Genomic DNA, 50,226 nt, shown 5'->3' with positions numbered 1-50,226 from the left:
GCGTTTTTAATTATTCATTATTCACTTTTCATTATTTGCTTGTGGTTTGGAGACACGATAAATCGTGCCTCTACAAGGGGGTACTTTCAATTTTCAATCTACGTTTTTTGAAAGGAGAACCAACCTCAAGACCATGAATTTATGCATGGGAATACGTGTATTAGCGTTTTTAATTATTCATTATTCACTTTTCATTATTTGCTTGTGGTTTGGAGACACGATAAATCGTGCCTCTACAAGGGGGTACTTTCAATTTTCAATCTACGTTTTTTGAAAGGAGAACCAACCTCAAGACCATGAATTTATGCATGGGAATACGTGTATTAGCGTTTTTAATTATTCATTATTCACTTTTCATTATTTGCTTAAGGTTTGGAGACACGATAAATCGTGCCTCTACAAGGGAATACTTTCAATTTATATTCTACGCTTTTTTGGAAGGATAGCCAACCTCAAGACCATGATTTCAATCATGGGAATACGGGTTTTGGCGTTATTAATTATTCATTATTCACTTTTCATTATTTGCTTTTCATTATTTGCTTGTGGTTTGGAGACACGATAAATCGTGCCTCTACAGGGGGGTACTTTCAATTTTCAATCTACGTTTTTTGAAAGAAGAACCAACCTCAAGACCATGATTTCAATCATGGGAATACGGGTTTTGGCGTTTTTAATTATTCATTATTCACTTTTCATTATTTGCTTGTGGTTTGGAGACACGATAAATCGTGCCTCTACAAGGGGGTACTTTCAATTTTCAATCTACGTTTTTTGAAAGGAGAACCAACCTCAAGACCATGATTTCAATCATGGGAATACGTGTATTGGCATTATAATTATTCATTATTCACTTTTCATTATTTACTTGTGGTTTGGAGACACGATAAATCGTGCCTCTACAAGGAGGTACTTTCAATTTTCAATCTACGTTTTTTGAAAGGAGAACCAACCTCAAGCCCATGATTTCAATCATGGGAATACGTGTATTGGCGTTATTAATTATTCATTATTCACTTTTCATTATTTGCTTGTGGTTTGGAGACACGATAAATCGTGCCTATACAAGGAGGTACTTTCAATTTTCAATCTATGTTTTTTGAAAGGATAGCCAACCTCAAGCCCATGATTTCAATCATGGGAATACGTGTATTGGTGTTATTAATTATTCATTATTCACTTTTCATTATTTGCTTGTGGTTTGGAGACACGATAAATCGTGCCTCTACAAGGGAATGCTTTCAATTTTCAATCTACGTTTTTTGAAAGGAGAACCAACCTCAAGCCCATGATTTCAATCATGGGAATACGTGTATTAGCGTTATTAATTATTCATTATTCACTTTTCATTAAAAAAGGCTTTTGATGATCAACCAAAAGCCTTTTCTTATTTCTAAAACTGTTGTATTAAAATTATTAAACCAAAAATGGCAAATACAGGTCCGAAGTATTGCATTTTGATCCAAAATAAGGTGTGATTGGGCTTATAAACCACAGTTTGACCCGTTTCAGGGTTAATGATTTTTTCACCTTCTTGATTATTCCATTTTCTTCCCATAAACCAGCTAAAAACAGCTGCTATAAAAAAACTAAGAATAAAACAGTAGTCACTGTATTCTGCTGGGAATAACTTTGCAGATGCAATAAAACATAATACTAATACAACGAGTGAATAAATTCCTCTTCCTGACCAAACGACCATGATCTTTTTAAAATAATAAAATAATGCCTACTTCTTTTATAGTCTTATTTCAGCATATTTAGACTTGCTATTTATTTACAAATCTTGCTTTACAATAGATAAATACTCTTTCAGAATAGATTCAAATTATTTTTTAATTAGTCTCACAACTTTGTAGTCAGATGTAGTTTATTTTGAAGAGTTTGCTCAAGTTTTGTTAGTTAATAACTTAATTAAATATAATAGTTAAAATTAATTTATTGAAAAAAAATCACCTATCATTTTCATCATAGGTGATCTTTTGTCGAGAGTTGACTTATTCTACATTTTCATTAGGACCTTCCAACCACTTAGAAAAAGCATTTAATTTTTCTTCATTTTCTTGTAACCATTTTAAAGATTGATCATTTTCTTTGATTGTAATATACTTACAAAATGTCTCCATATGATTACTTTCTGAAAGACTGAAGAAAAATGTAATATAGTCTCCCCAGTAAAGACCGCTTTTATCATTTTTTGCTTTTAGTTCACCTAAAATTTTAAAAAATGATGTAGTATTTTCTTGAAATAGTACTTCTTCTGATTTATCCTTATTTTCATCCATTTGATTTGTAACAGCAATCATCGATAGGGATAATGCAGCTGCAGCAAATTCATCATCACTATCTGGTAATGCTAGATTAATATTAAAGTTGTTTGGCTTATTAGGGTCTTTAGTAGCTTCTCCAACTAAGTTCCTTTTGATTAATTGATTGCCTTCTATTGTTCTATTAGATGTTGGTTCCAAAAACAAGAAATAATAAGCTCCTAATAAAGCTTGTACTTTTTTTCCTTTGGCTTCTTGTGCTTTTGCTAATAAAAGATGGCTGCTAGCATGCGAAAAATTTAATCCTAATGAGCCATACATATTGATAATAGCATTGTCATAATCTCCAATTTTGAAATAGTTCAAACCTAGATTATAAAATAAGAGGTAGTGTCCTTTTGTCTCTTTAATCGCTTTATTAAAAACTTCAATCGAATCGTCTACTTTCCCAAGCATGTCTAATGCAGAACCTAACGTAACATAGGCCCCTATTATATTATCACCATCCGATAAGGCAATAGACTTCTTAGCATATTTTACTGCACTCTTATATTTTTCTTGAGCATTAAGTGTCATTGCCATTTCAGCATAAATTAATGAAGACTTTGGTTCTTCTTTTAATGCTTTTTTATAAAGATTTAGAGCTTCATCATAATTACCGTTGTCATGAGCTTCTATTCCTAGTTGAATAAGATCTTGTGCTGTTTGTGCAAAGGTTTGGAATGATACAACCAAAAAAGTAAGTAATAACAAATAATGTTTCATATAATAGTTTGTTTTAATTAGAATAATAAGCTATGCAATTTAATTTGTAATTAAAAATATCTTTCAAAAAGTAATCATAAAAGCTCTTAATAAAGAGTATTTTTCTAGGGTAGAGAGTACGAAGAATAGGATATATAAGAAAAAAGACAGCCATTTGTTTGTACTGGTTATAAAAATAAATGGAGCAGAAGGTTGATGTTTAAATACTATAGTTATGTTGTGTCTGGTGTTGAAAGAGTAGATAATGGATTTCAAAACATCATTTTTTTATTTCACATTATATTTAAAAATCAGGTCTCTATTAAATCCTTTTTTTAATAAAATAAGCTGTATCTTTATGTTACAAAACCAGTCAACTTAACTTACATAAATGAAAACTATCCGATCTATTACTACGTTTTTTGTACTTATAATTGCTTTTGGTTGTAGTCGAAAATTAAATTACAGTCAAACATTAATACTTCCTGGCAATGATCCTAACTTTATGATTAAAGCTCATAATGATGCAGGTTATAAAGCAACAAATCGAAAAGTTGTTGTTTTTGGTATTCCTATATATGCCTATGCTGAAGTAGAAGATGAAAAACTATTACATGCAGCTAACATTATGGCACAATATCTTGATAACAATGAAGACGGAATAGTTGATAACGCCATTGTACATACTACTCTTTTAGAAAATAATGCTTCTCTTTTTATGTGGAAAAAAACTTCACAAATAAGAATACATGCTCAAGATTTAGGAGCTGATGAAACTATACCGGATTGGCATTTTGATAATACAAAAAGGTTTGACGCTTCCCTTGAAGAGATTTGGCATGTAATTACACATTCTGGCTATTCGAAAGCTTATCCTGAAATATTTGGAGAAAAAGAGGGAACGGCGCTTACGGAAGCAATGGATATTGCCAGAGGTGGATATTTTAAAAAAATTCCAACACAATACCCTTCTGAAGCTTGGTATTCTTATGATGATAAAACGTGTCATTATGATTGTATGGCAACAGAGTATTTTTATTGGGCGATGACTTCTTATTTAGGAGCTCAAAAAAATCGTTTAGACCAAATTGGACATGAATGGAAGTTAAATACAAAAGAAAAAATGGAGTCTAAAGACAAAAGAATAGTTAAACTACTTTCAGATCCACAATATAAATTCCCAAAAGTATTGCCAAATGGTAAATACAAACAATAATTATTTTATTATTTGTAAACTAAAGTTAATTTTGTGATGAAAAATGCAAACTAAATTATTATTCACAAATAACTTCAAACTTATGAAAAGTCATATTTTTGCTTTTTTAAAAGTATCTTTTGTTTTTCTTTTTCTAACGTCTTGTTTTGATTTAGATGATTTAGAGCCCACGGTTGATTCTGATTATGAATTTTCAGTTATCTTAAAAACGACTTCTTCTCTTGAAAATAGTTTAGATGACTGTTTTAATGGTGCTAACTATGAAGCAAGAGTTACACTTTCTGGCCCATCTGGGTATTTACAACAAGAAACTGTCACAGTTAATAATGCTACTCAATACTTAGAAGATGAATCATTTGATTTTGATTCTTTTTCTCAAAGTGGGGACTACACAATTACTGTATACATCAATAACCAAATTGTAACTATTGATGAAAAAACAGTTACTGAATACGATATCGAAAATGATGATTATGAAGATAAGAATGTCTATATATCTGATAGTGATTTTTCTTGTCAACAGTAATATAATTATATAAACACTAAAAGGGAGTAGATACTGTATTGTGTCTACTCCCTTTTAGTTTCTTATTGTATAAGAAATAACTTAGTCAATAACGCTAATTTTGTCTTCGTCAGTGACAGGATCATCAAAACCTGTATCAACTTTTACACTTACGTTACCACCAGTTTCAGTTACTCTTTGTGTAGTGAAAGTGATGTTAGTTACTTGATCTTCATCAATTTTGAAGTCATACTCGTAGTTTTTGTAACCATCATCAGTTAACACTCTGTATTTTAAGATATGCTTTTGACCGTAGTTATAAGTATTTACGAATGCTGAAGCAACTTTAGCATTTTTACCATTTTCTTTTACTAGACCTTCGTTGATTAAATTAGAGTGTGTTCTATTGTAAGAAACAACTGTAATTTTATCTACAATGTTCATCGCATCACCATGTACTGATAAGTAAGCCCAGAATTTATTGTAGATAGGCACATTGATATTTTTTGTACCAGAGCTAACATAAACTACATCTGAACCTAATTGATAAACTTGAGTTCCTTGAGTTCCCTCATCATTGAAAACGTTAGTTGCATAGTTCATGTTATCACGAACATATACTTTTGCAGTACCTACAACGTCAGAGAAGTTGAAATAAGTACTCTTGTCAATATTTTGGATTTTGTAATATTGTACGTTACCAGCTTCGTCTTCACAAACAACTGTTACTTGTCTATTGTATAATGTACTTGGGTCAAGAACGTTTGTTCCTCTTGTATCTCTTAATTCAATAACGTTTCCTTCGTTGAACATTGAAGCATCACCGCTAATTGAGTAAGGAGTTTTGTTAATAACTTCTTGTCCGTTTTGATCAGAGCATGAGAACATCAGCATTGATAAAACTACTGATAAAGAAATGGTAACTAACTTTTTCATTGTTAATAATAAGGTTGTATGAATCGTTAAATTCGTTCGATTAATTATTGTCTATCCAAAAATTGACATATATGAACAATCCTAAAAATAGGTTTATATATTTTTCTGAATGTGTATAGACTAACGGCCTTATTATATATCAGATTTATAAAAACCTTTTTCAAACAATCAAATAAGAACAATTCACAATTTTTAAGTTACTCTTTAAACTAAAAAAAAATACAATTTTCCTTTTCATAAACACTTATAGAACTCCCTAAAAAACAACACTTTAAAAATGAAATTTTTGATGAAAAATGAACACAATCCCCCATTTGAATTAAAAGTGCTAATTTTTGAAAAAAATCATGTCATTAATTTTCATTAAAAAAATGATATTGAGATCACATTACTATAACTGTTCTGTACATTATTATAAGATGACTAATGAATAAGAAATGAAGAAATTAAATTTTATACTATTACTAAGTGGACTACTTTCAACTATTCTATTTTTAAGCTTTAATTATCAAAAAGCAGAAGAAGATTTATTCTCCTTAAAAACACTTTCTGATCAACAATATGTAAGTAATAATATTGAAGTAGAAAAAGTAAGCGAAGGTCTAAGTTTTTCTATCAAAAAAGGAGAAAAAGGGAGCATATCATTTTTAGCCGAAGATGACTATTTTGATGTGACTTCTCATTTGTATTTAAGTATTGAATTAGAAAATAAGTCTGCTAGAAAAGTTCGCTTCGAGCCTGTTTTGATTTATGACAATCCAAGAAAAAAATATTTAAAGAAAAAGAAAGGTATCAGAAATGAGCACATAGGTTTTATTGAAGTAGGTGAAAATTTAATTTTCAATTGTACTATGATCCGAGATAATGTGACGAAAGAAGATTATACTTATGCAGATGATTTTCCGGGGATGAAAGGTTTACCTGGTGGAGTGATTTTAAATTTCAGTGGTGTCGATGCTAAACATATTAAAAAAGTAAATATTGAATTTCCTTCAGAAGATTTTGATAGAAGCGTAATCGTCAAGAGAGTTTTTAAAAATGAAGCAGCTGTTCCTTCTTTATACACTAAGAATAAAGATAAATTTTTCCCTTTCATTAATGAATATGGTCAATACAAACATACGAATTGGAAAGGTAAAATTACTAATGATGGGCAATTCAAAGACGCATTAATAAAAGAAGAGAAAGACCTTGCCGCTCATAAAGGATCAGATGAATGGGATGATTTTGGAGGATTTATTTCAAGTGAAAAATATGAGGCTACCGGTCATTATAGAACTCAAAAAATCAATAATAAATGGTGGATCATCACACCTGAAGGACATTTATTTTGGTCTACTGGAATCAATGGTGCTGGGAAATTAGAAGTTCTAACTCCGACAAAAGGGAGAGAACACTTCTTTGAAAATTTACCTGCGAAAAGTGATCCTCTTTATAAAGGAAATAGCTATGCTTTCGGTAGGTCAAACATGTACAAAAAATATGGTGAAAACTCAGAATTTAAATACACAGAAGTGGCATTAAAAAGAATGCGTAGTTGGGGACTAAATACTTTAGGAGGTTGGTCTGCTTCAAATATTAATGAGTATCAGAAAGAGGTAAAACTTCCATATACTTTAATTATACACGAGACTTCTCCTTCTATTAAAGACAAATTTCCTGATGTTTACAATCCTAAATGGAAAACTAATTTAGAGGAAAAAGTCAAAAAAACAGTAGAAGGAAAAGCAAATGATCCGTACTTATTTGGCGTATTTATTAATAATGAGATTCATTGGAATCACCCGATGGCTTTTGCAGTAGCAGTTCTTTCCAAACCTAAAGGAAATCATGGTAAAAAGGCATTTGTCAATTATTTAAAAGAGGAATTAAAAACTATCAATGCTTTTAATAAGCTAGCCCAAACTGACTTTGAATCGTGGGAGGCTTTATTGAATCAAAAAGTCAATAAAAAGGAAATCAAATGGGTGAATATTAAAGAATATACAGCTGGTCATTATAGAAATATGTGTGAGGTATATTTTAAAACATCGAAGGAAGTTTTAGCAAAATATGCACCAGGTAAAATGTACATCGGTTGTCGATGGCACGGAAATCATAAAAATACGATTAACACTTCTGTCGGTGCTAAATACCTAGATATTCTCTCTTTTAATGCTTATGAAAACGAAGTTGAGTTTTATCCTCATCCTATTCAATCTATTGATAAACCTTTTATCATTTCGGAATTTAACTTTGGAGCTTTAGATACTGGAAAGTTTTTTACAGGTCTAGGTTATGCGTCAAGTCAAAGAAATCGAGGTGAAAAATATGTCAATTTTATTGAAGGGGCATTAAGAAATAATCGCTGTGTAGGTGCACATTGGTTTATGTGGGCAAATTCTACAACAGCAGGAAAAAATAATGGTGAAAATGCGAATTGTGGTGTTGTTTCAGCTACGGACCAACCATACTATGAGCTGATCAACTATATGAGAAAAGTAAATTATAATATTTATGGTTATCGACTCGAACAAGAAATGTAAATTTTAGATTCAATGGTTTAAGGCTTCTCAATAGTGTTGGGGAGCCTTTTTTTTCATCGCTGATGCTCTCTCCCATGGATCAATGTATTTATCACAAATCACAAATCCAGCCTCATCAGATTCTACACCTTGTATGCTATCATCATTTATATGGTATTTTGTATCCAATAATCCTTCGTCTTCATCTGTGAAAAGTGATAAAAGATTCTTCCGAAGGGTCCATTTTCCTTGTATATAACCTCTATTTACAGAACATCCATTGTAGCTAAATTTGAAAGTCTGGTTTTTAAAAAGAACCAAAGATTTTCCATAAGAACCAAAATCTGCACAATATTCAGCTACTTTCTCTTCTTCTTTCTTAAGGCTTGTGAAAAATAAAAGTAGGCTCATAAGGATACTTAAAATGGTCAGCAAACCGAATAAATTACAGTTATAATTTGATGGATGAATTCTATTTTTTCTAGACATACAGTATTAGTAGTTAATCAAATGATCTCAACAATATCTAAAAATCAATTCTTAATTTTTCAAAACTTGCTGCTAAAGAAATTTAAAATAGTATTACATAATTATAGCATACAGAAAGCACAAGCGTGTTAATAAATTCAACACTTGTGCTCCATTTGTCTGCTAATTTATTTTTTTAACTCATATTTTCTAAAGCAATTCTCTCAGCTGTCTTCTTTTTCCCTTTAAAGAATAAAAAGAGATTGATAAATAACATAATGCCTAAATAGATTGAAAAACCACCTACTTTATAGCTTAGTTCTTCTACAAGTTGTTAATTGGTTGATTGTGAACTCAAATTCATCTCAATGATATGTAAAGCACATCCAATATTGAGTAAATAAAAACCCGTTTCAAATAACCTATTTGTAGCTAATGCAATTTCAGTACGTCCTCTAAAAATATCCATCATAAAGGTTTTACTATTTTTGAAAAGAGATCTAGCAACAAAAATTGTGAGTGCAAATACGATCGGAATATAAATAAGGTAACCGATTAATGCTTTTGAAGTTTCCATATTTCAATGATTTAAAAGAGTTTGTGTATAAAATTTTTGATGATATAAATATTCAAATAATGTAAGGTGCCAATTGCCAATACTATGAATGCTATTTTTTGAGAGATCGTTACAATGAGTATTTCAATGCTTGAAATTGGACTCCAAGAAATGATTGTCATGGCTGCATAACCAATATTTAAAAGGTAGTACCCAATCAATAAGATTTTATTGACTTGAATTGACAATTCTTCTTTTCCTATGAGATAACTTTTGACAAAAATATTTCCGTTTTCATAGCAGCTTTTACCAACCCTTACAATAATGAATACTGCACATATAAGATAAATAGCATACCCTAAAATGTTATAATTCATAGAGTTTAATTTTGAAGTTTCAGAAATAATTGAAACTTATTGATAATTTTTTTTACTTCAAAATTTTCATAATCAATTTGCTTAACCAATTTTCTTTGTATTGTGTGATTTTGTCGACTAGGTTGTCTGATTTTAAAACAAAATCATGCAGTTTAGACGTCTGATTAATGAATTCTTTCTCTTCCACAGAATCTCCTGTTTCTATCGTTGATACTTCTCTAAGCATACGAATAGCAGGTTGTAATTCTCTTCGGCTTCTTTCTTTAGCAATCGTCACCGCTAAACGATCCAAGTCTTTCTCGGCAGTAAAAAATTCTTTACGTTCTCCAGATTTTGTTTCTTTAAAAACGATACCCCAATCCATTAAAGCACGGATATTCATCGATGCGTTTCCTCTTGAAATTTGAAGATCACTCATGATTTCTTCTATAGAAAGTGCTTCTGTAGAAATCATTAGCAATGCATGAATCTGAGCCATCGTCTTGTTGATACCCCATTGAGATCCTAATGCGCCCCATGTTTGAATGTACTTATTTTTTGCTTCTTCAAATTTCATAATTCAAATATAGAGAAAGTTTTTAAAGTTTCAGAAAAAGTTGAAAGTTTATTAAAAAAATTATTCACAATGATAAAAAGTCAGTCACACTTCCAACCTTTTTTTTCTAAAATTTTTAGTTAAATACTCTTCAATCTCATGAAGATTAGAAAACTCTAAACTTGAAACAGACATTTCATTTTGACTATAAAAACGTAAAATAAGGATTGTCGTATTCTTTGTTTTTGTACGTTCCCATTCTTTGAGATTATATTTTTGTTCTATAACATTCTTAAAAAGTTTACTTGTTAATTTGAACTGTTCTGTAGAAATTTCAAATGTTTTATTTTCATAAAGGAAGAGTATTGGTAAAGCGATGAGAAGGATCAATATCGATAAGATAAAAAGGTTACCCATCGGCTTTTCAAGAAAAGTTGTTATAAATGATTCCGCATTTTTCATGCATAAAAGTAGGCCAATCGATATTGAAAATATTGACAAAATTGAAATAGATACTTTTCTATAGTTTCCTTTAATTTCGGTTTTCATAGAAGTTCAGTTAAATTGTAGCTTAGTACTATTATAAGACTATATAGTCGAAATGAATTCAATATTAATATGAAACAACTAATCAAACAACTCTCTCAATTAGAAAAAGCTTTACCTCAATTTGAAAATAAAGATGAAAAAATTTCTCAAGTAAATGTTGGATGGCATTTAGAACATTCCTTATTAGTCATTAATAGTGTGGTAAAAGCACTTCGAAAATCTGAACCATCTAAGTTTAAAAAGAAATTCAACCTTTCTCGATTAATCGTCTTCACTTTGGGTTTTATTCCAAGAGGTAAAGGAAAAGCACCAGAAATTGTTTCTCCTACTACTTATGATTTACCTTCTTTAGAAAAACAATTACACAAATCGAAAGCCTATGTAGAAGCTTTAAAAGATGTAGAAAATGACCGCTATTTTAGACATGCTATTTTTGGACATTTAAGAAAAGAGGATGCCATTCGTTTCCTTGAAATTCATACCAATCATCACCTCAAAGTTATACAAGACATTATCGATCGTTAGTACTTTAAAGTAGTATTATTTTGTTCTTAAAGTATTTATTTTCAAGGATTTTCTTAATGATTTTTGAAAACAACCTTCTATCTGCTACATTCCTTTACTAATTTTTTAGTACTGTAATTGGAAGTCTTTTCAACACTTTGTAATGAAAATAAATACCTTAAAAATTCTTGTGTGCTGCTTTATTTCTTTTTTTTATTTTCAAAATAGCTATGGACAAACAAAGGCAATAGGATTTATTCGAATTGAAATGATCATAAAAGAACTACCTCATTATGGAAATGATTCTTTACAGATTAATCAATTGAATGATGAATATAATACCCTTTTTGATGAAAAAATAAAAAGGTTGAAACAGGAGATTAATGGCGTTGTTGATGAAGATAAATTACAGATATATCAACTTGAAATCGAAAACTTACAATTAAAAGAAAAGGTAGAAATCAATAAAATTGAGATGAAGGCTGAAGAAGAAATGGATCTCTATTTACGACAGAAGATAAAGGAATTCTGTATCCAAAATCAGGTTTCTTTTATTTTAGCTAAAAAAGAATTTTTATACTGCGAAAATTGCACAGACTATACTGATGCCTTTTTAGCCTATCTAAAAGATAATAAATAGTCTTCTTTTATTTTGCTGTGTTATATTTACATTCAAAATTCTTTCGTCTAACTTTGAGGTTACTAATCGAACACAACTGTATTAATAGTCAATACCTTTATGGCAAAGTCTGAACAATTTTATAAGTTTTTTGAAACAGAATACCCTTTAAATAAGGAAGGTTTAAAGGAATTAATTGATGCTTTTAAAGTTGAAAAGGTAAAAAAAGGACAGTTAATTTTAAAAAGTAATCAGCAAGAAAATCATCTTCGCTTTCTTAATAGCGGGTTTGTTAGAGAATATTACGTCAGCCCTGATAAGGAAATTAATACGATGTTTTATACTTCACCACAGTTTATAACTGATTTTTCTGCTTTCAAGCATGACTTGCCAACTAAAAAAAACCAAGAGGCACTTTCTGCAATTGAATTACTAGTTATTGAAAAATCAGTTTTCAGAACTTTGTTAGAGAAGTATTCTTGTGGCAAAGATTTCATTAATCTAACCTTCCAAAAAATCCTTCAAGGTAAAGAACAGTTTGAATATAATCGCATTACAAAAACACCTGAAGAACTCTATAAAGAACTTTTGATCTATAAACCTGACTGGCTTCAGAATGTTCCCCAATACCATATTGCCTCCTATTTGGGTATTACTCCAGAAACATTAAGCAGAATTCGTAAGCGTCTATAATTTCTTGATTCAAATCAATGACTTTTGTTTGGACAAACGATATATTTGTATTGTTCAAAAAAACAAAAGTCAATTATGAAATTATATCCAATTAGAAAATTACAACTAGATGGAGATATTCCAATGAACTGTTATGTATTAGACAGAGATGGGAAATGCTTTATCATTGATCCTGGTTATCAAAAAGAATTAATCCAAAAATATATAGAAGAAGCGGGCTTAGAAGTGATGGGTATCCTTCTTACACATGCTCACATTGATCATATTGAAGCGCTTGATGTATTTGATGTACCTGTTTTTGTTCATGAAAAAGAACTTGAGATTTTGATGGATGATAACTTGAATGGATTTGGTTATTTTGGTAAAAAAAGGGATTATGATATAACGACTTTAGATATAAGAACAATTACTGAAGAAACAACGTTGTCGATTGGTGGAGAAGAAATCGCTGTCATTTTCACTCCTGGCCATACAAAAGGAGGTGTTTGTTATAAAATTGGTAACGATATATACGTTGGAGATACTTTGTTTGAAGGATCAGTTGGTAGATGGGATCGCCCTACGGCTAATCTAGAAGAATTGAAGGAATCTGTCATTCGATTGATTGAAGAACAACCTGAACATATGCTGATACATCCTGGTCATGGTAGAAGTAGCACAATAGGAATAGAAAAAGTCATTAATCCATTTTATCATGAATGGAAAAACGAAATATTAAGTAATACATTATAAAGTTAAACTATGAAAATCCATCATTTCCGAAACGCAACAATGGTCATTGAAACCAATGATCAAGTACTATTGGTAGACCCAATGTTAGGGGCAAAAGGCACAATGCCTCCCTTTTCATTTTTTCGTTTTAAGGCAAGAAAAAACCCAATTGTAGGCTTACCCAATAATACTAAGGATATTTTAGATAAAGTTACACATTGTTTAATTACACACTTGCACCCTGATCATCTTGACAAGGATGCGGAGCAATTTTTAAAAGAAAGAAATCTCCCTGTTACCTGTAGTACACTTGATGCTAAGGAACTTAAGAAAAGAGGTTTAAATGTCACGCAAGAAGTTGATTATTGGAAAAGAGATACTTTTCTAGGGGGGAAAATAGAAGGTATTCCTGCACAACACGGTTATGGTTTTGTGGCTAAACCAGCCGGAAATGTAATGGGTTATTATATTGAATTACCCGATGAACCTTCTCTATACATCAGTTCAGATACCGTATACACAGATGCAGTAGATAAAGTACTTAAAGAATATAAACCTGAAATAAGTGTTGTTGCTGCTGGATCTGCTCAATTTGACATCTTCAAACCGTTGTTGATGCATATTGATGATATTGTAAAATTCACAGCAAATGCTCCAGGAAAAGTATTGGCTAATCATATGGAAGCCGTCAATCACTGTCCTACAACACGCAGTAAGCTAAAGGAAATTTTGTCCGGTAAAGGTTTGCTTGACAAAACAGCGATTCCTGAAGATGGTGAAATTGTCACTTACTAATTGAATAAAAAAGGCTAGAAACTATAAAATTTCTAGCCTTTACGTATTATTCTAAACCTAATAATATTGCTTTTTCGTTTTTCACTTCAATGGAAATACTCGCAGGCTTTAAACCTTTTCCTTTCACTTCCAAGACTCCTTTCCCTTCAATATCTTGCGATTGTACCGTCACAACTAATTTTCCATTAAATGCTTTCATATGTTGATCATGGAAAACGGCAGTAGAAGTGGCATCTCCATTACAGACTACTTTATAATCAATTTTACCTTTTACTAAAAAGGATAAATCTGTATCTGCAGTTGGGCATAGATTTCCATTTTTATCTACAATAGAAACTGTTACATAGCTCAAATCTTCCCCACTAGCAGATAAAACTTTTCGATCTGCTTCTAATACCATATGATGAGGTTTACCCGCAGTTTGGATTGATTTCTCTGCTTTTACATTCCCTTCATCGTCATAGGCAACCACGCGAACAGTTCCTGGTTCGTACTTGACATCCATCCATCTTAGTCTATATCGATCCAATCTGGAATTGACATCTTTCGTACGTTTACCTTGACTTTTTCCGTTTATAAATAATTCTGCGGTATTGTAATTTGTGTAAACCAATACAGGTGTGACTTCTCCTTCTCTACCTTTCCAATTCCAATGCGGCAAAATATGTAATGTCTCTTCGTCTTTTTTCCATCTACTTTTATAAAGGTAATATCTGTCTTTTGGAATACCCGCTAAGTCACAAATACCAAAATAAGAACTTCTTGAAGGCCATTCTTCATTGTAAGGTGTTGGTTCTCCTAGATAATCAAATCCTGTCCATACAAATTCACCAATTACCCAAGGTTTATCATCTTGTAGTTGAAAATCATCATCAGGAATATTTGACCAAAGACATACTTCATAGTCATAAGAAGAACACTGTAAATCATTGTATTTCTTCTTGAAAAACTCTTCTACAGGAAATTTATAGACACCTCTTGAACTCACTGTAGACGCTGTTTCAGAACCTAAAAGGAATCCTTGGGGGAATTTTTTATACGCCTCTTCGTATAAATGAAGTTTATAATTCAATCCTGGAATATCCAAGACAGCCCCAAAACCATTTTCCATAGATTTTTTCACATTGTTCATCCCCACTGTTACGGGTCTAGTTGGATCTTCTTTATGGAAAATTTGCTGTAACCATAATGCTCTTTTTACACCAGGACTATCTCTTTGATCTGGAACTTCATTCCCTGAACTCCACATGATAATTGAAGGATGATTTTTTAATCTTCTCACTAAATTTTCCACATCCATTTGTGCCCAATCATCAAAAAATCGGTGATATCCGTTGGCCACTTTTTTACGGTGCCATTCATCAAAACTTTCAGCAATGACCATTAAACCCAATTCATCACAAAGTGCTATTTGTTCTTCTGAAGGCATATTATGAGCTGTTCGAATAGCATCGGCACCCATTTCTTTCATCATGACCAATTGTCTTTTTAAAGCCGCTTCGTTAATTGCAGCACCTAAAGGGCCGAGATCATGATGGAGACAAACGCCTTTAAACTTTCTTGATTGCCCATTTAATTGGAAACCTTTTTCTTTTGTATAACTAATTGATCGAATACCGAAATTTTCCTCTTTTTGATCGACAATTTTACCTTCTTTATAGGCCGTCATTTTGGCTTTATATAAATAGGGAGATTCGGGACTCCACATTGAAGGATTTTCTATTTTTAAGACTGTTTCAAAAGCACTTTCAAAATTTTGTCGCTGTTCTGCCGTTTTCACAAGTTCTCCTTTTCCATTAAAAACTTCGAATAAGACTTTATCTACATTTCCTTCTGTCTTTGTATTTACAACTACTTTAGCCTCTTTTTCATTGACAATTGGCGTTGTAATTGTTGATCCCCATTGTTGAAAAGCTGCTTTATTTTTAGTGATGACTTTTACATTTCTATATAAACCTGCACCAGGATACCATCTTGAAGCTTGTGGTTCATTGTGCAATCGAACGGCTAGAGTATTATTGCCATCTTTTTTTAGGTATGAGGTGATATCAAAGTAAAAATAAGCATAGCCATAAGGGTGTTCCCCTACTTTTTGTCCATTAATATACACTTGTGCTTCACTCATCGCTCCATCAAATTGCAATAAGACTTGCTTCCCTTCAAAATTGTTGACCGTTAGATTTCTTCTATACCAACCTGTCCCAACATGTGGCAGTGCACCAGTTCTTCCTGACTTTATTGTTTCTTTCTTTTCACCGTCTTGAACGATGGCTACTTTTTGTAAATCATTATGCTCCAAGAAAGGCCCTTTGATCGCCCAATCATGAGGAATTGTGACGTTTTCCCACCCTTCATCATTAAAATTTTCTTGATGAAAATCGTTGCCGTCGCTTTTAATAAATTTCCAGTTTTCTTTTAGAGATACAGTAGTTCGATAAGCATTATTTTGTCCCCAGCTGAATACAGACAGTAAACATAATGTAAGTAGTAAAAAAGTCTTCATTTCTATACCTATTTATTCATTTTATGATATTATAAAACTAGGCCGAAGAAGACAAAAAGAGCGTATCAAATCGTCCAAATCTATGCATTGACGAATTTGTGCCAAAAGTTACTAAAGTTGTGCTATAAATTAAGCATCAAAATTAGGCTAATTGAATGTAATCAAATAAACGTATTCCAAAATTGTAATAAATGAGCAAATGTACAATGAAGCCATAAGCGATTGAAAAGCATATTTTTGATATACTTTTTCATCTTTCTTTGCATTGACAGATTTAAAGATCAGTGCGATCATCAATACAATACCTAATCCTAGGATTAGCATTTTAGGGTAGAAAAGAATGAGTTCCATTTGCTTTATTAGTCCAACTCATTACAGAGTTGTATGTATTTTAAGAATGATAAAATTAGGTGTTCTTTTAAACGTTATTGGCAAATGTATTTGTTCAAAGGATGATTGACAAACTTTCTGTAAAAAAAGCCCACATATTAATATTTAATTAATAGTGAGCTTCTTATATCGTTAAAATTTTAAGGATTATTTCGCTTTCTTCACTTTCTGTTTGAATTGAATAGCGCCCATATCTGGTTTCCCATTGATGGGGTTTCCTAAAATATCTTTCTCGACTTTCAAACCTGTAACTAATCCTTTTTTATCTTCAGGAATAAAGTTAATTGCAATACCTTTTCCTTCTACTAATTTTTGATTTGTAGGAATAAAGTCTTTCAATTCTTTTCCATTTTTATTGACAAATTGAGGATCTCCATAAATAGGAGCTTCATCTTGAATCAGAGAAGTAGAAGGCCAATTTCCTTGTTTAAGGAATAAGTTATTTTTAAAAATAATGTTTTCTACTAAAGATTCACCTTCAACTTCAGGCTTGTATTGATCTCCTAATACTTGCTTCGAATTTCCCTCAATGTAAAAGATATTATTCGCAATTAATGCCCCTTTTGAAGCTCTATCTACAGCAAATTTAGCTTGTTGATCACTCTTGACATAGATCGTATTATTATAGAAGTAGCTATTAAATGGCCCTTTTCTTTTACGGTCTTTACCATTGAATCCACTCAACCAGAAGATTTTACCTTCCTGTGAAGCAACACCTTTTTTCTTTACTCTGTGTCCATCATTGATACTTACATTATATCGGTAAGCACAGTTGTAGTTATTCCCTAAAATCTCACAGAATCCACCTGCATTGTTTTCACTGATATTGTATTGAACAATAACATTTGAGCAATTAAAATCAATATGACATCCAGCGGAATCAGCGGGTCCATTTGCATTTCTGAATTCATTATGTTCGATCAAAACCGTATCACATCCCCAAGTCCAAAGGCCACTACCACGACCCCATTTTCTTGAGTCCTCATTGTTTCCTGAATAATTCACTTTATTATAGGCAACATGTCCCTCCAAAATACCACTCATTTGCATTCCTGGGCCACCTGTTTTGAAGACATTACAGTTATAAATTTTCAGATTCTTGATATTTTTCCCTTTACCATTCACCTTGATTCCGGTATGTGCTACGTTCGAAACATCACAATTTTCGATTGTCAAATTATTGATACCACCATCTTTATTTTTGCTTAATACACGAATTCCCCAGCCGTAACCTTGTGTTCCATTTGGTGTAAAAACTTCTTTTTTACCTCTTACATGTCCTTCTTTCATCAAGTAAACATCGGCAACTTTTAAATTTTTGAACTCAATGTTATTGTATTTACCATCATCGGTGGCCACGTATAAAAGGCCGCAACGCATATTTTTCTTTTTATCTTTTGAGGCTTTAAAAAATCCACCGTCAGCCATCAAAGAAAGGTTATTGACTTTTATAAAGCTGGAATTTTCAATAAACACGGCATTTCTGAATCCCTTTCCATCAATTTTAGGTAAAGTTTCAGAGCTATTATTCTTTGGATTGTAATTCGTAATCTCAATCCATTTTTTTTGATTCCCAGATCTACTTTGAATAATTAATGAGCCGGGATACGTATTACCATTTGCAAATAGAATTCTATCACCTGCTGACAATGTGATTTTATTTACTCGGCTAAGGGATTTAAAAGCTGATTCTTCTGACTTCCCATTATTCTTATCATTTCCATTCGTTGCATCTACATAAAAATCTGTTGCCCATACATTAATGGACGTTAGTAAGCATGTAAGTACAACAATAAGTTTATTCCATTTCATCGTTTGCTTATTTTACTTTTTTAGGTCTATATTCCTTTCTGTGGACACCTTCAACACTCCAATCGTTGACATAATCATGAATCATTGGAGCTTCTGTTTTGGGAAGGTATTGTGCTAATTCTTCTTTCACTGCTTTAAATTCCTCCTTATCAGATAAGTTTTTGAATTCATTGTCATCGTTGTTATGCGCATACAATTCCTCTGATCCATCAAAATATCTAATATAGCGGTATTGTTTACTTCTCACCGCGTAGTTTCCTTTTCCCCAACTTGTTACAACAGGATAGTCAAATACTTCTTTGGTTTTCTTTGTTGAAAGAACAGGTAATAAACTTTGACCATCTACATATTCAGGTGTTTCAATACCTGAATAATCTGCAATTGTTTTATAGATATTGATTAATGAAACAGCTTCATCAACCTCTTCTGCTGTCTTTGCTCTAGGATCATAAATAATAAAAGGAACTTTTGTTGCTCTCTCCCAAAGGGTAAATTTCTTGAAGCTTTTCTTTTCTCCTAAGTGATAACCATGATCAGACCAAACAATAACAACTGTATTATCTGCGTATTCACTTTCTTCCAAAGCAGTAAGTACTCTTCCAATATTGTAATCTGCCCAAGAAATGCACGCAAGGTAAGCTTTTCTTACTTCGTTCCAAGCATTTGCATTTGTAATTTTTTTATCGTCACCTGCTTTTCGAAGACTTTTACCAACTTGTGGAATATCATTTAAATCATTTGCTGGAATTTCTGGAGGTGTAATTTCATCAGGAAGAGCATCAAAAAATCTTTTAGGTGCATCAAATGGCAAGTGAGGTTTTACTATACCTACGGCTAAAAAGAACGGTTCTTCGTGTTTTTGTTTTAAAAATTCCACTCCATAAGAAGCAACTTTATAATCTACATTTTGTTCTTCAGGTTGTATTGTAGGGCGAAAAGACATTTTCTTACTTTTTCCTTGTTGATATCCTTCACCTGGTGCAAATTCTCTTTTCGTTGATCCTTCTACTTTCACCATGAAATCAGTCCATTCCATTGGGTCTCCTTTTCTTCCATGATGAATTTTTCCTGCACCATATGTGATGTAACCATTCTCTTTTAACAATTGAGGAATCGTAACATATTTATTTTTTAATTGCTCATGCACACCCTCATCATAAAAAGGATATAACCCAGAATTATATGGCTCTATACCATATAAAAGTGCATTTCTACTTGGTGAACAACCTGGTGCTGAACAATGTGCATTAGTAAAATTTGTTCCTTTATCAGCTAGTTTATCAAGGTTTGGTGTACTAGTTTGAGGATGCCCTCCAAGGAAACCTGTCCAATCATTCATATCATCAATAGCGATGAATAAAAAATTGACCTTTTCTTTTTTCTTTTGTGCATGAAGAGAAGTGCTCATCATGAATAAGCTGCTCGTTAAGACTGCTATTAGCCATTTTGTAGTTATCACACGCATCATCATTCCCAATTTGTTATTTTAAATATGAATTAACGATTAAAAAATTACACTTCCTTATTCTAGTGTAAAAGAAAAGGGAATGCTTTTAGGGCATTCCCTTTTCTTAAATCTATCTCTAGATTACCAGTTATCTTTTTGTCTTAATGAAGTATTTACATTAATCTCTTGTAAAGGATAAGGTAATTCTAAGTGTTTCGCTGGATCAAAATTATTGATTGCTCTTGAGATACCAGGAATTGTCCAGAAGTTAGGATCATAGTTAGGGTGCTCTTTCATTGTTTGATCTAAGAAAGATAACTTTTCACCTAATTTTTCCCAACGAATTAGATCATACTTACGAAGACCTTCGAAAGCAAATTCTCTAAAACGCTCATCTACTATCTCTTCAAAGAATAAATCTGAAGAAGTAATTGTTGCTGGGTTAGAAACTTCTATTGCCTCTAAACCTGCTCTTTGCCTTACTTGATTCAAACAAGCAATTGCTTCCGCTGTTGGGCTTCCATTCACTGCATTTGCAGCTTCAGCATACATCAATAATACATCAGAGTAACGTAAAATTGGGAAGTTAATTGGAGATTGGTTTCTTTCAACAAGACTTTCGTTTGTCAAAAGTACGTAGTCTTCAATTGGGTTGTTTTGATCTACATCATCCCAATTTGCCGGTTCCCATCTTCTAAATTTACCAGGAGTATATTGTGGTGCAAATATATTTGAAACACGTACTACTTTTTGTTGTTTATTGTATTGAATACCAGGAATATTCCAATCTCTTCGTTTATCAGTACCTTCATACATTACATCAAAAACTGGAGAAACTTGCACTGATCTGTGGTTAGTACCCGGGTGACCCACTTCTCTGTATTCAAATGCTAAGCCGTTACGGTTACCAATAAATGACATACCTGGCATACCAATCGCCAAGTTGTTTTTATAAGAGATTTCATATAATGATTCTTTCAAATCGTATGAACCACCGATGTAATCTAAGAACAATTCTCTATATCCTAATGAATCATCAGAAGATGTTCTTAATTCATGCCATGCATCCTGATAGATAATTTCATCTAAGTGAACTAACGCACTATCATAGTATTGCGTAGCTTTCATCGGATACGTAGCCATTTTTAAATAAGCACGAGAAAGTAATCCTTCTGCAGCCATTTTATTTGGTCTACCAGGAATGTAGTTTGCATCCTTCGAATGTGGAAGGTGTTCTGCTGCAAATTTAAAATCTTCTTCGATTTGAGCATACACCTCTTCCAAAGAAGAGGCAGCTTTTAGATTATCAGCTTGAACTGTAGTTGGAGTAGTTCTTAGCGGTACTTCATTCCAATAAGAAGCTAGGATTTGGTAAGAAAAAGCTCTTACAAAACGTGCCTCTGCAATAAAATGATTATACTGTGCTTCACTGATTGCTTCTTTATCTAAATAAGCAATTAAAGAGTTCGCATTGTTGATCGCATCATAAAGTGCTTTCCAAGAGTTTTCAATAGCTAATGAGTTGGCTACATAAGTATTTGTAGAAACTGGCCAATTATCATCCCAACCTCTTGAATAATACCCTTCATCTGTACCATAAACCATTGCCATAGATAAGTTCTCACCAAAAGCATTACCAGATGCAAGTGTAGACAACATACCGTTGATAGCAATTTCAGCATTCGCTGGAGTATTATAGTAATTATCTGTAGTCCACTGAGATTTTGGATCTACTTCCAAAAAACTTGAGCATGCAGAAGTCAATCCAATGAGTGCCGCTGTGCCTAATTTTATAAATAATTTCTTTGTCATTGTAATATCTTATTAAAGTTTACCTTTAAGTCTTCTTAGAAAATTAGATTTATGCTACCCATGTACGTTCTTGACGGTGGGTATGCTGAGTAATCTAAATTTGGTGTAATTGTGTTACCTGCAACACCTACTTCTGGATCAACACCTGAGTAATTTGTCCAAGTGTATAAGTTTTGACCAGATACTGATAAAGTCATCCCTTTGATGCTTAATCTTTCTAAAAGAGGTTTAGGTAATCTGTAGCTTAAAGTAACTGTCTTTAATCTTAAGTAAGAACCATTTTCGATAATCTCACTATGGATTTGGTTACCAACTCTTGGAGCACCAAGTACACCTGCATAAGTTGATGTATGGTTAGTAGTGTTTGTGTTATATGGAGTCCACATATCAGCTACACCAGGGAAAGTGTTGAATGCTTGTTGTCCCCATGCTTTGTTCATTTCAACTGCGTTACCGTTCATTACATCAAATCCATATGCCCATTGGAACATTACATTTAAGCTAAATCCTTTGTAAGCAAAGTTGTTTGTGAAACCACCAAAATGTTTTGGAATTGGATTACCAATGATTACACGATCTTCTTCGTTGATGATACCATCACCATTTTGGTCTACGAATTTCACACCACCTGGAGCAATTTCTGAATTACCATTACTCGCTACACCATCTTTTAACTCATACGATTGTGTATTGTTGTTCCAGTTAAAATCGCTGTGTTGGTAAAGGCCGTCAAACTGTAATCCGTACATCATACCTACAGACTCACCTACTCTAGTGATATAGTTATCTTCTTGGAATCTACCTCTTGAAAAGAATTCATTTTCACCTTGGTTCAACTTGATAACTTTGTTCTCATTGAATGAGATGTTAAAGTTAGTTGACCATTTGAATGACCCTTTGTGGATATTTACAGTGTTTAAAGAGAATTCAATACCTCTGTTTTGTACCTCACCAACGTTTTGTGTTACTCTTGTGAAACCAGTACTTGTCGCCATTGATGCGTTAAGTAATAGGTCAGTTGTATTCTTTTGGTAAGCATCAAAAGTAGCTTCTACTCTGTTTTCAAATAAACCAATATCTAAACCTACGTTTACTTGGCTAGTAGTTTCCCATCTTAAATCTGGCACAGCCATGTTTGTTTGTTTCGAACCAGGGTAGAACTCTTCTGGAGAACCGTAATTATACGCTGTCCATTTATCGATTCCGATTGTATTGAAAGCTGCGAAGTCGCCGATTCTGTTGTTACCAGTAACACCCCAACCACCTCTAAATTTCATATTCGAGATTACTTCAACACCTTTTAAGAACTCTTCATCACTTACTCTCCAAGCTGCTGCTAAAGATGGGAAGTAACCCCACTTGTTACCGTCTTGGAATTTAGATGAACCATCTGCACGGAAGTTAGCCGTTAATAAGTACTTGTCTTTGAAACCATACGTTAATCTACCGAAGTATGATAACATTGTGTTACCTGTCCAGTTTGAAGTGGCAATAGTAGCAGTCGTTGCGATACCTAAGTTGTTGTTACCAAAATCATCTACTGGTAAGTTACCATTTGAGAATGAATTGATAGTTCTGTCATAATACGAACCTTCAGCACCTGCCATTGCTGTTACACTATGGTTTTTGAATTTATTCTTATACGTAAGCGTATTTGAAGACGTGATGTTATTTGTATAAGAGTTGTTGATTCTACCTTGAATGGCATAAGCAGAGTTTTGACCTGCTCTTGTATCCTCACCATAGAAGAAAGATTGTTCTTGGATATTACCTTGATAATTACCACTTAATCTTAATGTTAATTTATCTGTGAACTTGTAGATAAATGCTGCATTTGTTCTGAATACATTTTGCACATTATCTACTTCAGTACCTTCTAAGTTTCTTTTCGGAGGGAACATTGTAGAATAATCTGTATCTGGATCAGTTGGATCGTATCCTCCTAAGTAAAAACCATCTTCTGTTAATGGATCAGCAGGCCTGAAACGAACGGCATCTCTTACGATACTTGACCATTGGTTTTCTCTTAATGTTGGACCAGTTCTTACGTTGTATGAGTGTAATAAACCTAAAGTGAACTTAGCTTTCTTAGATACTTCGTGTTGGATTCTTAAGTTGTTATTGATTTTCTTAAATCCTGAAGTAATCAAAGTACCTTGTTGATCAGTATAGTTTCCTGAATAGTAGATATTTGTTTTTTGATTACCACCACTTACTGATAAGTTATACTTTTGAATTGGAGCATCTCTGTAGATAGAATCTTGCCAATCGTGTATTTTACCATGTATATCATTTCTATAATATTCTGGATCTAACCAACTATCGTAAAAACCAGTGATTGATTCACGTGTATCATCATTTAACTCCCATCCTTGTCTTGCCCAATGTTGGTTTTCTCTGTATTTAACGTAATCGTATGGAGATAATACTGTTAAATAATCTAAGGGTTGAGACATACCATATGAAGCATTTAAAGTCACTTTTGTTTGTCCCTTGTTGTTACCATTTTTAGTAGTAATTACAACTACACCATTTGCACCTCTTGAACCATAAATTGCTGTTGCAGAGGCATCTTTTAAGATGTTAAACTCTTTGATATCCTGGGTATTAATTGTTGCAGGGTCAAAATCTGTTAATGGAATACCATCAATTACATATAAAGGTTGGTTACTACCTGTGATCGAGTTACCACCACGAATGGTAATGTTTAGTGGTGAACCTGGAGTACCTTCTGTAGAAGTTACCATTACACCCGCTACTCTACCCATTAATGCTTCATCATAATTTGCAGTAGCAGTTTGAGCTAAATCATCTGCATCAACTGAAGAAATTGAACCCGTAAGGTCTTTCTTTTTCGTAGTACCATAACCAATTACCATTACTTCGTCTAATTGGTTAAGCTCTTCTTTCATTAATACATTGATCACACTCTTTCCTTTTACAGGAATAGTTTGTGTTTCCATACCAATAAAAGAGAATTCTAGTACATCATCTTTTACAAGATCAGTTAGGGTAAATTTACCGTCAATGTCAGAAATAGTACCTTTGGAAGTACCTTGGATTCTAACGTTTACACCTGGAAGAGGCTCGCCTTCAAAATCTGATATTGTACCTGTAATCGTGATTTGAGCACTCGCCACGACTGGTAATAATATCAAGAAGAATAGACTTAATATATAGTTTTTCATTATTTCTTAATTTTCTTTGGTTAGATTAACACAAGATGGAGTGGTTAGGATAGGGTATTATACCCTATCCAATTGGTATTGTATCAAGTAACAATAAGTCACACCTTATACTCTATTCATCATTGTGTTTATTAATTTCTATAAGCTTATTTTTCTATAGCTTTATAGTTTACATCTGAGATCAAGAATTGACCAGTACAATTATGGAAATCGACTAAAGTTCCATTTATATCTGTTCCCACTTCTAGTGTTTCTTCAATCGTAGTTTTGTATCTAAACGCTAGAGTAAAATTCTTTTGACCTTTATAGTCGTTAAGATCTAACTCATATCTAACCCACTTTTGATATGTATCTGTACCAGGTCCTGGTTTTGGAGTACCATTCATTTCGTCTCCAGAACCTAGAATTTTGTAAGTAAGCATATCATTTACTTGAGTCCATTCAGAAGAATTAGCTCCAGTGTAATCATCAGTAATATAGACTTCTAAATTAGCTGCAACACTACCATCTTCTAATAAGATAGTTCTGTCATTTTTCATCCAGAATACTGCTTTCACATCATAACCATCTGAATTATATTCTGATAGATTTTGAGCATCCATCACCATCCAAGAGTCATGAAGGCCACTTCTACCAGGACCATAAGCATAGTTATGAATATTTACACCATGTTGACCACCTTTAGGAACACTAGCAGGTCTTTCAGCATCTGCAGTTGTTGTTGCATCTGGTAAGAAATTAGTTTTTGATTTCCAGAACAATCCATTACCAACACCATCTTTAACGACTGTAACTTTCTTATAATTATTACCTGCATTATTTCCTACATTCACCATTGTAGGGTAGAAGAAGTGGAATGTAGAAGGTAGAAGCGATTGAGGAGTTCGTGATAAAACTACTTTAATATCACCTACATACTCTCTCTCATCGTAGCTAATTAAACTTGTAATTTTAATTGTTGGCATTAGTTCCAGTACATCCTCAGTAAGAACATAACCTTCTTTTATCGAAATCTCACCAGTTCTATCATCAATCACCAACTTGTCAGTTTCTGTAACTAACTCATAAGCTAAACTAGGATTACTTTTCGATACATCCGGTGAATTTGTTTTAGCTCCACCTACTCCTTCTACTAAGTTTTGAGCAAATGGAATATAAATTAATGATGGAGGTAATAATTCTCCCGCATTCAATACTAGAGGCTCATCAGAAATAACAATTTGTAATTTAGAGGCATCTGCTGCAAAATCAACAACTTCCTCAGTTCTATTACTAATTACTCTAATTGATGGAGCAATAGCCATATTTCTAGTAATATTAAAACCTGCTGCCAATGAGATTTCACCGGTAGCTTCATCAATAACTAATGTATCAGCACCATTTAATAATTCAAATCTTACATCATAAGTTGGCACCTCTTTACTAAATGTAAGCGTAGGAGCTACTGTTTTAGAATCAGCTTGACCAACTACTAAGTTTTGTTGTACTGGATCAAATGCAATACCTGTAGGTAAAAGAGGCATTACATTAAGATAGAAGGCATCTTCAAATACTTGAGCATTCTCATCTCCATCTGTTACTGGAGTAACTGATAATGTAAAGTAGTAATCACCTTCACCAAACATATTATCCTCAGCAATTGTAATTTGACCCGCTTTATTTGGGTTGGCTACTGGAATATTATGATATGTTGTATCACCTTCTTCTATTTCTTCTACAACAATTGTATCCATAAATGCACTAGCAATAGTCACATAATCTAGATACTCTTCTGGTAATACACCCTCCGCTTCGCTTCTAACGCTAACAACGTCAAAAACGCAAGGAATTCCATCAGAATCCATCGTTGGAACGGCAGTGGTAATTGCGCTATATGCTCTCGCATTGACTATACTTGGGTAGCTTAAGTTGGTTACCGTAACATTATCGGGTAAGCTTGACGTTTCCATAAAGGAAGTTCTTTCACAAGAAGTCATCAGGATAAAAGATATAAGAAATATCTTCCAAAAAGTAATTTTCATTTTATCCATAGTTAATAAATTCATTTTATTTCATTGTAAACTTCAGAGGAGCGATAATAGCTCATGTTTAAAAAATTCTAGTTCACTTTTCTAAGTGTAATTCGTTTCATTTTAGATAGATAAGTGTGCTTTATCAATTTGTTGTTTCAATTTTGTTTCTTTTGCAATGAAGAGATTTTAAAAAATATATGTCTTTAAAACTGTCGGTCTCTCCTTATCACATATTTTATGTATACAATATTAAGTTGGACATATTTTGAAACATCACACATACTCTTTTAAAAAGGACAATTTTTAGATTTGTGTATTTTTTACAATTTTTAGTCAGTTTAATGCTAATTTTTAACATTAGTTTATATTTCAAAAAACCTTGAAAACTGCCCTTTTTGAGTAAATAGTCACAACAACCAATCGAAACAAAGGATAATAAAAGAGAAGACACCAATCACTAAAAATGACCAAATGGCTTTTTCTTTTATGCTATTCCTTCGAATTGTTTTCTTCATAAAATCAACTATTAAAGGTTTTACAAATGGTTTCTTTATTATTCCATTCCAGTGAAATTAGATTTCAACTGAAATCAAAGTCTCTATCACTTTGAATAATTTCTAAAATAAATTTACCATTTAATCAATCCTTTAGCGTGTGTTATATTCCGAAAAACTAACATTTAATCTAACGTTGAATAAGCGACATTTTTGATCAGTTTTCTACTAGTTTTTTTTTCTTCATTTTTATGCATAGCAGTCGTTTTTAGTTAAAAAAAATTGAGTATTTAAAAAAATCCAGAGTAGCTCTGAATAAATAGATTCTTATATAGTATTCTTGATTAAGAAAATGCAGAAAGCAAAATAAAGTACGTTAAATCAATTAACGTACTTTATTGTATTACAATCTTTATACTTGAGGCATTGTCGCCTCACTTGTTTGATGTTTTGTAAACTGTTTTGGCGAAATCCCGAACATATCTTTAAAACTTCTTGAGAAATACGATCGATGTGTAAATCCAACCATATACATTACATCAGTAACATTATATTCTCCTGATTTCAAGAGTTGTTCTGCTTTTTTCAAACGAACAGTTCTTATTAATTCATTGACGGTCATACCTGTCATGGATTTCACCTTTCTATATAGATTTGTTTGGCCCATACCGATACATTCACCCAAAGCTTTTACATTGAACTCAGAGTTGTCAATATTCTTTTCAATTTCAGCAATGATTTCATTTAAGAATTTCTGTTCGAATGTAGGCATTTTATCCTCTTCTTCTTTCGAACCGAAATCTCTCTTTATTTTTTCGTTCAGTTTTACTCTTTGGTTGATAATATTCTGAACTCTAACTCTTAAATATTCTACATTGAATGGTTTAGAAATGTAATCATCGGCTCCCTTTTCAATGCCTTCCATCTTGTTTTCCATTCCTCCTTTAGCCGTTAGAATGATCACAGGAATATGATTGGTGAGAATATTTCCTTTTAGTTTATTACATAATTCTACACCATTCATCTCAGGCATCATCCAATCCGAAATAATTAAATCAGGCATTTGCTTCTTCGCTTTATCCCATCCTTCTTTACCATTTTTCGCCGTAATCACCTGATAATCTGATTCAAAACAATGTACCAAGAAACTCAGCATATCTGTATCATCCTCAATGATCAGTAGTTTAGCTTTTGTATTTACTTCTGCTTCTTCACTTTCAATGCTTTCTTCTTCCGTAGCATTTTCAATATTTTCTTCCTCAATAACTTCATCCTCAATCACCTCTTCTTCTTCAGCATTTGTCACTTCCATTGGAAGATAGACGATAAATTCAGTTCCTTCTCCTTCCACACTTTTCAAGTCGATCCAGCCATTATGCATTTTTACATAATCATTGACCAATGAAAGACCAATTCCTGTTCCTTGTTGACCGATAAAGTTTTCAATTTTTACATTGACAAAACGTTCAAATATTTGATCTTGTACTTCTTTAGAAATACCAATTCCTGAATCTTTAACACTGATTCTTTGACAATTTTGTTCAGGAAATTCATTATCAGGATGTTTCGCCATTACCTGATCTAACTTTACTCTGATTTCACCATTATCAGGTGTATATTTTAATGCATTCGTAATCAAGTTATAGATGACTTTTTCCATTTTCTCAAAGTCGAATAGGAAATTAGATTCCTTTTGACCTGTATAGAAATTCAAGTTGATACTTCTTTGTAAAGCAGCATCCATAAAATCATGAACAATATTACGCGTCAACTTGATCATATCATTACTACTCAAGGCTAATTTTTCTGCTCCTTGATCTAGTTTTCTAAGATCTAACACTTGATTTACTAAGCGAGATAAACGTTTGGTATTTCGCGTAATAATCTCTAATAATTTTTGTTTTTGACGATCATCCTCTATGACTTTCAATTCCTCTAATGGACTAGTTATCAATGTTAAAGGAGTTCGCAATTCGTGAGAAACGTTCGTAAAAAACTTCAATTTCATTTGATGCACTTCATCGTCCTGTTCACGTTTTATTTTTTCTAATTCAAATTGATTTTGGAAATGAATATTTGAAACGGTTACTCTATGGGCAATATAAAAAACGACACATAAGATAATAAAATAGCTAACTTTCGCCCACCAAGTAGCCCAAATAGGAGGAGTAATTGTAATGGCTAACACCGTCACGCTATCGTCGATCACTTTCCCAAAACTATCCGTCACTTTTACTTTGAAGACATATTCTCCTGGCTTTACTTTATTATAAGAAACAAAATTTCTATTCCCTTCTAAAACTTTCCATTGATCTTCTAACCCTTCCAATTTAGCATAGTATTGCAATGCATTGTCCTTTCTAAAATCTAAAGTAGAGAAGTTGATTGTAAAACTATTTTCTTCCGGTCCTAATTCTAATTTTTTGATCTCATCAAAAGGCTTATCAATGATTACTTTACCGTTTACTTTCCTGCCCTTCTTTACTTTTTTATTTGAAATTTCTAGACTAGTCAATGTGACATTAGATAGCTGAGCTTCTAATGTCACCTCATTGGGATTGAAAGTCAAAAAGGCATTTTCCCCACCTAAATAAATATTATTTTCATTTGTAGCAATAGAATAATGTTTATAATTTTCAATGCCTGTTAGTTCAGAAGAATAAATTTTCTCTGTTTTAGTTTCTAAATCATATTGAAATAAACGTATAGAAGTCGTGTACCATAACTGATTATTTATGGCTGCAAAATTACGTATTGCAGATTTTGCTGATTTTATTAATGTATACTTTTTTGTGGGTATATGATATTGGTAAATGTGTTTACCAATAGCAATCCAAGCGTTATCCTTATCTATAAAATCAATAGAATTAACAAAATAATATTCACTATTTTCAGGTCTTTTAATATGTTCAATTGACCCCGTCTCAAGATTAAAATAATCTAAACCATTACCGCTCAACACCCAAAGATTGTCTTCATTATTAAAAAGAACATCTCTAATGTAATTTCCTGAAATAGAGTTCTTATTGTTTTCATCATGCTTAAATAACTTAAAGCTCAATTTGTGATTTCCTTCTTGGTTTACTTTGTATAAACCACGCATACTTCCTAACCAAATATCTCCTGAAAGACTCATCGAAAGGCTAGATAAATAGTTGGTTTTTAAGGCATCCGGATCTTTCCAATCGGCAGTGTAAGCATGAATTTTTGTTGTTTTTCCATCAATAACATTCAATCCTCCAGGAGTAGCTACCCAAATATTTCCTGCTTTATCAATGAGAACATCTTTAACATCACTGTGAAGAATCTGTGGCGTTTTATAGTATGTATAACTATCTGTTTTTTTCGTATACTTAATTAAACCTTGTTTTGTTGTCGCAAACCATACATTCCCATTATGATCAAAAGCAAAGTTTGTGATGGTTGTTCCCATTTTCATCAATTTTTTTGAACCTGGAACTTTGTTAACCATCAAATTATGATTGGCTCTACTGATAAAATCAACTCCATTACTTGTCCCAAGCCAAATTCTATCTTTACAATCTTTGTAGAAAGTATGCACAATGTCATCTGATATAGAAAAGTGATTCGTGTAGCTTGAATAGAATCGGTTGATCTTATTGGTCTTTGGGTTATAAATATTTAAACCATTACCAGTTCCTACCCATATTTCTTCATCGCTCACTTTTAATAACGATTTCACCACCTCATTGGTTAAAGAATTTTTATTTGTAGTACTATGGTGAATTTTCTTGAAAGTGTGATCAATAGTATTGAAAATAGCCAATCCTGTTTCTGTTCCTATTAATAGAATATCATCATTATCATCTTGAAGAGGTATAATGTCTAGAATCAGGTTATTCTTCTTATTGATTTCGTTTTTATCTTGTAATCTAAAGTTGGTAAACTTCCCTTTTTCTCTATCAAAATAGTTTAAGTTATCGTGTGTACCAATCCACAGGTTTTGTTTTTTATCCTCATAAATAACTCTTACAATATCACTTGAAAGTCCTTTATCTAATCCTTGAACCTTTTGATAATGCTTAACTTTTCTTGTTTTCTGATCAATAATAAATAGACCCTTACTTGATCCTAAAACAATCTCTCCTCTACTTGTTTTGGCTACATTATGTGTTGTGTGCCTTTCGATAGGCAACTTTACTTTAGAAATTTTTTCGGAATGAATATCATAAGTATACAAACCGTCATAGGCAGCTATCCATAAAAGACCGTCTTTAGTAGATAAAATTTTATGAATACTTTTATCATCTTTCTTCTTGTAATTATAGCCATCATAGCGATACAATCCTCTCGTAGTTCCTAACCAAAGGTACCCTTTTGCATCTTCCACAATCGTTTTTACGGATTTAGAACTGATGTTATTTGGTAGGTTAAGATGAGAAAACTCTAAATGCTGTTCGACGGCAAAAGAGGTAAAAGTAAAAAAAGTAAGTAGTAAAAAAAGTAAAGTTCCTTTCATTTCGTCAGATAATTAGTGGTTGAGTAATACGAAGATAGTTGAGCAAGAGTTTAATATTTGTTGTAAAAACGTCAGTTTAAAAAATCAACTACGTATGTATTACACTTAAAAATAATTTTAGCATTTGAATTATCCAAAGTATTCATTGTGTTATTGACAATACATAGTTGATTTTCAACATATGTTGAGAGTGTGACTTTTTACAAAGGTTTCTCTTGTTTTAAATTGAGTTCAAACTCAAAATGATAATTTTGTACTGGAGCGTAATATTTTGGTAAAATATCCTTCCCACAAGATCCATTTCCTAATCCGCCTTGGATAAAATCAATATTCAAGACATTAAAATTACGTGGTTGAAGTTCTACCGTACTCCATGCTTCTGCCAAATCAGAAGTCGTGAATTGACGTAAAGAGAAGTTGATTTCTTCTGCTCCCTTAAATGTGAGCGTATTATTTGAATTGTCATATACTTGCATCCACCTTACTTGAGATTTATTGCCATTTTCTTGAGGTTTTGCATAGTTGACAAATTGATTTTCAATTACATCTTCATAAATACCAAAAGTCATACCTGTAAATCGATCTACATAAGAAGAACCTGGACCTCTACCGTACCATTTTGTAGTATTTAGGCCTTTGTCTACATAAATTTCGTAGCCTATTCTTGGAATAGATTTCACTTTTACACCACCGACATTTGGTGTCACATCTAGTGCAACATGAAGTTGGCCATTTTCTTGTAAAGTGAATGTCTCAATCGTGTAATAATTAAAACGAGACATATGCGATTTGTGCATTTTTTTGACTGTAATCACACCCTTCTTATAACTTACATTTTGAACTTTCGTCATCATATCTCTGAAACCACCTGCGTTCCATTCCGGCATGATCTTCTTGTCATTATCAATTGGAGCTCTCCAGAAGGATAATTTAAATTGCCCTGCCAACATATTTTTTCCATCTTTTGATAATTGTACCACTTCACCTTTTCTTTTATCAAAAGTTAGTTTCACATTACCAGAAGTAAGGATGATTTCAGTCGTATTTTCATTTACCTCATTGACAGCACCTTCATTTGGTGTGTTTGAAGCAAACGCATAAGGTTGTAGAATTTCTTCATCATATGCCACTTCAAATCCTTCAGAAAGCATTGGAGTAGCCTCTTTTAACTTAGCAGAAATTTTGACAATGTATTCCTTACCTTCTGTATATGTAGTTTGGATTCCTTTCAAAGGATATTTTTTTGTCTGACCAGCAGCTAATTTTACATTCAATTTTCCAGTTTGAATTTCCTTACCATCTTCCAGTAAAATCCATTGGAAATCAAACTTTGAGAGATTTGTATTCAAGAATTGATTGTACATCGATACAGCATCCTTTTCGAGAGTGAAATGAATATTCTGGAATACTCTTTTTACTTCCACACTTTTTGGCGTAGGTGTAAGATCTGACAAGAAAATGCCATTCATACAAAAGTTATAATCGACAGACATATCATGTCCGAAGTCACCTCCTACACCGTAGACGAAATTAGAACCAGGCTTTTTCGCTTCTTCATTGGCAAAAGCTACATTTTCTAAAGCAGCTCCCCATTTTCCATCTACAGATTTTGTAATACCTTGATCTGCAAAATCCCAGATACAACCACCGATCAATGCAGGATATTTTTCAAATACTTCTTGGTATTCGATTAAATTACCCATCGCATTACCCATACCATGCGCATACTCATTAAGAAGATAAGGGGCCGTTTGATTTGCTTCACCGATCTCGACAGCTTCATGTACATCAATATATCGATTCCATTTCTTTTTCTTATGCGGAAAACCACCACCAAATGAATCTGGAGCCAAAGGTGCTGTTGCAAAATGATAGTTTGTAGGACGTGTTTTATCGATTGCCTTTGTTGCTTTTTGCATGGCTACCATATTAACACCGTTTCCTGCTTCATTTCCAAAAGACCACATGATCACAGAAGGATGGTTTTTATCTCTATGCACCATTGCCTCCATTCTTTCAACATGTGCTTTCTCCCAAGTAGGATTATTGGCTAAAGTCTCTTTCGGATTGTATTTCATACCATGTGATTCAACATTGGCTTCATCAATGATAAAGATGCCATATTGATCACACAATTGATATAAATAAGGAGTAGCAGGATAATGAGCAGTACGGATTGTATTGATATTCGTTTGTTTCAAACGTTTCACTGTCAATTCTAATCGCTCTTTGGTGACGTGTTTACCATGAATTGGGTCATGCTCTACAAGGTTGATACCTTTTACTAAGAATGGCTTCCCATTTAGTTGTATTTCTTGCTTATCTGAAATTGTTATTTCACGAACACCAATTTGACTTTGAATCTCATCGATAACTTTCCCCTCTTTTACAACTTCAAGGACTAAAGTGTATAAATTAGGTGTTTCATTAGACCAAAGTCTTGGTGATTTTAATGTTTTAGAAAAATTAATTTCTTCTTTATTGATTACTTGTTCACCTGAAGCAACTTTTTTCTTTCCGTCTAAAACTTTATAATGAACTGTATATCCTTTTTGGTCAGCGGCAGTAATTTTCACATCAAGATTAAACTTAGCAGACTGTTCTGAGACTTCAGAAGTAGTGACATAATAATCGGCAATATGTGTTTTTGTTCTTCCAATTAAATATACATTTCTGAAAATACCACTCATTCTCCATCCATCTTGATCTTCAAGGTAACTACCATCAGACCAACGGAAAACTTTCATTTTTAAGGTGTTCTTTCCTTCTTTTACATATTCTGTTATATCAAATTCAGCAGGCGACCAACTATCTTGGCTATACCCTACTTTTTGACCATTAATCCATAAATAAAAAGCAGATGAAACACTTTCAAAGCGAATAAATGTCTTTTCATTGGTCTTCTTTACTTCAAACTCTTTCTGGTAATACCCTACAGCATTTCCATCTTCAGCTTTGATAAAAGGAGGGTTTTTCTCAAAAGGATAAGTGATGTTTGTATATAAAGGTGCTCCAAAACCTTGCATCTGCCATGCTGAAGGAACCGGAATCTCTCCCCATTCTGCAGGTTGATCATTTTTGGGCGTTTGACTTACATCTTCAAAATAAGAAAAATCCCATACTCCATTTAATAGCTCCACATTGTTAGGCGTAGCGTTATAATATAAAGAAGCGTGTGGTTTTTCTTTATTTAATTGTGTTAGTTGTTCGTTCTCCCAATCATTATTCTGACCATAACTGACCTGAATAAATAGGAGTGATATAAATAATAATAGTACTTGTTTCATTTCAAAAAATTAAAAGTTTTGCTTCATCTCTCTACTAAGGTAATGTATCCTCATAAAATGCTTATACACACAAAAGTAGATTACTAACGGACTTTAAGCGATGCAAATTTGTGATATTTTTTGGAAGTAAAGTGTTATTATATGATAAAGAATCAAAGGTCTGAAGTAATTCGGCACATTCTAATTCATTCAAAAATTGACAATCAATCATTTTTTTATAGCATAAATCCCAACTAATTGGAAGTGCCTCTTCCTATTCAAAACACGAAATAGTAGGTTAGTGAAGTATAAATCAAACTATTGTTACAATGAAAAAGCTGATACAAACAATTTTAATGCTTAGTCTATTTTCTACTTCTCTTTTTGCACAAGAAGTCTACTTAAACAAGAAAATGAAAACAGTGCCTAAAGAAAAGGCCATTTATGTAAAGACTATCACGAAGGAATCTAAGAATAATTACAAAAATGAAGTTCGCTTTATTAAGAAGAATAATATAGCTGAAGTATACTATACATCAGATAAAAAAGGGAAAAAGAAAGATGGGTATTTTAAATCTTTCTTCAAGGGTGGTTCACCAAGAAAAGAAGGTTTTTATGATGTAGGAAAAAGAATAGGGCAATGGAAAGAATATTATACCAATGGTCAATTAAAAATTGAATATACATTGGTAGAAGGTAAAGATGAGATCAACTCATTAATTGATAATTACTGGTCAAAAGAAGGGGAGCAAACTGTTACAAAAGGAGAAGGTGTGGTCAAAGAATATTACTTTAAGAATCATGTATTAAAAATAGAAGGTCACGTTACAAAAGGTATGCACCAAGGAGAATGGATTGAATATTATAAAGATGGAAAAGTTCACTTCAAAGAAGTATTCAATAAAAACAATCTCGTAGAAGGAACAAATTATACCGAATCAGGGGAAGTTATTACTTACAATCGATTAAAAACACATCCTATTTATAAAAGTGGTTTCGAAGAACTATGGTCTGAAATGAAACCCATTATCGATAAGCGAGAAAATTTTGCAGGGTGTGATTTTGGTAAAATCTACTTTACCTGCACGATCACAAAAGATAAAGAAGTAAAAAATGTAAAGCTATTTAATTGCGATAACCAAGATCTTTTGAAAAGTGTGGAAACCGCTTTGTTACGTTCTCAATACAATTGGAACCCTGCCACACATAGAGGTGAATATGTCACTGATAAAATGGTGATTCCAGTACTTTTGCTGAAATAAATCATATTTTATTAACATTAAAGAGAAAAAAGAGTTGGATTGATATTCAACGACACTCTTTCACTAAGTGTGTAAGTACTACAAGGAAGGATTGGGTTTAAAACCTGATCCTTTCTTTGTATAATACTTGAAATTGATTCAAAATTACTCCCCAGTTTCTGATTGGCATCTTCCATTTTTTAGTAGCTTCTTGCAAGACTAAGAAAACAGATTTTTTTACTGCATCATCTGTTGGGAAGGATAATTTGTTCTTTGTGTATTTTCGAATTTTACCATTCAGATTTTCTATCAGATTGGCAGTGTATATAATTTTACGAATTTCAAGAGGGAATTAAAAAAATACAGTTAATCCATCCCAGTTATTCCGCCAACTTTGGATGGCATATCCATATTTATCACCCCATCTCTTTTCTAGAAACCAAGAGCCTCTTTGGGCGCATCTATATGTGATGCTCCTTAGATATCTTTCATGTCTTTAGTAAAGGCTTTTTTATCTTTCCAGACTACATACCTACAAGCATTTCTAATTTGATGAACGATACATATTTGAGTGGAAGCATTTGGAAATACTGCCTTAATAGTCTCAGTAAAACCATTGAGATTATCAGTGGATGTGATTAAAATATCCTCCACTCCCTACGATTGAATATCAGTAAGTACAGTCATCCAAAATGCTGAGGATTCATTCTTTCCAAGCCGCATATCTAATACTTCTTTCTTACCGTCAGTACGTAATCCAACAGCTAAATAGATGGTTTTATTGATAACTTTGGAGTTTTCTTTCACCTTAAAAACGATCCCATGCATCCAAACGATAAGATAAACAGGTTTCAAAGGACGCTTGTGCCAGATCTCAATATCTTCAACTACTGAAGCTGTAATTCTTGAATTAGTAGCCGTTGAGACATCAAAACCATAAAGTTCTTTGATCTGATTTTCTATATCTGAAACGCTCATCCCTTTTGCATAAAGTGAGATGACTAAACTCTCTATACAAGGAGATCATTCTTTAACTTTTATGTTATAGAACTATTGCAATAAAAAAACGAGTGACTATTTGAATAGTAACTCGTTTAATAAATTTATGAAGATTTACTTTTTAACCTGCTATATAAAAAAAAGGTAAATGTTAAAAGAATGAATGCTGATGATCCTGATAAGATTACTTTTAAGTAATTTTCACCATAATCCTCATTGATAACTTTATTAAATGTTGAATAAATAACATAACCTGTGATTAGCAACATTTGAAAAAATATCGCCGCGTACCTTTTCTTTTTAAACTCCATAATATTCATTTTATTATTTGTTGATAGAAAAGTTTGAGAATAGTTTTCATAACGTTTTAGATAATTTTGAATTTAAAAGTTTATTAAAATTTATATAAAATATAGCAGTTCTTAGACAATACATTAGACATAAATATCTAATAAAGTGAGTATTTTGGTTCTTGTTTTTCGTAAAAAAAATATATTTTTTATTGATTAACAAATATCTCCATATTTTCATTTCGTTTACATTGATAAATGTATTTTTTTCATAATAAACATACCCTATTAGAGCTTTCTCAATTATACCAATTCTGAAACAACTGCCATTTATCATTCTATCTGTCTGTAAATTAGTATTGTAATTACATTTATTATATTAATTACAGAAATTTGAAGAAATCTTATCAGATTACAATAAGCCAACTTAAATAGGTCAGGAGATATTTATTTTGAATGACTAAAGAAAATAGAGGTGAAAGATCTACCCGGATCTAAAGTCAAATTACGATCACCTGAAGATAAATTAAATAACACAATTTACCTCAATATTACATTTCTAATTGACTTACTCACAATTCAAGATTTTAGAGTTTACACAGTTTGTGTTATACTCCCAGTTCAACTCTTTTTTGTTGTAAAAACTAAAATAGACCAACAACTATCACAATCCCTGTTAAAACCAATTGAAATCTAAAAGAGATTGCCTTACTTCTATCATAACTTTTTACCTCTTGCTAAACTCTTTGATATATGAAAAAGCAATTATTCTTTCTATTATTATGCTCAATCCTAAATAACATTAGTTTTGCTCAACAACAGAAAAAACACCTTATCAGTCTTGGTGAGGTAGACAGTCTTTACTCTAATGTATTGAAGGAAAATCGAGAAATTTACATTCAATTGCCTTCAAATTATGATTTGGATAAAGCTCAAAATTATCCAGTCTTATATGTCATAGATGGTGAATTTTTACTCCCAACGATTACAATGGCTCATGAAAGTTATTATGGTGGGTTTATTCCTGAAATGATTATCGTTGGAATTGCAAATCTACCCAACAGGAACAGAGATTTAACACCAACAAAAGTCGAAACATTGTTTGGCCGACCTGCTACTTCTGAAACTGGAAAAGCAGATCAATTTAGAAAATTCCTTTCTGAGGAACTTATCTCCTATATAGATAAAAAATACAGAACTACAGATTATAAAACACTCGTTGGTCACTCATATGGTGGCTTATTTACCATTCATACCCTACTTCAACAGTCGGATTTATTTGATAATTATGTAGCTATTGACCCTAGTTTACAATGGGACGAACAAGTTCTCTTGAAAGAGGCTGCAAACCAATTGAAAAGCCAGAATTTTGAAAATATTGGTTTGTATATGTCATTAGGTAGTCAATTGGACATGCAAGATCCTTCTGTTACGATTGAAAATGTAATGGATAATGAATCACCTATGACAGTATTTCCTCGTTCAAACATTGCATTTAGAGAAATGATAAAAGAACATAGTAACTTAAAGAATTTTGAATGGGAATATTTTTCAAAAGACTTGCATGGTACTATTGTATACCCTTCAATTCGCAATGCCTTTTTAAGTATATTTTCATGGTATCAAATGGAAAATACGTATGCATTAAATAATCCAGCCACAACTACTGCACAATTACAAGAAATAATCGATAATAGAGCAAATAAATTGGCCCGACATTTTGGGTATAAAGTTCCTCCCTATCCACAAGATTTGATGAATGCCCAAGGATATATGAATATGGATATGAAGCAAATGGATAAGGCAAAACTCTATTTTGAATCAAATATTAAATACTACCCTGAAAGTGCGAATTGCTACGATTCAATGGCCGATTTCTATGTGCGTTCCAACGATTACAAAGAAGCCTACGAATTGGTAAAGAAAGCAAATAAGATACATCCTACTCCTTATTATAAAGAAAGAATGGAAGAGTTCTCAAAAAAAATTAAATAGGTGTAGATGAACAAAAAAGTCATACTGTATTATTTACGGTATGACTTTTTTATCATTTTTTCTTACCAGATGTGCTACTCTTCTTTTTATCTCCAGAAAAGGCCTTTTTCGTACTATTTTTTAATTTATTAAACCCTGATTCTGCCTTTTTTTCTCCTTTCTTATATTCTTTTTTTACATCTTTCTCTACAACCTTATATTCTTTGGTTGCTGTCTTTTTTGCTTTTGCTGTTTCTTTCTCCACTTTGGGCTTTTCTTTAGAAACAGCATCACCAATATCTTTGGTTACCTTCTTAATTTCTTTTCCTGTTTTCTTGAAAAATTTTTCAACGTCAGAAGTTTGTGCTTGTACTAAGTTGAAAGAAAAAAATAGTAAACTGAATGTTAGAATAAATTTCATGTCTTAAGTCTAGTTTCATTTTTTAATGAATCATTAATATCAAAACATATATTATTAGTTAGTTATATGTTCTATTAATTCATTGTATTGTACACAATAATTATACTCAAAATATATAAATGCTATATTTTAAAACCATTAGTATTTAAAGAGATACAAGCAATTAATCAATAATTGTAAGAAATACGTTAATAAAGTATTGAAATGTGTCATTAATAAGTGTCAATTTTGCACGTAATAGAAATAATCAACATCTACCTTTATCACTGTTAACTACTTATTGTTTTTCTATCTACTATGCTCTTATTCTTTAACCAGCACAATACATTAAATAAAGCATAGATAGTAGGCAATATTTTAAATAAATTATTACTTATAAACACCGAAAAATGAAACTGAATTATTTACTCCTTTCTATTTTATCACTCTGCTGTGGGCTACCCACTATGGCGTATGACTATGAAGTGACACAAGAGGCTGAAACAATGTCTCGATCTTCCTCCACTGAAATTGTAAGTAAAGAATTTGCCTCAGATGGACAATTCGTCAAAATGCTTTCACCTTCAGGTAGTATAACTTTTTCTGTAGACGATGTGCCGAGTGCAGGTCTCTACAAATTACAAGTTTATACTTTTAATGGAGGGGCAACACAAAACCTATTTATGTCCACAAATGGAGGTGCTAATGAAGCAATACAATTACAACCTTCAAACTGGGCATTCGCTGATTCAGCAAAAATCACTTATTTAGATGTTTCTTTAAATGCAGGAAGCAATTCCATCACTTTAGAGACAGATGAAGCGACTGTTTTGATTGATAAATTGGTGCTTACAAGTCATTTTAATGTCTTTTACATGAGTAACGACGGGAATGACAATAATAATGGATCGGTTACTGCTCCTTGGAAAACGCTAGCAAAAGCTACTGAAGCGGCACAAGAGATAGGCAGTGGAGGTTCGTTAGCTCCTGGAGACAAACTCCTTTTTAGAAGAGGAGATGTTTTTGAAGGGGAATTTTTAATCAAGTGTGATGGTACGACAGATTTACCAATTGAATTCAGTAGTTACGGAACAGGCGAATTCCCTATCATCTCAGGTTCAGGCAATGTATCCGGAGGTGATTACTTTGAAGCCACAAAAGTGATCAATGGTTCTCACTTGGTTTTTGAAGAATTATGGTTCAAAAATGACCGTCAAAATAATAACCGATATACTTACGGAGAAACGAATTCTTATGGTCTAAGAGTTACAGCCAACAAATGGGGTGGTGTTTCTCAAGATCTTACTTTTAGAAATCTAAAATTCTCAGATATATTTGGTGTTGGAGTTCCTGATGAATTCAACGATTTAAGTGTAACAGGTTTACGTTTTGAATCAGAACAAAACGAACCTGATTTTGAAGTAACGATTAAAGATGTTTTAATTGAAGATTGTTACTTTACGAACATTGGAAAGGCAGGTGTATGGGCGGTACACAAAGGTTCTGAAGACGCAAACGATTATACCATCAACAGAAATCAGGATTTTGTAATACGAAATAACACGTTCTTCCAAACAGGTGGTTCTGGAGTTATTCTATCAAAAATGCACAATGCAATGGTAGAAAATAACGACTTTGATCACACGGGGCATAGCAATGGTTCAGAAGGACGCCTTGCTGGTCGTGGTAGTGGTATGTGGGTTTTCAAATGTATCAATGTAATTGGTCAATATAATCGTTCATACAGTGTCAGAGGACCTAATGATTCCTATGGTATGCATATTGATTTTGGAAATAGAAATATCATTTATCAATACAATTACAGCGAAGATAGTGAAGGTGGATTCGTGGAAGTATTAGGAGACAATCATAATGTCGCTTATCGTTTTAATGTCAGTGTCAATGATGGTATCAGAGATTTTCATGGAAGTACAATCTGGACTTCAGGATATGTAGGAACAGGAAATACGCCAGTCCCTTCCAATGATGTTTTTGTCTATAACAACACTATTTATTTAGGAGAAAATCAAAAACCTGACTTTAGTATTTTCTCAGCGAATACCTACATTTACAACAATGTTTTCTATCAAGAAGGAAGTGGTATTATTGGTGAAAAAGTAGAAATTGATATTCAGAATAATGCTGATTTTATAGTATCTCACAACTTATTCCAAGGAAATATTAATTCAGCTTTTAAGAATTATGATCAAAACCAAATCAATGGAAATCCTCAGTTTACAAATAAAGGAGCAAAGAATATAGAAGGATATCAGATTCAATCAGGAAGCCCTGTGATTGATGCTGGCTTATCTTTCCCAGAACCTACTTTCCCAGAAGCAGGAAAAGGTATTTTCAAAGACTTTACACTTACACCTCAACATGATATCTATGGCAATGCTGTTAGTGTTGAAAGTCTTATTCCAAATGTTGGTGCTGATAATAATTACAATTCAGGAATTGATCCAAATGAAATTCAAGTAGAAGGAGTTCAAATTTCTTCTCAAACTTCTCCATTATTTGTTGGTGAAACTTTACAATTATCAGCAACTGTTCTTCCTGCCAATGCTTCAAATAAGAATGTTACTTGGAGTAGTAGTGATGAGAATGTATTAACGGTAGATCAAAATGGTTTGGTAACAGCTGTTACAGAGGGTTCTGCAACCATTACGGTAGTGACAGAACAACATGGTAAGACAGCTTCTACGAATGTAAGCGTAGGTACTGATATTGCGGTTAACTTATTGAACGGTAGCTTTGACAATGGCTTAACACATTGGAATAATTGGAACAATCCTACAGTGACCACTTCCGGAGATTATTACGGTGGTAAAGCAATTCAACTTACAGGTCCTTCTTCTATTAATCAATGGGTAAAAGTAAAACCAAATACAACCTATACACTTTCTGGCTACGCGAGAGTAGTTGATCCTGAAAACGACAGAGTGGTGTTTGGTGTAAATGATGAAAAGAACAACGGCATTACAAATGCACAAATCACAGATACTGACTATACTTTACATAATATGATGTTTACGACAAGTTCGTCTACAGATTCCGTAAAAGTCTTTTTCTGGAGACCTGGTAACGGTGTTGGTAATTCATTTATTGATGAAATTTCTTTAGAAGAAACTGCTCATATCATCAACCCAACTTTCGAAAAAGATCTATTAGGATGGAAAACATGGGGTTCTGCTTCATTTGTTACTTCTAATAGCCAACTAACATTGACGGGGAATGGTGGAGCGAATCAATTCATCAAAACCAAACCAAATACTACTTATGAGGTACGTTTTACTGCCAAAGTGGATGATCCAAGTGTGAAAGTCAACTTCTTAATTGCTGAAGGAAACGGTGGCGGAACGTATGCAAGTAAAGATGTATATGAAACGGTGATGACGGACGATGTTCTTATATTTACGACAGATTCAGATTCTGAAGATACAAGAATTGGATTCTGGAGACCAGGAGGCTCATCGGGCGGTGCTTATCTTACTAATTTGAGTATTGTGGAAGGCAGCAGTAACGGTAGACAAAGAGTTTCTCTAAAAGAAGAATTAGAATTTAATATCTATCCAAACCCTGCCATCAGAGAAGTCAATATTAAAACACTCTCAAGAGGTGGCATTTCCAACTTGCAAGTCTATACTTTATTAGGTCAACCTGTTTTCAATAAATCTTTTGAGCAAGAGACAAAGTTCTCCGTTCAAGATTTCCAAAAAGGATTATACCTGATCGTTATTACAGATGATCAAGGGCATAAAAAGTCTGATAAATTATATGTAAAATAAAGAAAACCGGTATCATCGAAAGGTGATACCGGTTTTTTTATGACTATATAAAACTGCTTTTCGTGATCTATCCAATTTGAATAAACCATTATTATCCATTAAATTAAATCTAAAATAACACCCAAAAATATGAGCACGAAACACAATTGGCCTGTTTTAGATTTTAATGAAATTGAAGATACTTTGGCCACTCTTCATCAATGGATTCAAATTATCGGTAAAATTCGATTAAAAACAATGCCCTGGCAGAATCATTCTTGGCATACGACTCTTTATATTTCTACATGTGGATACACTACCCAGCCTATTCCCTACGAAGAGGGTGTTTTCCAAATTGACCTAGACATAAAACATCAACAATTTGTCATTACTCGTACTGATCATGCTCCCCAATCCTTTAAATTAGAAAGCATGACGGTAGCTGATTTTTATACTAAAGTTTTTGATAAACTTGCTGCCATTGGATTGGGAGATATCAAAATTTATGGTAAACCTAATGAAATGGATCCCGCTATTCCATTTAAAGAAAATACTATTAATAAAATATATGATCATAAAGCCTCTTGCACCCTATGGGATGCGATGATGAAGACCAATCAAGTATTCCAGAAATTTAGAAGTTCATTTGTGGGAAAATGTAGTCCAGTCCACCTGTTTTGGGGTGCTTTTGATTTAGCAATTACACGTTTCTCTGGAAATGCCGCCCCACTTCATCAAGGAACAATGGCGAATATGCCACAAGAAGTAATGCAAGAAGCCTATTCCAAAGAAGTCAGTAGTGCAGGATTTTGGCCTGGTTCAAAAGAAATGCCTTCTCCCTCCTTTTATGCGTACTCCTATCCTACAGCTCCGGAATTTGGCAAACAACCTGTGGCACCTGAAGCTGCTTTTTATAGTCAAGAAATGGGTGAGTTTTTCTTGAAATATGAAGATGTAATTCAATCCGACCATCCGGAAGAGACCTTATTAGCTTTCTTACAAACTACCTATGAAGCCGCTGCAAAAACATTGAATTGGGATCGAACGGCACTTGAACGAGAACATTAAAAAACATTTTTCCTTTTAATCACTAAAAGAAGGAAATAAAAAATGACTACCACAAAAAAGACCTTCCGAGTGATCGAAAAGTCCATTCTAATTTCATGTATTACCGCCATTGCTTTAGGGCAAAATTTGGAATTTTCAAGCCAAACTAAGCCCTAATTATTGTATGCTGTTTACAAAGAATTAAACCACTGTATTTTATTTATGGCTCTATTATTATCGTTCATTTTGGACTTATTTAATATAATTTCAAAATGAACATTTACCTCACTGTAATCAATATCAGGATTAAAAAGTTGCCTGATTATAACATTATAGTTTCCATTATCTAATGGTATACTTAAATCAGAGTTATGTTTAGAAGGAATTGTTGAATTAGGATAAGATGCAGACATTGATAAATCAGCATATTCTGTTAAGAATAATAATCCATTAGTAACTTCTATTGATGTTTCAAATTCTCTAAAAGCAGTTTTATCTGTCCTTTCTTTTTCAATCTTAATATTCCATTCATCTCCTTCGTCACCAGTTCTCCAAATTATCATATGTCCTTTGTTGGATTGTTGAATAAAATGAGAAATTAGCTGTTCAAATTCCCAATTTTCTGTAATAAAAGACTGATACTTTTCTGAATTAACTAATGCAATAAAACCGTCATTATCTATAATATTTAAGTTCATTATTTGCAATATTCTATCTTTGTAATTCTAAGTTTAAACCCATTTGAATAACTTTAGCTCTATTAAATTGTAGTTATCATGTAATAGCATACAACGTAAATGCTAAACTACGACCAGCGGGCGTGTCGACCGATGGATGGAGATTAGCTGATGTTGAACAAAAGCTCCGCTAGCTAAAGCCTTCATTTTCTTATCTTTGAGTGATAATACCACTTATAACTCATTAAAATTTGTAAGATGAAAAAAAAGTAGGAACAATTCTAGACAGAGCATTTGAAATAAATAATTTCAAAAACATGCACGATACAGTATATCGTAACATGTCTCTAAGTGGAAAATCTAAATCGACTTTTGATAATTATATCAAAGCAATCGCAAAGATCACTTTGCACTTTAACAAGACGCCACTTGAACTTTCCGACGATCAAATTAATGATTATCTCCTTTTTCTCAAAGAAAAAGAGAACACTTCTTATACCGCATTCAAACATTATGTATACGCTTTAAGGTATATCTTCAAATTTTCAGGGCGTGAAGAAAAAAATATTACTCTTCCTGTATTAAAAAAGAATAAATCAATTCCTGATATTTTATCAGTTGATGAATGTAAATTGATCTTTAAAACTCCTCAATTGCTTAAATATAGAGTGATGTTTTCGCTAATTTATGCTGCTGGATTGAGAATCAGGGAGGCTGCTCAACTAAAAGTTAGAGACATTGATTTAAATAGAATGACGATTTACGTTAGAGATACAAAATACTCTAAGAACAGAGTCGTTCCACTCTCTGAAAACATGAAAGTTGGGATAGAGAAGTATCTCAAAATTGATAATCCTAAAATATGGCTTTTTCAAGGATATGGTTTTCAAAAACATATCGCCACGACGTCTATTGGTAGAATGTTTAAGCAAACTATTGAAGCTATAGGTATTCAAAAGCATGTTACTGTTCACACCCTCAGACACACTTACGCCACGCATTGTATCGAAATGGGAATGGATCCTTTTACGCTAAAGGAACTACTCGGGCATGAATCTATTCAAACTACTTTGGAATATATCAACCTTGCCACCGTCAAAAAGTCCAATTCTTTTTCTCCTTTCGATAAGATCTATGCAACCGAAAATAGAGATCGATCAGATTCTAAATAAGCAACAGTTTTGGAGGACCTCGACACAGTTTTTGGCAAGGCAAAAATTCGATTTACATGCCATGACAATCTGCCGAACAGCTCAGATGGGAAGGCACGTGGATCATTGTGATAATTGTAAAGAAGTGCGTGTTTCTTACAACAGTTGTCGCAATAGAAATTGCCCAAAATGTCAGGTTACCTATAGGGAAAAGTGGATTTTGAAACGGGAAGAAGAAGTACTTGATGTGCCTTATTTTCATACAGTTTTTACAGTGCCGCATCACTTAAATTCACTGTTCTTGAACTACCCTAAGGAGATGTATAATTGCCTTTTTGAAGCGACTTGGGAGACAATCAAAACCTTCGGAAAAGTCTCTTTGGAAGGTGAAATGGGAATGATTGCCGTTTTGCATACATGGGGTCAAAACTTGACATTACACCCTCATCTACATTGTATTATTCCGGGTGGAGCTTTATGTCATGGTAAACATTGGAAGAGTACTGATCAAACAGGGAAATATCTTTTCCCTGCAAAAGGACTTGCGAAAATGTTTAGAGCAAAGCTTATCCATAAAATCAGACAAAAAAGTACAATAAGAACACTTTTCGAAGGTGAAATAGCAAAGAGTTGCTTTCAAAAAGAATGGGTAGTTTATGCAAAAAGACCATTTGGCGGAGCGAAACAAATCATCCAATATCTTGGAAGATATACGCATAAAACAGCTATTTCTAATCATCGATTATTAGATTATTCGGAGGGGAAAGTCACTTTCGCGTACAAGGATTACAGGCAAGGTGGAAAGAAAAAAGAGATGACTCTTTCTGACATTGAATTCATCCAAAGGTATGCTAGACATCTCCTACCAAAAGGCTTCCGAAGGATACGACATTTTGGCTTTTACAATGGAGCTATAAAGAAAAAGAGAGTGGAGAAAATCAGAGTATCCATTGGTCAAAAACCTCCAAAAATCATCGAATGGGACTGGATTAAAATCTCAGTTGAAAGACTAGGTTATGATCCAAAAAAATGTCCTTGTTGTGGTGAAAGAACAATGGTGATAATGCCTAGAATTACTCATCAGCGTGCACCTCCAAAACCAAAAAGTGATGTGGTGGATACTTTGAATTAACTTCTTCTGACCTCATTTTTTTGCTTATGAAAATAAGCCTGGAACGTTACACCCTAGACTTTCCAAAATGAGCAAGTTTCAGCAAAAAAAGAAAGAAGATTTCTTCTAATAATTCAACTTTCGACAATAAATCGGAGGAAAGAAAAAATAGTATCCACAAAAAAGACCTTTCGAGTAATCGAAAAGTCCATCCTAATTTCCATACAAGTTTGCATTTCATGGCTACACCGCCATTGTTCAACTAGGGCTTAATTTTTGGGTTTTGACCAAAACTAAGCCCTAATTATTGTAGATTGGCTTATTCTTCATTAACTATACAAATTATTTTCACTCAAATATTTCCTCACTTTCCTTATCTGCTCTATATTTTCTTCTGATTCTATATCTAAAGGATTGTTATAATGCAACATTTCAATACTACCATCTTCCCATTCTTCTACTTTGATGAAAGGGCAATTGAGGAGTTGTTCTTTGGTGTGGTATTCTTCATAAATATTCTTTGGAGATACACAATGATAGAAATAACTCTTTAAAAAAGCATAATCAGAATAAATGATATACTTATCTAAATTATGTTTCTCATTAAATTCAAAAACGTTTCCTACATCCACCCAACTCACATAGCCTAAGCCGTTAGGAAGGCTTTTGTAGAGGTTGAAGAAGAAGGTGTCGTAATCTATAAATATTTCATGTTTAATTTTATCAATGCTAATTGCTACCTCTAGTGTACAGGTTCTTCTGATACTCATATTAATGAATTCTGATACATTAATTGTAATAGAATCATTATATGTTATAATTTTATTATTTCCTACATAGTTCTTTAAGTCTCTTAAATCTTGGAAAATATTTATTATTTCTCCATTATTAAAATCTATCAATTTTATAGATATTAGTTCTATAAATAATTTACTTTCTATTAAAGAATCAAAAATCGAATCCTGTATTTTCTCAGTATTATCTAACTTGTATAAAATCGTCATCATTTATAGTTTATCTATTTTAATTAAATCTTTAATACTTTTGTACTGTTGAAGACCTTCAAAAATAGTTTCTTTCTTACTCCTAATTGCATTAACAGCTTCATCTACTTTATTTATTTTCCCAGGCATCACAATATACTGAACTTCAACATCACCTGAAAAACCATCCATATTGATACCTTTTTCTTTTAATTTATTGACAAGTTTGGTCCTATTCAGACCTTCAGTTGATAAAATCTCAATCATCTTCGCATAATCCTCCAACTGTTCAACATCAATTTGTCCATTTACATAACCTGATTTCACATCGTAGATCACTAATTTACCTTGAGAGTCTACATGAAAAATACCATCTGGAATACGCTTTTTTTTGAATGCTGGAAAATCTACCTCACTGTTCCGGGTGTTAAGCCGAAGGCGTCACTCGGAACTAGAACATTGTGTGAGTTTGTAACTCATGATTTCTGTATTTCAAAAATTATCCCAAAGTTCGTTTAAGCAGTTGTGAGGATTGAAGTACAATAATAATAAGTATAGAAAGTTTTTTGTTTGAGAGTGTTGTGATAATTTACAAACTTTCACAATGAGTGAGTTCGTAATGACGCTGTCGCTTAACATTACGAACAGTTGGGGTTTTTCAATGAAAAAGAATTGACCTCATCAACTTTTAGACTATATCTAAGTTGATGAGGTCATTTTTTGTGGGACGTGAGACGCTATAAAGAGTGTCTCTACATGGGAATGTTTTCAATTTATATTCTACGCTTTTTTAGAAGGATAGCCAACCTCAAGCCCATGATTTCAATCATGGGAATACGTGTATTGGCGTTTTTCATTATTTGCTTGTGGTTTGGAGACACGATAAATCGTGCCTCTACAAACGTAGATTTACCTATATAAAATAGTAAGCCAACCTAGCTTTTGTAGGTTGGCTTATTCTTCATTAATTATACAAATTATTTTCACTCAGATATTTCCTCACTTTCCTAAGCTGCTCAATATTCTCTTCTGATTCGATATCTAAAGGATGGTTATAATGCAACATTTCTATACTGCCATCTTCCCATTCTTCTACTTTGATGAAAGGGCAATTGAGGAGTTGTTCTTTGGTGTGGTATTTTTCAAAAGTTTCAGGTGTTGATACGCAATGATAAAAAAATACCTGACGATTAAATGGGTTAG

At 32.7% G+C, this 50,226-nt stretch carries 36 protein-coding genes and 1 pseudogene; 14 read left to right on the top strand and 23 right to left on the bottom strand.

Translation table 11 applies throughout. From position 1 onward, the window contains the following. Window positions 1-1,393 precede the first annotated feature (1,393 nt). Window positions 1,394-1,702: a hypothetical protein gene (locus ACXAHM_RS21295; RefSeq protein ID WP_474964526.1), complete on the bottom strand. Its 309-nt coding sequence runs from the start codon at window positions 1,700-1,702 to the stop codon at window positions 1,394-1,396. Window positions 1,703-1,997: 295 nt separating this feature from the next. Further along, window positions 1,998-3,032, bottom strand: coding sequence for a tetratricopeptide repeat protein (locus tag ACXAHM_RS21290; RefSeq protein WP_474964521.1), 1,035 nt, complete (start codon window positions 3,030-3,032; stop codon window positions 1,998-2,000). Between the two features lie 370 nt (window positions 3,033-3,402). Here ACXAHM_RS21290 and ACXAHM_RS21285 point away from each other — a divergent pair, with 370 nt between their 5' ends. Further along, window positions 3,403-4,227, top strand: a complete 825-nt coding sequence (locus ACXAHM_RS21285; RefSeq protein ID WP_474964518.1) for a hypothetical protein — start codon at window positions 3,403-3,405, stop codon at window positions 4,225-4,227. Between the two features lie 82 nt (window positions 4,228-4,309). Continuing rightward, window positions 4,310-4,753: a hypothetical protein gene (locus ACXAHM_RS21280; RefSeq protein WP_474964515.1), complete on the top strand. Its 444-nt coding sequence runs from the start codon at window positions 4,310-4,312 to the stop codon at window positions 4,751-4,753. An 81-nt stretch (window positions 4,754-4,834) separates the two neighbouring features. On the opposite strand, the gene ACXAHM_RS21275 is transcribed toward ACXAHM_RS21280, so the two are convergent. Continuing rightward, window positions 4,835-5,668 carry a hypothetical protein gene (locus ACXAHM_RS21275; RefSeq protein WP_474964512.1) on the bottom strand — a complete coding sequence of 278 codons (834 nt, stop codon included), beginning with the start codon at window positions 5,666-5,668 and terminating at the stop codon, window positions 4,835-4,837. A gap of 437 nt (window positions 5,669-6,105) precedes the next feature. Here ACXAHM_RS21275 and ACXAHM_RS21270 point away from each other — a divergent pair, with 437 nt between their 5' ends. Then, the gene (locus tag ACXAHM_RS21270) at window positions 6,106-8,193 is read left to right on the top strand and encodes a hypothetical protein (RefSeq protein ID WP_474964510.1); all 2,088 of its coding nucleotides are present in this window, start codon (window positions 6,106-6,108) and stop codon (window positions 8,191-8,193) included. A gap of 27 nt (window positions 8,194-8,220) precedes the next feature. Here ACXAHM_RS21270 and ACXAHM_RS21265 read toward each other — a convergent pair whose 3' ends face one another. The 5 genes from ACXAHM_RS21265 to ACXAHM_RS21245 all read right to left on the bottom strand — a co-directional run bounded on the left by ACXAHM_RS21265 (window position 8,221) and on the right by ACXAHM_RS21245 (window position 10,657). Further along, entirely contained in the window at window positions 8,221-8,661 is a 441-nt protein-coding gene (locus tag ACXAHM_RS21265) for a hypothetical protein (protein ID WP_474964506.1), read from the bottom strand. A 313-nt stretch (window positions 8,662-8,974) separates the two neighbouring features. Continuing rightward, window positions 8,975-9,217, bottom strand: a complete 243-nt coding sequence (locus tag ACXAHM_RS21260) for a hypothetical protein (RefSeq protein ID WP_474964503.1) — start codon at window positions 9,215-9,217, stop codon at window positions 8,975-8,977. Between the two features lie 11 nt (window positions 9,218-9,228). Then, window positions 9,229-9,573 carry a hypothetical protein gene (locus ACXAHM_RS21255; RefSeq protein WP_474964501.1) on the bottom strand — a complete coding sequence of 115 codons (345 nt, stop codon included), beginning with the start codon at window positions 9,571-9,573 and terminating at the stop codon, window positions 9,229-9,231. 52 nt (window positions 9,574-9,625) lie between these two features. Beyond that, entirely contained in the window at window positions 9,626-10,129 is a 504-nt protein-coding gene (locus ACXAHM_RS21250; RefSeq protein ID WP_474964498.1) for a GbsR/MarR family transcriptional regulator, read from the bottom strand. Window positions 10,130-10,213: 84 nt separating this feature from the next. Then, on the bottom strand, window positions 10,214-10,657 hold the full coding sequence (locus tag ACXAHM_RS21245; protein ID WP_474964495.1) for a hypothetical protein: 444 nt from the start codon (window positions 10,655-10,657) through the stop codon (window positions 10,214-10,216). A 69-nt stretch (window positions 10,658-10,726) separates the two neighbouring features. Here ACXAHM_RS21245 and ACXAHM_RS21240 point away from each other — a divergent pair, with 69 nt between their 5' ends. The 5 genes from ACXAHM_RS21240 to ACXAHM_RS21220 all read left to right on the top strand — a co-directional run bounded on the left by ACXAHM_RS21240 (window position 10,727) and on the right by ACXAHM_RS21220 (window position 13,979). Next, a complete protein-coding gene (locus ACXAHM_RS21240) occupies window positions 10,727-11,182 on the top strand; it encodes a hypothetical protein (RefSeq protein ID WP_474964493.1) in 456 nt (151 codons plus the stop codon). Between the two features lie 142 nt (window positions 11,183-11,324). Further along, a complete protein-coding gene (locus ACXAHM_RS21235; protein ID WP_474964491.1) occupies window positions 11,325-11,801 on the top strand; it encodes a hypothetical protein in 477 nt (158 codons plus the stop codon). A 99-nt stretch (window positions 11,802-11,900) separates the two neighbouring features. After that, window positions 11,901-12,473 (top strand): Crp/Fnr family transcriptional regulator, encoded by a 573-nt coding sequence (locus tag ACXAHM_RS21230; protein WP_474964488.1) that lies wholly within the window; start codon window positions 11,901-11,903, stop codon window positions 12,471-12,473. 75 nt (window positions 12,474-12,548) lie between these two features. Beyond that, window positions 12,549-13,205: an MBL fold metallo-hydrolase gene (locus ACXAHM_RS21225; RefSeq protein ID WP_474964484.1), complete on the top strand. Its 657-nt coding sequence runs from the start codon at window positions 12,549-12,551 to the stop codon at window positions 13,203-13,205. 9 nt (window positions 13,206-13,214) lie between these two features. Further along, window positions 13,215-13,979, top strand: a complete 765-nt coding sequence (locus tag ACXAHM_RS21220; RefSeq protein WP_474964480.1) for an MBL fold metallo-hydrolase — start codon at window positions 13,215-13,217, stop codon at window positions 13,977-13,979. A gap of 46 nt (window positions 13,980-14,025) precedes the next feature. On the opposite strand, the gene ACXAHM_RS21215 is transcribed toward ACXAHM_RS21220, so the two are convergent. From ACXAHM_RS21215 to ACXAHM_RS21175, 9 genes are all read right to left on the bottom strand, one after another. After that, a complete protein-coding gene (locus ACXAHM_RS21215) occupies window positions 14,026-16,482 on the bottom strand; it encodes a glycoside hydrolase family 2 TIM barrel-domain containing protein (RefSeq protein WP_474964477.1) in 2,457 nt (818 codons plus the stop codon). Between the two features lie 147 nt (window positions 16,483-16,629). Beyond that, window positions 16,630-16,833: a hypothetical protein gene (locus ACXAHM_RS21210; RefSeq protein WP_474964474.1), complete on the bottom strand. Its 204-nt coding sequence runs from the start codon at window positions 16,831-16,833 to the stop codon at window positions 16,630-16,632. Window positions 16,834-17,019: 186 nt separating this feature from the next. Next, window positions 17,020-18,684, bottom strand: a complete 1,665-nt coding sequence (locus ACXAHM_RS21205) for a right-handed parallel beta-helix repeat-containing protein (RefSeq protein ID WP_474964471.1) — start codon at window positions 18,682-18,684, stop codon at window positions 17,020-17,022. 7 nt (window positions 18,685-18,691) lie between these two features. Then, entirely contained in the window at window positions 18,692-20,095 is a 1,404-nt protein-coding gene (locus ACXAHM_RS21200) for a sulfatase (RefSeq protein WP_474964469.1), read from the bottom strand. A 177-nt stretch (window positions 20,096-20,272) separates the two neighbouring features. Then, window positions 20,273-21,943, bottom strand: a complete 1,671-nt coding sequence (locus ACXAHM_RS21195; RefSeq protein ID WP_474964465.1) for a RagB/SusD family nutrient uptake outer membrane protein — start codon at window positions 21,941-21,943, stop codon at window positions 20,273-20,275. A gap of 35 nt (window positions 21,944-21,978) precedes the next feature. Further along, the gene (locus tag ACXAHM_RS21190) at window positions 21,979-25,131 is read right to left on the bottom strand and encodes a SusC/RagA family TonB-linked outer membrane protein (protein WP_474964461.1); all 3,153 of its coding nucleotides are present in this window, start codon (window positions 25,129-25,131) and stop codon (window positions 21,979-21,981) included. Between the two features lie 146 nt (window positions 25,132-25,277). Further along, window positions 25,278-27,176 carry a hypothetical protein gene (locus ACXAHM_RS21185; protein ID WP_474964459.1) on the bottom strand — a complete coding sequence of 633 codons (1,899 nt, stop codon included), beginning with the start codon at window positions 27,174-27,176 and terminating at the stop codon, window positions 25,278-25,280. An 873-nt stretch (window positions 27,177-28,049) separates the two neighbouring features. Beyond that, window positions 28,050-32,117: a hybrid sensor histidine kinase/response regulator transcription factor gene (locus ACXAHM_RS21180; protein WP_474964456.1), complete on the bottom strand. Its 4,068-nt coding sequence runs from the start codon at window positions 32,115-32,117 to the stop codon at window positions 28,050-28,052. A 200-nt stretch (window positions 32,118-32,317) separates the two neighbouring features. Next, a complete protein-coding gene (locus tag ACXAHM_RS21175) occupies window positions 32,318-35,404 on the bottom strand; it encodes a glycoside hydrolase family 2 TIM barrel-domain containing protein (protein ID WP_474964453.1) in 3,087 nt (1,028 codons plus the stop codon). 308 nt (window positions 35,405-35,712) lie between these two features. Between ACXAHM_RS21175 and ACXAHM_RS21170 the strand changes: the two genes are divergently transcribed. Continuing rightward, window positions 35,713-36,645 (top strand): toxin-antitoxin system YwqK family antitoxin, encoded by a 933-nt coding sequence (locus tag ACXAHM_RS21170; RefSeq protein WP_474964451.1) that lies wholly within the window; start codon window positions 35,713-35,715, stop codon window positions 36,643-36,645. A 97-nt stretch (window positions 36,646-36,742) separates the two neighbouring features. Here the strand turns inward: ACXAHM_RS21170 and ACXAHM_RS21165 are convergent. Next, window positions 36,743-37,638: pseudogene (locus tag ACXAHM_RS21165) on the bottom strand (IS256 family transposase); the annotation flags it as partial. Window positions 37,639-38,666: 1,028 nt separating this feature from the next. On the opposite strand from ACXAHM_RS21165, the gene ACXAHM_RS21160 reads away from it, so the two are divergent. Beyond that, window positions 38,667-39,908 (top strand): alpha/beta hydrolase-fold protein, encoded by a 1,242-nt coding sequence (locus ACXAHM_RS21160; protein ID WP_474964448.1) that lies wholly within the window; start codon window positions 38,667-38,669, stop codon window positions 39,906-39,908. Window positions 39,909-39,960: 52 nt separating this feature from the next. On the opposite strand, the gene ACXAHM_RS21155 is transcribed toward ACXAHM_RS21160, so the two are convergent. Beyond that, complete coding sequence (locus ACXAHM_RS21155) at window positions 39,961-40,308, bottom strand: hypothetical protein (protein ID WP_474964446.1); 348 nt, start codon at window positions 40,306-40,308, stop codon at window positions 39,961-39,963. A 389-nt stretch (window positions 40,309-40,697) separates the two neighbouring features. On the opposite strand from ACXAHM_RS21155, the gene ACXAHM_RS21150 reads away from it, so the two are divergent. Together ACXAHM_RS21150 and ACXAHM_RS21145 are read left to right on the top strand one after the other, a co-directional pair. Beyond that, window positions 40,698-44,075, top strand: a complete 3,378-nt coding sequence (locus tag ACXAHM_RS21150) for an Ig-like domain-containing protein (protein ID WP_474964442.1) — start codon at window positions 40,698-40,700, stop codon at window positions 44,073-44,075. Window positions 44,076-44,204: 129 nt separating this feature from the next. Next, complete coding sequence (locus ACXAHM_RS21145) at window positions 44,205-45,122, top strand: DUF5996 family protein (RefSeq protein ID WP_474964437.1); 918 nt, start codon at window positions 44,205-44,207, stop codon at window positions 45,120-45,122. Between the two features lie 170 nt (window positions 45,123-45,292). Here ACXAHM_RS21145 and ACXAHM_RS21140 read toward each other — a convergent pair whose 3' ends face one another. Beyond that, window positions 45,293-45,799 (bottom strand): hypothetical protein, encoded by a 507-nt coding sequence (locus tag ACXAHM_RS21140; RefSeq protein ID WP_474964433.1) that lies wholly within the window; start codon window positions 45,797-45,799, stop codon window positions 45,293-45,295. Between the two features lie 296 nt (window positions 45,800-46,095). On the opposite strand from ACXAHM_RS21140, the gene ACXAHM_RS21135 reads away from it, so the two are divergent. Continuing rightward, window positions 46,096-46,950, top strand: coding sequence for a tyrosine-type recombinase/integrase (locus ACXAHM_RS21135; protein WP_474964429.1), 855 nt, complete (start codon window positions 46,096-46,098; stop codon window positions 46,948-46,950). After that, window positions 46,913-48,061 (top strand): IS91 family transposase, encoded by a 1,149-nt coding sequence (locus ACXAHM_RS21130; RefSeq protein ID WP_474964427.1) that lies wholly within the window; start codon window positions 46,913-46,915, stop codon window positions 48,059-48,061. The genes ACXAHM_RS21135 and ACXAHM_RS21130 overlap by 38 nt, the downstream gene beginning before the upstream one ends. A 308-nt stretch (window positions 48,062-48,369) precedes the next feature. Here ACXAHM_RS21130 and ACXAHM_RS21125 read toward each other — a convergent pair whose 3' ends face one another. The 3 genes from ACXAHM_RS21125 to ACXAHM_RS21115 form a co-directional block, all read right to left on the bottom strand. Beyond that, on the bottom strand, window positions 48,370-49,047 hold the full coding sequence (locus ACXAHM_RS21125; protein WP_474964425.1) for a hypothetical protein: 678 nt from the start codon (window positions 49,045-49,047) through the stop codon (window positions 48,370-48,372). Further along, complete coding sequence (locus tag ACXAHM_RS21120; protein WP_474964422.1) at window positions 49,048-49,350, bottom strand: hypothetical protein; 303 nt, start codon at window positions 49,348-49,350, stop codon at window positions 49,048-49,050. A gap of 637 nt (window positions 49,351-49,987) precedes the next feature. Continuing rightward, window positions 49,988-50,226 (bottom strand): hypothetical protein (locus ACXAHM_RS21115; RefSeq protein ID WP_474964418.1); only part of this gene is annotated, 239 nt, incomplete at its 5' end.

The sequence above is a fragment of the Flammeovirga sp. AWQ4_249 genome (assembly GCF_056161045.1).
The sequence above is the reverse complement of the archived record's forward strand: the minus strand, read 5'-3'. Positions and strand labels throughout refer to the sequence as shown.

Coding starts and splice junctions, on each gene's coding strand:
- ACXAHM_RS21260 (WP_474964503.1), bottom strand. CDS start 9,217: ATGGAAACTTCAAAAGCATTAATCGGTTACCTTATTTATATTCCGATC.
- ACXAHM_RS21185 (WP_474964459.1), bottom strand. CDS start 27,176: ATGAATTTATTAACTATGGATAAAATGAAAATTACTTTTTGGAAGATA.
- ACXAHM_RS21240 (WP_474964493.1), top strand. CDS start 10,727: ATGAAACAACTAATCAAACAACTCTCTCAATTAGAAAAAGCTTTACCT.
- ACXAHM_RS21140 (WP_474964433.1), bottom strand. CDS start 45,799: ATGAACTTAAATATTATAGATAATGACGGTTTTATTGCATTAGTTAAT.
- ACXAHM_RS21170 (WP_474964451.1), top strand. CDS start 35,713: ATGAAAAAGCTGATACAAACAATTTTAATGCTTAGTCTATTTTCTACT.
- ACXAHM_RS21235 (WP_474964491.1), top strand. CDS start 11,325: ATGAAAATAAATACCTTAAAAATTCTTGTGTGCTGCTTTATTTCTTTT.
- ACXAHM_RS21200 (WP_474964469.1), bottom strand. CDS start 20,095: ATGATGAGCACTTCTCTTCATGCACAAAAGAAAAAAGAAAAGGTCAAT.
- ACXAHM_RS21250 (WP_474964498.1), bottom strand. CDS start 10,129: ATGAAATTTGAAGAAGCAAAAAATAAGTACATTCAAACATGGGGCGCA.
- ACXAHM_RS21215 (WP_474964477.1), bottom strand. CDS start 16,482: ATGAAGACTTTTTTACTACTTACATTATGTTTACTGTCTGTATTCAGC.
- ACXAHM_RS21265 (WP_474964506.1), bottom strand. CDS start 8,661: ATGTCTAGAAAAAATAGAATTCATCCATCAAATTATAACTGTAATTTA.
- ACXAHM_RS21255 (WP_474964501.1), bottom strand. CDS start 9,573: ATGAATTATAACATTTTAGGGTATGCTATTTATCTTATATGTGCAGTA.
- ACXAHM_RS21190 (WP_474964461.1), bottom strand. CDS start 25,131: ATGAAAAACTATATATTAAGTCTATTCTTCTTGATATTATTACCAGTC.
- ACXAHM_RS21290 (WP_474964521.1), bottom strand. CDS start 3,032: ATGAAACATTATTTGTTATTACTTACTTTTTTGGTTGTATCATTCCAA.
- ACXAHM_RS21125 (WP_474964425.1), bottom strand. CDS start 49,047: ATGATGACGATTTTATACAAGTTAGATAATACTGAGAAAATACAGGAT.
- ACXAHM_RS21275 (WP_474964512.1), bottom strand. CDS start 5,668: ATGAAAAAGTTAGTTACCATTTCTTTATCAGTAGTTTTATCAATGCTG.
- ACXAHM_RS21220 (WP_474964480.1), top strand. CDS start 13,215: ATGAAAATCCATCATTTCCGAAACGCAACAATGGTCATTGAAACCAAT.
- ACXAHM_RS21135 (WP_474964429.1), top strand. CDS start 46,096: ATGCACGATACAGTATATCGTAACATGTCTCTAAGTGGAAAATCTAAA.
- ACXAHM_RS21180 (WP_474964456.1), bottom strand. CDS start 32,117: ATGAAAGGAACTTTACTTTTTTTACTACTTACTTTTTTTACTTTTACC.
- ACXAHM_RS21280 (WP_474964515.1), top strand. CDS start 4,310: ATGAAAAGTCATATTTTTGCTTTTTTAAAAGTATCTTTTGTTTTTCTT.
- ACXAHM_RS21230 (WP_474964488.1), top strand. CDS start 11,901: ATGGCAAAGTCTGAACAATTTTATAAGTTTTTTGAAACAGAATACCCT.
- ACXAHM_RS21150 (WP_474964442.1), top strand. CDS start 40,698: ATGAAACTGAATTATTTACTCCTTTCTATTTTATCACTCTGCTGTGGG.
- ACXAHM_RS21245 (WP_474964495.1), bottom strand. CDS start 10,657: ATGAAAACCGAAATTAAAGGAAACTATAGAAAAGTATCTATTTCAATT.
- ACXAHM_RS21195 (WP_474964465.1), bottom strand. CDS start 21,943: ATGACAAAGAAATTATTTATAAAATTAGGCACAGCGGCACTCATTGGA.
- ACXAHM_RS21295 (WP_474964526.1), bottom strand. CDS start 1,702: ATGGTCGTTTGGTCAGGAAGAGGAATTTATTCACTCGTTGTATTAGTA.
- ACXAHM_RS21145 (WP_474964437.1), top strand. CDS start 44,205: ATGAGCACGAAACACAATTGGCCTGTTTTAGATTTTAATGAAATTGAA.
- ACXAHM_RS21130 (WP_474964427.1), top strand. CDS start 46,913: ATGCAACCGAAAATAGAGATCGATCAGATTCTAAATAAGCAACAGTTT.
- ACXAHM_RS21155 (WP_474964446.1), bottom strand. CDS start 40,308: ATGAAATTTATTCTAACATTCAGTTTACTATTTTTTTCTTTCAACTTA.
- ACXAHM_RS21205 (WP_474964471.1), bottom strand. CDS start 18,684: ATGAAATGGAATAAACTTATTGTTGTACTTACATGCTTACTAACGTCC.
- ACXAHM_RS21210 (WP_474964474.1), bottom strand. CDS start 16,833: ATGGAACTCATTCTTTTCTACCCTAAAATGCTAATCCTAGGATTAGGT.
- ACXAHM_RS21225 (WP_474964484.1), top strand. CDS start 12,549: ATGAAATTATATCCAATTAGAAAATTACAACTAGATGGAGATATTCCA.
- ACXAHM_RS21160 (WP_474964448.1), top strand. CDS start 38,667: ATGAAAAAGCAATTATTCTTTCTATTATTATGCTCAATCCTAAATAAC.
- ACXAHM_RS21270 (WP_474964510.1), top strand. CDS start 6,106: ATGAAGAAATTAAATTTTATACTATTACTAAGTGGACTACTTTCAACT.
- ACXAHM_RS21285 (WP_474964518.1), top strand. CDS start 3,403: ATGAAAACTATCCGATCTATTACTACGTTTTTTGTACTTATAATTGCT.
- ACXAHM_RS21175 (WP_474964453.1), bottom strand. CDS start 35,404: ATGAAACAAGTACTATTATTATTTATATCACTCCTATTTATTCAGGTC.